Annotated in this window: 38 protein-coding genes and 1 pseudogene; 25 read left to right on the top strand and 14 right to left on the bottom strand. The window is 66.1% G+C overall.

What is annotated here, in order from left to right:
* Nucleotides 1-113: 113 nt before the first annotated feature.
* Together mmaA4 and AC5Y4D_RS24075 are read right to left on the bottom strand one after the other, a co-directional pair.
* The gene (gene mmaA4 / locus AC5Y4D_RS24080; protein ID WP_499944373.1) at nucleotides 114-1013 is read right to left on the bottom strand and encodes a hydroxymycolate synthase MmaA4; all 900 of its coding nucleotides are present in this window, start codon (nucleotides 1011-1013) and stop codon (nucleotides 114-116) included.
* A gap of 129 nt (nucleotides 1014-1142) precedes the next feature.
* Complete coding sequence (locus AC5Y4D_RS24075) at nucleotides 1143-2024, bottom strand: cyclopropane mycolic acid synthase family methyltransferase (protein ID WP_499993010.1); 882 nt, start codon at nucleotides 2022-2024, stop codon at nucleotides 1143-1145.
* A 214-nt stretch (nucleotides 2025-2238) separates the two neighbouring features.
* Here AC5Y4D_RS24075 and AC5Y4D_RS24070 point away from each other — a divergent pair, with 214 nt between their 5' ends.
* On the top strand, nucleotides 2239-3522 hold the full coding sequence (locus AC5Y4D_RS24070) for a hypothetical protein (protein ID WP_499993012.1): 1284 nt from the start codon (nucleotides 2239-2241) through the stop codon (nucleotides 3520-3522).
* Nucleotides 3523-3617: 95 nt separating this feature from the next.
* Here AC5Y4D_RS24070 and AC5Y4D_RS24065 read toward each other — a convergent pair whose 3' ends face one another.
* From AC5Y4D_RS24065 to AC5Y4D_RS24040, 6 genes are all read right to left on the bottom strand, one after another.
* Nucleotides 3618-4481, bottom strand: coding sequence for a cyclopropane mycolic acid synthase family methyltransferase (locus tag AC5Y4D_RS24065; protein WP_499993014.1), 864 nt, complete (start codon nucleotides 4479-4481; stop codon nucleotides 3618-3620).
* Between the two features lie 184 nt (nucleotides 4482-4665).
* Entirely contained in the window at nucleotides 4666-5526 is an 861-nt protein-coding gene (locus AC5Y4D_RS24060) for a cyclopropane mycolic acid synthase family methyltransferase (protein WP_499944377.1), read from the bottom strand.
* A gap of 68 nt (nucleotides 5527-5594) precedes the next feature.
* On the bottom strand, nucleotides 5595-6515 hold the full coding sequence (locus AC5Y4D_RS24055) for an alpha/beta fold hydrolase (RefSeq protein WP_499993015.1): 921 nt from the start codon (nucleotides 6513-6515) through the stop codon (nucleotides 5595-5597).
* Between the two features lie 4 nt (nucleotides 6516-6519).
* Complete coding sequence (locus tag AC5Y4D_RS24050) at nucleotides 6520-7866, bottom strand: ABC1 kinase family protein (RefSeq protein ID WP_499993017.1); 1347 nt, start codon at nucleotides 7864-7866, stop codon at nucleotides 6520-6522.
* A gap of 147 nt (nucleotides 7867-8013) precedes the next feature.
* Nucleotides 8014-8586 (bottom strand): DinB family protein, encoded by a 573-nt coding sequence (locus AC5Y4D_RS24045; RefSeq protein WP_499944434.1) that lies wholly within the window; start codon nucleotides 8584-8586, stop codon nucleotides 8014-8016.
* 24 nt (nucleotides 8587-8610) lie between these two features.
* A complete protein-coding gene (locus AC5Y4D_RS24040; RefSeq protein ID WP_499993018.1) occupies nucleotides 8611-9147 on the bottom strand; it encodes a DinB family protein in 537 nt (178 codons plus the stop codon).
* A gap of 114 nt (nucleotides 9148-9261) precedes the next feature.
* Here AC5Y4D_RS24040 and AC5Y4D_RS24035 point away from each other — a divergent pair, with 114 nt between their 5' ends.
* The 5 genes from AC5Y4D_RS24035 to rplL all read left to right on the top strand — a co-directional run bounded on the left by AC5Y4D_RS24035 (nucleotide 9262) and on the right by rplL (nucleotide 16306).
* Entirely contained in the window at nucleotides 9262-13425 is a 4164-nt protein-coding gene (locus tag AC5Y4D_RS24035; protein ID WP_499993019.1) for a glycoside hydrolase family 38 N-terminal domain-containing protein, read from the top strand.
* Nucleotides 13422-14039: a DUF7158 domain-containing protein gene (locus tag AC5Y4D_RS24030; protein ID WP_499993021.1), complete on the top strand. Its 618-nt coding sequence runs from the start codon at nucleotides 13422-13424 to the stop codon at nucleotides 14037-14039. The genes AC5Y4D_RS24035 and AC5Y4D_RS24030 overlap by 4 nt, the downstream gene beginning before the upstream one ends.
* Nucleotides 14039-14950, top strand: a complete 912-nt coding sequence (locus AC5Y4D_RS24025) for an ROK family protein (protein ID WP_499944383.1) — start codon at nucleotides 14039-14041, stop codon at nucleotides 14948-14950. The genes AC5Y4D_RS24030 and AC5Y4D_RS24025 overlap by 1 nt, the downstream gene beginning before the upstream one ends.
* Nucleotides 14951-15310: 360 nt before the next feature.
* The gene (gene rplJ / locus AC5Y4D_RS24020; RefSeq protein WP_499944384.1) at nucleotides 15311-15865 is read left to right on the top strand and encodes a 50S ribosomal protein L10; all 555 of its coding nucleotides are present in this window, start codon (nucleotides 15311-15313) and stop codon (nucleotides 15863-15865) included.
* A gap of 48 nt (nucleotides 15866-15913) precedes the next feature.
* A complete protein-coding gene (gene rplL / locus AC5Y4D_RS24015) occupies nucleotides 15914-16306 on the top strand; it encodes a 50S ribosomal protein L7/L12 (protein ID WP_499944435.1) in 393 nt (130 codons plus the stop codon).
* A 48-nt stretch (nucleotides 16307-16354) separates the two neighbouring features.
* Here rplL and AC5Y4D_RS24010 read toward each other — a convergent pair.
* Nucleotides 16355-17045, bottom strand: a pseudogene (locus AC5Y4D_RS24010) (TetR/AcrR family transcriptional regulator); the annotation flags it as partial.
* Between the two features lie 82 nt (nucleotides 17046-17127).
* Between AC5Y4D_RS24010 and AC5Y4D_RS24005 the strand changes: the two are divergent.
* The 5 genes from AC5Y4D_RS24005 to AC5Y4D_RS23985 all read left to right on the top strand — a co-directional run bounded on the left by AC5Y4D_RS24005 (nucleotide 17128) and on the right by AC5Y4D_RS23985 (nucleotide 28850).
* The gene (locus AC5Y4D_RS24005; protein WP_499944385.1) at nucleotides 17128-18630 is read left to right on the top strand and encodes a carotenoid oxygenase family protein; all 1503 of its coding nucleotides are present in this window, start codon (nucleotides 17128-17130) and stop codon (nucleotides 18628-18630) included.
* Between the two features lie 117 nt (nucleotides 18631-18747).
* A complete protein-coding gene (locus AC5Y4D_RS24000; RefSeq protein WP_499944386.1) occupies nucleotides 18748-19752 on the top strand; it encodes an ABC transporter ATP-binding protein in 1005 nt (334 codons plus the stop codon).
* Between the two features lie 516 nt (nucleotides 19753-20268).
* Nucleotides 20269-23760 carry a DNA-directed RNA polymerase subunit beta gene (gene rpoB, locus AC5Y4D_RS23995; RefSeq protein ID WP_499944387.1) on the top strand — a complete coding sequence of 1164 codons (3492 nt, stop codon included), beginning with the start codon at nucleotides 20269-20271 and terminating at the stop codon, nucleotides 23758-23760.
* 39 nt (nucleotides 23761-23799) lie between these two features.
* Nucleotides 23800-27750 (top strand): DNA-directed RNA polymerase subunit beta', encoded by a 3951-nt coding sequence (locus AC5Y4D_RS23990; RefSeq protein WP_499944388.1) that lies wholly within the window; start codon nucleotides 23800-23802, stop codon nucleotides 27748-27750.
* Between the two features lie 173 nt (nucleotides 27751-27923).
* Complete coding sequence (locus AC5Y4D_RS23985; protein WP_500038390.1) at nucleotides 27924-28850, top strand: type IV toxin-antitoxin system AbiEi family antitoxin; 927 nt, start codon at nucleotides 27924-27926, stop codon at nucleotides 28848-28850.
* 18 nt (nucleotides 28851-28868) lie between these two features.
* Here AC5Y4D_RS23985 and AC5Y4D_RS23980 read toward each other — a convergent pair whose 3' ends face one another.
* Complete coding sequence (locus AC5Y4D_RS23980; protein ID WP_500038391.1) at nucleotides 28869-30773, bottom strand: neutral ceramidase; 1905 nt, start codon at nucleotides 30771-30773, stop codon at nucleotides 28869-28871.
* Between the two features lie 79 nt (nucleotides 30774-30852).
* On the opposite strand from AC5Y4D_RS23980, the gene AC5Y4D_RS23975 reads away from it, so the two are divergent.
* The 5 genes from AC5Y4D_RS23975 to AC5Y4D_RS23955 all read left to right on the top strand — a co-directional run bounded on the left by AC5Y4D_RS23975 (nucleotide 30853) and on the right by AC5Y4D_RS23955 (nucleotide 35762).
* A complete protein-coding gene (locus tag AC5Y4D_RS23975; protein WP_500038389.1) occupies nucleotides 30853-31608 on the top strand; it encodes a deoxyribonuclease IV in 756 nt (251 codons plus the stop codon).
* A gap of 65 nt (nucleotides 31609-31673) precedes the next feature.
* Entirely contained in the window at nucleotides 31674-33302 is a 1629-nt protein-coding gene (locus AC5Y4D_RS23970; protein WP_499993028.1) for an acyl-CoA dehydrogenase family protein, read from the top strand.
* Nucleotides 33299-34237: a crotonase/enoyl-CoA hydratase family protein gene (locus AC5Y4D_RS23965; RefSeq protein WP_499944391.1), complete on the top strand. Its 939-nt coding sequence runs from the start codon at nucleotides 33299-33301 to the stop codon at nucleotides 34235-34237. The genes AC5Y4D_RS23970 and AC5Y4D_RS23965 overlap by 4 nt, the downstream gene beginning before the upstream one ends.
* Nucleotides 34238-34254: 17 nt before the next feature.
* Nucleotides 34255-34983 (top strand): PaaX family transcriptional regulator C-terminal domain-containing protein, encoded by a 729-nt coding sequence (locus AC5Y4D_RS23960; protein WP_499993063.1) that lies wholly within the window; start codon nucleotides 34255-34257, stop codon nucleotides 34981-34983.
* Nucleotides 34980-35762 carry a crotonase/enoyl-CoA hydratase family protein gene (locus AC5Y4D_RS23955; protein WP_499993030.1) on the top strand — a complete coding sequence of 261 codons (783 nt, stop codon included), beginning with the start codon at nucleotides 34980-34982 and terminating at the stop codon, nucleotides 35760-35762. Before AC5Y4D_RS23960 ends, AC5Y4D_RS23955 begins: the two co-directional genes overlap by 4 nt.
* A gap of 3 nt (nucleotides 35763-35765) precedes the next feature.
* On the opposite strand, the gene AC5Y4D_RS23950 is transcribed toward AC5Y4D_RS23955, so the two are convergent.
* Entirely contained in the window at nucleotides 35766-36059 is a 294-nt protein-coding gene (locus tag AC5Y4D_RS23950; protein WP_499944393.1) for a DUF3060 domain-containing protein, read from the bottom strand.
* Between the two features lies 1 nt (nucleotide 36060).
* Here AC5Y4D_RS23950 and AC5Y4D_RS23945 point away from each other — a divergent pair, with 1 nt between their 5' ends.
* The gene (locus tag AC5Y4D_RS23945) at nucleotides 36061-36255 is read left to right on the top strand and encodes a hypothetical protein (protein WP_499993034.1); all 195 of its coding nucleotides are present in this window, start codon (nucleotides 36061-36063) and stop codon (nucleotides 36253-36255) included.
* A 52-nt stretch (nucleotides 36256-36307) separates the two neighbouring features.
* Here the strand turns inward: AC5Y4D_RS23945 and AC5Y4D_RS23940 are convergent, their stop codons facing one another.
* Nucleotides 36308-36670 (bottom strand): DUF3060 domain-containing protein, encoded by a 363-nt coding sequence (locus AC5Y4D_RS23940; RefSeq protein ID WP_499993037.1) that lies wholly within the window; start codon nucleotides 36668-36670, stop codon nucleotides 36308-36310.
* Between the two features lie 137 nt (nucleotides 36671-36807).
* Between AC5Y4D_RS23940 and AC5Y4D_RS23935 the strand changes: the two genes are divergently transcribed.
* The 8 genes from AC5Y4D_RS23935 (at nucleotide 36808) to AC5Y4D_RS23900 (ending at nucleotide 45111) form a co-directional block, all read left to right on the top strand.
* The gene (locus AC5Y4D_RS23935; protein WP_499944396.1) at nucleotides 36808-37437 is read left to right on the top strand and encodes a TetR/AcrR family transcriptional regulator; all 630 of its coding nucleotides are present in this window, start codon (nucleotides 36808-36810) and stop codon (nucleotides 37435-37437) included.
* A 261-nt stretch (nucleotides 37438-37698) separates the two neighbouring features.
* Complete coding sequence (gene rpsL, locus AC5Y4D_RS23930) at nucleotides 37699-38073, top strand: 30S ribosomal protein S12 (RefSeq protein ID WP_007167812.1); 375 nt, start codon at nucleotides 37699-37701, stop codon at nucleotides 38071-38073.
* Complete coding sequence (gene rpsG / locus AC5Y4D_RS23925) at nucleotides 38073-38543, top strand: 30S ribosomal protein S7 (RefSeq protein ID WP_416892010.1); 471 nt, start codon at nucleotides 38073-38075, stop codon at nucleotides 38541-38543. Before rpsL ends, rpsG begins: the two co-directional genes overlap by 1 nt.
* 62 nt (nucleotides 38544-38605) lie before the next feature.
* Nucleotides 38606-40711, top strand: a complete 2106-nt coding sequence (fusA, locus tag AC5Y4D_RS23920; RefSeq protein WP_499944397.1) for an elongation factor G — start codon at nucleotides 38606-38608, stop codon at nucleotides 40709-40711.
* A gap of 81 nt (nucleotides 40712-40792) precedes the next feature.
* Nucleotides 40793-41983: an elongation factor Tu gene (gene tuf, locus AC5Y4D_RS23915; RefSeq protein ID WP_499944398.1), complete on the top strand. Its 1191-nt coding sequence runs from the start codon at nucleotides 40793-40795 to the stop codon at nucleotides 41981-41983.
* A gap of 147 nt (nucleotides 41984-42130) precedes the next feature.
* The gene (locus AC5Y4D_RS23910) at nucleotides 42131-42949 is read left to right on the top strand and encodes an SHOCT domain-containing protein (RefSeq protein WP_499993040.1); all 819 of its coding nucleotides are present in this window, start codon (nucleotides 42131-42133) and stop codon (nucleotides 42947-42949) included.
* 148 nt (nucleotides 42950-43097) lie between these two features.
* A complete protein-coding gene (locus AC5Y4D_RS23905) occupies nucleotides 43098-43913 on the top strand; it encodes a mycofactocin-coupled SDR family oxidoreductase (protein ID WP_499993042.1) in 816 nt (271 codons plus the stop codon).
* Nucleotides 43914-43938: 25 nt separating this feature from the next.
* Entirely contained in the window at nucleotides 43939-45111 is a 1173-nt protein-coding gene (locus AC5Y4D_RS23900) for an NAD(P)/FAD-dependent oxidoreductase (protein WP_499993044.1), read from the top strand.
* 67 nt (nucleotides 45112-45178) lie between these two features.
* Here the strand turns inward: AC5Y4D_RS23900 and AC5Y4D_RS23895 are convergent, their stop codons facing one another.
* Both AC5Y4D_RS23895 and AC5Y4D_RS23890 read right to left on the bottom strand, forming a co-directional pair.
* Entirely contained in the window at nucleotides 45179-46414 is a 1236-nt protein-coding gene (locus AC5Y4D_RS23895; RefSeq protein ID WP_499993046.1) for a VOC family protein, read from the bottom strand.
* The gene (locus AC5Y4D_RS23890) at nucleotides 46411-46920 is read right to left on the bottom strand and encodes an RNA polymerase sigma factor (protein ID WP_499993048.1); all 510 of its coding nucleotides are present in this window, start codon (nucleotides 46918-46920) and stop codon (nucleotides 46411-46413) included. Before AC5Y4D_RS23890 ends, AC5Y4D_RS23895 begins: the two co-directional genes overlap by 4 nt.
* Nucleotides 46921-47010 lie beyond the last annotated feature (90 nt).

Raw genomic sequence — 47010 nt, 5'->3', positions numbered from 1 at the left:
CCTAACCATCACCACCTAGCCACTCACCAGCCGTGGTCACCTCTATTTTCGAGTGAGACGCAGAATCGCATGATATTCGCGTCCGCGATGCGATTCTGTGTCTGCTCGCCGCGTCAGGCGGCCGCGCCCGGCTTCAGGTAGGTGACCAGGCTGACGTCGAGCATCTCGTCGTCGAAGTAGTGTTCGCAGCCGCGCAGATACTTCATGTACCGCTCGTAGACCTCCACCGAGGTCACCTCGATGGCCTTCTCGCGGTTGGACTCCAACGTGTCCCCCCAGATGTGCAGCGTCTTGATGTAGTGCGGACGCAGCGAAAGAGGCTCGGGGACAGTGAAACCCGCCTTCTCGCCGTGCTCGACCATCATCTCGGTGGACGGCAGCCTGCCACCCGGGAAGATCTCGGTGACGATGAACTTGATGAACCGCACCGTCTCGAACGTGATGCGTTTGCCGCGGGCCGCCATGTCGTAGGGGTGGTAGCTCACGCTGCTCTGCACCGTCATCCGGCCGTCCTCGGGCATGATGTCGAAGCACCGCTTGAAGAAGTCGTCGTAATTCTCGTGCCCGAAGTGCTCGAAAGCCTCGATGGACACGATCCGGTCGACGGGTTCGTTGAAGTCTTCCCAGCCGTGCAGCAGCACCCGCCGCGACCGGTCGGTGTCGAGGGCGTCCAGCACCTGCTGCGAACGCGCGTGCTGGTTCTTGGACAGGGTCAGACCGACGACGTTGACGTCGTACTTCTCGACGGCGCGCTTCATCGTGGTGCCCCAGCCGCAGCCGATGTCCAGCAGGGTCATGCCCGGCTTGAGGTCCAGTTGGTCCAGGTTCAGGTCGACCTTGGCGATCTGAGCTTCCTCGAGTGAGATGTCCGGCGGCTCGAAGTAGGCGCAGCTGTAGGTGCGGGTCGGGTCCTGGAACAGGGCGAAGAAGTCGTCGGAGACGTCGTAGTGCGCCTGGATGTCCTGAAAGTTTCTCTCGCGCGTCTTCGTCGGGCTAAGCGGGTTCTCGGCCATTCTCGTCTTTCTTCTCCTGGATCGTGTTCATGCGATGAGCGCACGCGCGAGCCTCGGCTGGAATGCCAACCGTATGGTTTGTCGAGGCGGTAATCAATGACGCGAGGGTGCCCGTCGTTGGCAGAAAGTCTACTTCGCCAGGGTGAAGTGGTTGCAGTCGATATAGCCGATGCGAAACGCCTTGGCACAACCGGTCAGATACTTCATGTACCGGTCGTAGACCTCCTCCGACTGGATAGCGATGGCCTCGTCGCGGTGCGCCTCCAGCGCCTCGCCCCAAAAGTCCAGCGTCCGGGCGAAATCGAGCTGCAGCGACTGGATCTGGGTCACGTTGAACCCGACCTTCGCCGCGTGCTCTTCGACCTTCTCGATCATGGGCAGCCGGCCACCCGGGAAGATCTCGGTGATGATGAACTTCATGAACTTCGCCCACTCCATGGTCAACGGCATGCCGCGCGCCATGATCTCGCGCGGATGTAAGCCGGTGATCACGTGCAGCAGCATGACGCCGTCGTCGGGCAGGGCCTCGTAGGTGAACTTGAAGAAGTCGTCGTAGCGGTGGAAACCGAAGTGCTCGACGGCTTCGATGGTGACGATCCGGTCCACCGATTCGTCGAAATCGGCCCAGTCGCTCAGCAACACCCGGTGTGAGCGGTTGGTGTCGACCTGGTCAAACAGCTGCTGGCAATAGTTGTGCTGGTTCTTCGACAGCGTGAGTCCGATCACGTTGACGTCGAATTTCTCGAGCGCGCGCTTCAACACCGGGCCCCAGCCGCAACCGACGTCCAGCAATGTCATGCCTGGCTCTAGCCCAAGCTTGCCCAGCGCCAGGTCGATCTTGGCGAGCTGGGCTTGGTGCAGGTCCATGTCCTCGCGCTCGAAGTACGCGCAACTGTAGGTGCGTGTCGGATCGACGAACAGCGCGAAGAACTCGTCGGACAGGTCGTAGTGCGCCTGGACGTCGTCTGAATTGGATCGCAGACTTCCGGCGCGCGTGTACGTATCCGCCATATGTCCTCCCGATGGGACAGCTCACCCCCCAGCGAGGTGCCCTTCCACGGCACCCTACACGGGGGCAGGCCCATCCTTCGTATTTGGAAAGCCTGTTCGGCGGCTTTCGCGCGAACCGGTACCGACGCACCGGACCCGCAGCAGACCGCAGCTGCCGCGCCAGTACCATCGGGGAGCCCGATAAGCGCCCCGCCGCGAAAGGCCGGATCAGCCCGTGCTTAAGAACGATTTCCTGCGACGCCTCGCCGTGATCGTAACTGTAGGCATCACTTTGATGTGCGGAACCACGGCCTGCGGCGGCGGGAAGCCTGCGACGCCCCGGTCGTCTTCGACATCTATTTCTTCGACCCGTCCTGCTGTGACTTCGGCACCGCCGGCGACAACTACGACACCCAAAGCCCTGCGCGTTCCAACCGGCGGCGTCGTGGGGCCTGGGACGATTTACAGCGGGTGTGAGAACAGGTTCGCTACTGGCGACGATTTGAAATTCGATAAATCCGGTCAGATTTTCAATCCCAAGGCCGGTCAATTCGTCGCGTTGCCGGTGCCCACGATACCTGCTGGGCAGAAGTTGGTGGGATATGGCTGCACTGTCGGCGGCGATGAAGATCATACTCGGGTGTTTTATGTGACCACGTTGTCGATACCGTCGGAGGGTTTGACTCCAGAACGGCGATCCACTTCGATCGTCGCTTTCGATCCCTTCACGTCGGCGCCCCCGCAGACAGCGCCTTGGCCGTCAGACGTGACCGTGCGAGCAATCTCTCCGTCGAATTATGGATTCTATGCCGAGACATCAGGCGGCTTACTCGGCTTCGATGGCGCAACCCTGAAAACGACGTTCACCTGCACCATTGACAACCGCGCCGGCAACTGTTGGCACAACTATGCCGGATTCGGCAGATTCCGCGCAGACCGCGAAGCCGGTGAAGAATTTTTCAATGGCAGGGACGGCAGCAAGGTCGGCGAAAACATCGGCACGACCATGAGTGGCGGTGTCCCGATGTCCTTCGACGGGATGGTCGTCGTCGTGGGGACCGCTTGGCCATACAAGTACGGCTACTTCGACTTCCGCGACAACAAGATGAAGGACGTTGCCGGCGAGTTCAATATGGTCCTGTGGGACGACTTACTCATGCAATGGGGGGCGGACTACTTGACGGTCTTGAACCTGACTACCAACAGTAATGTGTTCCACCGCGCCGGCGATGACGTCAAAAACCTGCATATCAAGACGGTTCACTTTGCTGGCAAATATCTTTATATTGACAACGATTCCGACAGACCCGTCATTGACATCACCACCTCCCAGAAAGTGTCGTCAGGGTGGAAAGTGGTGCCGCTTCTCAGAGTCTCCCGCGACTGGATGCTGATAGATAACAAGAATCCGGATTGGAATCAGTCGTGCTTCAGCAAGAACGTGATCCATTGCCCTGTCGGCAACGACACTGAACTGGTCTACGCACCGAACGGAAACTACGCAGGCCCCTGGTATTGATCACGATCGCGTGACCGCCGGGCGCTGAGAAATGCCCGACAGCTCCTTTCAGAAGGAGCTGCCGGGCTGCCTCATCCGACGGTGGCGCGGTGCTGCTACTTCTCCAGCGTGAACTGGTTGACGTCGATGTAGCCGGTGCGGAACGAGTCAGCGCAACCGGTCAGATACCTCATGTAGCGGTCGTAGACCTCTTGGGACTGGATCTCGATGGCCTCGTCGCGCCGCGACTCCAACGCAGCGGCCCAGGTGTCCAGGGTCCTGGCGTAGTGCGGCTGCAGCGACTGACGGCGGGTCAGCTTGAAACCGGCCCGCGACGAATGGTCTTCGACCTTCTCGATCGACGGCAACCGGCCACCCGGGAAGATCTCGGTCATGATGAACTTCGTGAACCGGGCCATCTCGAAGGTCAGCGGCATGCCGCGCTCGATCATCTGCGGTCCGGTCAGCGCGGTGATCGTGTGCAGCAGCATCACGCCGTCGTCGGGCAGCACTTTGTGGGCCAGCGCGAAGAAGTCGTCGTAGCGGTCGTGGCCGAAGTGTTCGAACGCGCCGATCGAGACGATCCGGTCGACGGGCTGGTCGAACTGTTCCCAGCCCTCCAGCAGCACCCGCCGGCTGCGCTCGGTGGCCAGCTCGTCGAACGTCTGCTGCACGTGCGCGGCCTGGTTCTTGGACAGGGTCAGCCCGATGACGTTGACGTCGTATTTCTCGATCGCGCGGCGCATGGTGGCGCCCCAGCCGCAACCGACGTCCAGCAGCGTCATGCCGGGCTGCAGGCCCAGCTTGCCCAGCGCCAGGTCGATCTTGGCGATTTGCGCCTCTTCCAGCGTCATGTCGTCGCGCTCGAAGTAGGCGCAGCTGTAGGTCTGGGTGGGATCCAGGAACAGCCGGAAGAAGTCGTCGGATAAGTCGTAATGTGCCTGCACGTCGTCGAAGTGCGGCTTCAATTGCTCGGCCATGATTTTTGTGTGCCTTTCTGGACCGCCGCGGTCCGCGGTCGCATGCAAAACGTTTGCAAACCCCCCGAGCATGCAGGAGGCATGCTATCCGATGCAGCGTTGCATCACTAAACTGAGAACCCGTCCTACCAGGTAGAACGTCCTATTTGTGCGCCCGGCGGCCTGGTTGCCGTGGGGGAGAGCGCTATTTGATCAGGGTGTATTGGGCGACGTTGGAAAGGCCCTTGCGGAAAAGGCCCGCGCAGCCGGTCAAGTAACGCATGAAGCGGTCGTAGACCTCCTGCGACTGCACGGCGATTGCCTGCTCGCGATTGGCTTCCAGATTGGCCGCCCACATGTCCAACGTCCGCGCGTAATGCGGCTGCAGGTATTGAATTTCGTCCACCGAGAACCCGCTGTTCTTGGCGTTGTCGATGATGTCGACTTCGCCGCACATGCCCCCGCCGGGGAAGATTTCGGTCGCCAGGAATCGGAAGAACCGCAAATCGCTCATGGTCACGGTGATGCCGTGGTCACGCCAGTAGGTCTGCTCGTGGGTGAAAATGCTGTGCAGCAGCATCCGGCCGTCGTCGGGCATGATCTCGTAGGAGCGGTCGAAGAACGCCGGCCAGCGTTCCTTCTTGAACGCGTCGAAGGCTTCGAAGCTGACGATTCGATCCACCTTCTCGTCGAATTCTTCCCAGCCCTGCAGACGTGCCTCGGCGCGTCGCTCGGTGGGTATCGCGGCCAGCCGCTGCTGGCTGAGCGCGGCGTGGTGCTTGCTCAAGGTGATGCCGATGACGTTGACGTCGTACTTCGTCAGCGCGCGGACCACCGCGCCGCCCCAGCCGCAACCGACGTCCAGCAACGTCATACCCGGCTCGAGTTTGAGCTTGTCCAGGGCCAGATCCAACTTGGCGAGCTGCGCCTCTTCCAGCGTCATGTCGTCGCGCTCGAAGTACGCGCAGGTATAGACCATGTTGGGGTCCAGGAATAGCCGGAAGAAGTCGTCGGAAATGTCGTACGTCGCCTGGGACTCTTCGTAATACGGCTTCAATTCGGCCATGTCAGACAACCTCCTGTTCCAACGGTAACAATGTCGCACGCGGCGCCGAGCAGGGAGAACGGAACCATTTATCCGCCCTGCGCCCTGCCGGCTGCAGCGAAATTGCTCGTGAGTTCACCGATGACGCGATCCCACAACTGCTTCGGCAAATCATGGCCCATTCCGTCGACTAACACCAATCGGGCGCCGTCGATCGCGCGTGCGATCGCCCGTCCCCCGAAGGGGCGCATCAGTTTGTCGGCCCGGCCGTGAATCACCACAGTCGGGGCGGCGATGCGCCGGTTGTAGTGCTGCAGGCTGCCGCTGCCCAGGATCGCGCTGAATTGTTGCGCGATGCCCCACGGGTGGTAGTTGCGGTCGTAGCTCTCGGCGGCGTCGGCGCGGAGCTCCTCGTCGGGCGCCAAGTAGCGCGGGCTGCCGATGATCTTGCTGACCCGCACCGAGTTGTCGATGATGACGTCGCGCGGCGAGTTCGGCGCGGGACCCTTGATCAGCGACAACAGCGCGCGCGGCGCGGGCGGCGGCAGGAAGCGCTGATTGTTGCTGGAGAAGATGATGGCCAGCGTCTTGGTGCGCTCGGCGAAGCGTGCCGCGAAGACCTGGGCGATCATGCCGCCCATCGACGCACCGACGATGTGCGCGTGCTCGATGTCGAGGTGATCCAGCAAGGCCGCGGCGTCCTGGGCCATGTCCTCCAACGTGTACGCGGCCCGGCTGGGCAGACCCAGCCACGACCGCGCCATCCGGACCGGCAGCGGTTGATCGGACTTGTGCCGTCCGGTCTTGGTGGACAGGCCGACGTCGCGGTTGTCGAAGCGGATCACCCGCAGACCCTGGTCGACGAGTTGCTCACAGAACCCGGTCCGCCACAACAGCATCTGGGCGCCCAGGCCCATGATGAGCAGCACGGGCGGATGCTCGACATCGCCCATGTCCTCGTAGTAGAGCTTCACATCACCGGAGATCGCGGTGCCGCTGCGAACTTCCATGCGGTCAGACCTCGAGATCGGAGGAATGCTCGCGGCTGACCTCGACCATGAAGTTGGCGAAATACCCGGTCAGCTGCGGGTCGGACATCATCTGCCATTTGGGCGCCAGCAACTTCATGTAGCGCTCCACATAGAGGAACTGCTTTCCGATCAGCACCAGCTCACGGGGCAGCTTGACGTCGTAGGCGTCGGCAAGGGTAGACAACTGGCGGCCGATGTCGGCGTAGGACATGTCGCCCAGCGACTGCATGGTGAGCGGGGTGGCGAACTTCTCCAGGTCCTTGGCGGCCTGGGCTTCGGGTTTGACCGTTCCGACGGCTCCCATCAGCACGACGATCTTGCCCGCCGCGGCGTGGTCCTTCTTGACCAGCAACGCGTACACCAGTTCCCGCAGCAACCATCGGGTGCGCGGGTCGATGCGGCCCATGATCCCGAAGTCGAAGAAGACGATGCGGCCCTGGTCGTCGACGTAAAGGTTGCCGGCGTGCAGGTCGCCGTGGAACAGGCCGTGGCGCAGCCCGCCCTCGAACAGGCTGAACAGCAGGGCCTTCACCAGTTCGGTGCCGTCGAACCCGGCCTTGCGGATGGCGGCGACGTTGTCGATGCGGATGCCGTGCACCCGTTCCATCGTCAGCACCCGCTGACTGGTCAAGTTCCAGTGCACCTGGGGCACCCGGATGTTCTTGCCCAGCGGCGAGGTGTGCAGATGCGAAACCCACGCATCCATCGATTGCGCCTCGAGCCGGAAGTCCAGCTCCTCGGCCAGGTTGTCGGAGAAGTCGGCGACCACGTCCTGCGCGGAGAGCCGCCGGCCCAACTTGGCGAGTTCGACGGCCTGGGCGAAACGCTGCAGGATCTGCAGGTCGGCGGCGACCCGACGGCGGATGCCGGGCCGCTGGATCTTGACCACGACCTCCTCGCCGGTCTTCAACGTCGCGTAGTGCACCTGGGCTATCGACGCCGAGGCGAACGGCTGTTCGTCGAAGCTGGCGAACAGGTTCGCGGGGTCGTCGCCGAGCTCCTCGACGAACAACTTGTGCACCTGGTCGGTGTCGGCCGGCGGCACCCGGTCCAGCAGTCCGCGGAATTCACGCGACAGCGATTCGCCGAACGCGCCCGGGCTGGAGGCGATGATCTGCCCGAACTTGACGTAAGTGGGACCCAGGTCGGCAAAAGCCTGCGGGATTTCTTTGATGACTTTCTGTTGCCACGGCCCCTTGGCCGGCAGCTTGGTGACCACACGAGCGGCGGTGCGGGTGACCTGCCAACCGGTGACAGCTACCCGGGCCGCCTCGACCGGCAACGGCACCCGGTCGAGTTTGGCCACATCGCGATGCTTTGTGGAACTCATCCCAGCAGTGTGCCAAACCGGGGAGGTCAACTCTAAATTTGCGTGACGCCGCTCCCGAGCCGTTACGCGGTCGCCGAACGTGCCGCTGCTGCGAAATCCGGGCCCGGATTTCGCACTGACTACACGCTCGGTGTAGAGCCGCGCAATTCAAGGCTTGCGCCACGGCGTGAGCCAGGGTTGCGGTTCCCAGTTCTCCAGCCCGGCGATCAGCTCGTACATGGTGGCACCGTCGATGCTTTCCCGCACGATGTCGGCGTGCCCGGAGTGCCGGGCCAACTCGTTGATGATGTGCAGGATCACCCAGCGCACCGACCAGGCCGGAAAGTCCTTGGGAAACCAGGGCGCGTCCTGCGGCACCGGGACGGGTAGGTCGAGATCGACCGTCTCGACCAGGCGCAACGTCACGGCGTTCTGTTCCGCGAAGGCGTTCAGCAGCTCCGCCAATGTCTCGTCGGCGCCCATCACGTACTCGGCCTGGAACTCTTCGGCACGGACTTCGAACGGCCGGGTGTCTTTTGCGGGCTCACCGGGTGCCGCGGCGACCCGTGCCATCCACACGCGTTGCATGCCGGTGGCGTGCTTGATCAGACCGCCGACCGACAGTGCGCTGGCCGACGGCGTGGACCGGGCCTGCTCATCGGTGAGTCCGTAGGACACCGCGAAGTAGGCGCTCTGGTGGTAGGCCACGAATTCACGCAGGGCGTCGCGTTCGTCGGTCACCGGTGCGGCGAGTGCGGGCATGGCTCAGTCCTCCCTGGTGTGCTGGTGCATGGTGTGCTCGTAGAGGTCGCGCAGCAAGGCGATTTCGGCGCCGTGATGAATTGCTTCCCGGTTGATGTGCAGGACCAGCGCGAGCATCGGATATTCGGCGTAGGGGCCTTCGGCCGGTCCGCACGGGCGGTTCAGGTCTGCCGCGGACAACGATCTCACGCCGGATATCCAGGTCGCGTAGGTCTCGTCGAGCTGGCGCAGCGCGGTGGCGGCGTCGGTGGCGTAGGGCCAACTCTGATAGTCGGCCGGCGGAGCGCCGAAGTGACTGTGGTTGCGCATGGCGAACACCCCGACGATCACGTGCGCCAGGCGCCAGGCGATCGTCGTGAACGGCGCCGGGTCGGGCGGCGGGTAGGCGAAGTCGATTCCGCCGTCCTGGCGGATCGTCCAGCAGTCGGGCGCCGGCCGCCAGAAGTATTCGTCGTCGGTCAAGCCGGTCAGGCGGGGGCGCAGTTGGGTGTGCCAATGCACGTCGAGTTGGTCGGCGAGCTGGGAGGTCAGGTCTGCCATGCCGTCGAGTCTGGCACCCACAGCGGACATGTTCGGTCCGCTGACCGAGGCAGACCGGCACGCGCGCTCGCCGAACGCCTACACCGTGTCGGCGGGGGGCCGTAAGGTGCTGTCATGCAGGTTGTTTCGGCGGAATCGACCGAGCTGTTCGTCGGGCCGCCGGACGCCCCGGTGCAGTTGGTGCGGCTGACCGTCGCGCACTGCACCGAACCGACCACGCTGCGCATCGAGGGCGACGGGCTGCGCGGCGACGTGGTCGTCGGGCCCGGTGCCGGGGTCGTCGAGGTTCCGGTGACGGTGGATGGTCCGGTCGTCGGACAACGGCGCGCGGCCCGGGCGGGGGGCCTGCCGTTCGAGTTCGTGGTGGCCGAGCCGGGCTGGACGATGTTCATGATCAGCCACTTCCACTACGACCCGGTGTGGTGGAACACCCAGGGCGCCTACACCAGCGAATGGGCGGAGGATCCGCCCGGACGGGCCCGGCAGACCAACGGCTTCGAACTGGTCCACGCGCATCTGGAGATGGCGCGCCGCGAGCCCGAGTACAAGTTCGTCCTCGCCGAGGTCGACTACCTCAAGCCCTACTGGGACACCCGTCCCGAGGACCGCGCCGACCTGCGCCGGTTTTTCGCCGAAGGCCGGGTCGAGGTGATGGGCGGCACCTACAACGAACCGAACACCAACCTCACGAGTCCGGAGACCACCATCCGAAACCTGGTGCACGGCATCGGTTTTCAGCGCGACGTGTTGGGCGCCGACCCGGCCACCGCGTGGCAGCTCGACGTCTTCGGCCACGACCCGCAATTCCCCGGTATGGCCGCCGACGCCGGACTGACCTCGAGTTCGTGGGCCCGGGGTCCGCATCATCAGTGGGGTCCGGGGCAGGACGGCATGGAGCGCATGCAGTTCTCCAGCGAGTTCGAATGGATCTCGCCGTCCGGGCGGGGACTGCTCACCCACTACATGCCGGCCCACTATTCGGCGGGCTGGTGGATGGACTCGGCGACGACGCTCGGGGAAGCCGAGGAGGCGACGTATGCGCTGTTCGACCGGCTCAAGAAGGTGGCTCTGACGCGCAATGTGCTGCTGCCGGTGGGAACCGACTACACGCCGCCGAACAAGTGGGTCACCGAGATCCACCGCGACTGGGCCGTCCGCTACACCTGGCCGCGGTTCGTGTGCGCACTGCCGCGCGAGTTCTTCGCCGCGGTCCGCGCCGAGCTGGCCGAACGCGACGCGGTGCCCTCGCCGCAGACCCGGGACATGAACCCGATCTACACCGGCAAGGACGTGTCGTTCATCGACACCAAACAGGCCAACCGCGCCGCGGAGAACCTGGTCTTGGACGCCGAGCGTTTCGCGGTGTTCGCCGGATTGCTGTCCGGCGCCGAATACCCGCAGGCGGCGTTCGCCAAGGCCTGGGTGCAGCTGGCGTACGGGGCTCATCATGACGCGATCACCGGCTCGGAATCCGACCAGGTGTATCTCGACCTGCTGACCGGTTGGCGAGACGCGTGGGAGCTGGGACGCGCCGCGCGGGACAACTCGTTGCGGTTGCTCACCAGCGCGGTGGCCCGGGACCGCGACTCGGTGGTGGTCTGGAACCCGTTGACCCAGTCACGCACGGACGTCGTGACCATCCGAATGGACGAACCCTGTGCGGGCGTGCTGGACGACGAAGGCGCTGAGGTACCGGCGCACGTGGCGGACGACGGACGGTCGGTCACCTGGCTGGCGGCGGTGCCGTCACTTGGCTGGCGTACGTATCGTCTGGTCGCCGGGCGTGGCAAGCGGCGGGGTTGGCAGCCGGTCGCCGGTGCGCGAATCGCCAACGAGCACTACCGGGTGACCGTGGACCCGCAGCGCGGCGGCGGTGTGGATTCGATGACCCACCACGGCCGCGAGCTGATTGCCGACGGCCGGGTCGGCAACGAGCTGGCCGTCTACGAGGAATATCCGGCGCACCCCAGCCAAGGCGAGGGCCCGTGGCATCTGCTCCCCAAAGGGCCGGTGGTCGGATCGTCGGAAGCTCCCGCGACCGTGCAGGCCTTCGACGGACCGCTCGGTCAGCGGCTGGTCGTGCAGGGCCGGATCGGCACCCTGCTGCGCTACACCCAGACCCTGACCCTGTGGCACGGCGTCGACCGGCTGGACTGTCGCACCACCATCCACGACTTCACCGGCGAAGACCAGCTGCTGCGCCTGCGCTGGCCGTGCCCGGTGCCCGGCGCCACGCCGGTCAGCGAGGTCGGCGACGCCGTCGTCGGGCGCGGATTCGCGCTACTGCACGACGGCGACCGCTCGGTGGACACCGCCCAGCACCTGTGGACGCTGGACAACCCGGCCTACGGCTGGTTCGGATTGTCCTCGGCGGTTCGGGTGCGCTTTAAAAACAGTGCCGCAACGCGGGCGCTGTCGGTCGCCGAGGTGATCACGCCCTCGGAGGCCGACTCCGGCCCGCTGGCGCGCGACCTGACGGTGGCCCTGGTCCGCGCCGGCGTCACGGCCACCTGTAGCGGCGCCGACCGACCCCGCTACGGCCACCTCGACGTCGACTCCAACCTGCCCGACGCGCGGATCGCGCTGGGCGGTCCCGACCGCAACGCGTTCACGAAATCGGTGCTGGCCCAAGCGGACCCGGCCTACACCGCCGAACTCAATCGTCAGCTGGCCAAGACCGGCAAAGCGCGGGTCTGGGTGCCGGCGGCGACGGAGTTGGCCGCGGTCTGGGTGCCCGACGCCGATCTGCGGGCCGCTGATGCGCTGCCCGTTCTGGTGATCGACGGGCGCGACGACGCAAGCCTGGCGGTCGCCGTGAAGTCCGTGGTGCGCGACCTGGGCGACGCCGAGATCCTTGTGCACCAGCGGGTCCCCTCAGATGCCGGAACCTTCGAGGACTACACCGTCGCGCTCCTCAACCGCGGCGTGCCGAGTTTCGCGGTCGACACCGAAGGCACCCTGCACACCGCCCTGATGCGGTCCTGCACCGGCTGGCCGTCGGGGATCTGGATCGACGATCCGCGCCGCACCGCACCGGACGGCTCCAACTTCCAATTGCAGCACTGGACACACGATTTCGACTACGCGCTGGTCTGCGGGAGTGGTGACTGGCGGCGGGTGGGGCTGCCGGCACGCAGTGCGCAGTTCTCCAACCCGTTGGTCGCGGTATCCCCGGTTGATCGGCACGGCGCGCTGGCTCCGGTCGGCTCGCTGCTGCGGATCGAACCCGCGGACTCCGTGCAACTGGGTGCGCTCAAGGTCGCCGGCAACCCGCTCACCTCGGGGAGTGCCCATCCCGTCGTACCGGACGAAATCGCGCTGCGGCTGGTCGAGGCGACCGGTTCGCCGGCCCGGGTCGAGATCGGCTCGGATGTGGGTGAACTGCGTGCACTGCGGCAAGCGGACCTGCTGGAACAACCGCAGCGTCGCAGCCGGACGATCCAGCTGCACGGCTATCAGGTCGCGACCGTGCTCGCCCGCCTCGAGAGGCCCGACGTGCCGGTCGAGGCAGGCGAGTTGGCACCGCAGGCCGAGCTCGCCCAGCCGCTGTATGCCCGGTACTGGCTGCACAACCGCGGCCCCGCGCCGCTGGGCGGGCTGCCGGCCGTCGCGCACTTGCATCCGACGCAGCTCAGCGCCGACCATCCGGTGCTGCGTCTGACCGCGGCCAGCGACTGCACCGATGCGGTGCTGGGCGGCAAAGTCGAAATACGTTGCCCAGACGGCTGGACCGCCCAGCCGGCCGAGTTGCCGTTCTCGCTGGAGCCGGGCGGGCACCTGGAAACCGATGTCGTGCTGACCATCCCGGCCCACACGCCGGCGGGCAGGTATCCGATCCGGGCACAGTTGCGGGTCACCGGCACCGGAGTGCCGCCGTCATGGCGGCAGGCGGTCGAGGACGTCGCCGTCGTGACCGTCGGAGTCGACGATCGCGAGCTCGTCTATCTCGTCGACGGTCCGGCCGACGTCGAACTGGCTGCCGGCGCGGCGACGCAACTTGCCGTGACGATCGGCAGCCACGCCGGCGCCGACCTCGCCGCCGAAGCACACCTGATCAGTCCGTGGGGGACCTGGGAGTGGATGGGCCCGGCGGCGCTCGGCGCTACGCTGCCGGCGAACGGCACCGTCCGACTCGTCTTCGACGTGACGCCGCCGGCGTGGCAGGACCCCGGACAGTGGTGGGCGCTGGTCCGGGTCGGCTGCGCGGGCCGGCTGATCTATTCACCCGCGGCCAAGGTGACGGTGACGACAGCGATGAGGAGGAGCGACGCAGAGTGACGACACACGTGGTGGCGACCGTCGCCGGCACCCCGGTTCCAGAGGCCGAAGTCGACGCGCGCGAGGCACGGCTGCGTGGGGGAACGCGGGCCGCGATGCTACCGGCCGCCGGCACCAGCGAGGGCCGTCAGCTGCGGCGCTGGCTGACCCAACTGATCGTGACCGAGCGGGTGGTCGAGGCAGAAGCGTCCGCGCGTGGCCTCAGCGGCGTGCCTGTCCCGACCGAAGCCGAACTCCTGCCCGACGTGACTGCCCGACTGGAGATCGGCAGCGTCGCGGCCGCGGCGCTGACTGACCCGCGGGCACGCGCATTGTTCGTCGACGTCACCGCCGGCGTCGTGGTCAGCGACGACGCCGTCGTCGACTACCACCGGCGCAACCCGACGCGGTTCGCGCCGTCGCGGTCGGTCGGACGGGGCTGGCGGGTGCCGGCGCCAGCCGTCCCACCTCTGGATCAGGTGCGGGTGGCCGTTACCGAACACCTGCTGGGCGCCGCGCGCAGGCGTGCCTTTCGCGTCTGGCTGGACGCGCGCCGGGCGGCGCTGGTTCATCTGTCGCCCGGCTACGAGCATCCTGGAGATCCTCGCCAACCCGACAACACCCACCGACACTGATGCTGACCCTCTGCCTTGATATCGGCGGCACCAAGATCGCCGCCGCCCTCGCCGACCCGGCCGCCCCCGGGTTGCTGGTGTACAACGACAAGCGTCCCACCCCGAAAGATGTTGCTGCCGAACAGGTTTGGGATACGGTTGCCGCGATGGTCGCCGATGCGGTCGGCGCCGCGGGCGGGGTGGTCGAGGCGGTGGGCATCGCGTCGGCCGGGCCCGTCGACCTGGCCACCGGCACCGTCAGCCCGATCAACATCCCGGCCTGGCGCGGATTCCCGCTGCGCGATCGGGTGAGCGACGCACTGCCCGGGATTGCCGTGCGGTTGGGCGGCGACGGCGTCTGCATGGCACTGGGCGAGCACTGGCTGGGTGCCGGACGGGGCGCCGGTTTTCTGCTCGGCATGGTGGTGTCCACCGGAGTGGGCGGCGGCCTGGTGCTCGACGGCATTCCGTACGACGGGCGCACCGGCAACGCCGGTCACGTCGGCCACGTCGCCGTCGAGCCGGACGGCAGACGATGCGCGTGCGGGGGTCGCGGGTGCGTCGAGACGGTCGCATCCGGTCCGTCGATGACCCGTTGGGCACGGGAGAACGGCTGGTCGGCTTCCCCGGCAGCCGGCGCGAAGGAACTGGCCGACGCCGCCGCGGCGGGGGATGCGGTGGCCTTGGCCGCTTTCGCCAGGGGCGCCCGGGCGCTTGCGGCCATGATCGGGTCGGTGGGCGCCGTGTGCGACCTCGACCTGGTCGTGATCGGCGGGGGAGTGGCCAAATCCGGTGCTTTGCTGTTCGATCCGCTGCGCGCGGCGCTGGCCGACCACACCGGGCTGGACTTTCTGCGCGGGTTGAAGGTGGCCCCGGCCGAGTTGGGCGGCGACGCCGGATTAATCGGAGCGGCCCGGCTCGCCGGGCTATAACGCCACAGCCCACCACGAGTGTGAATTCCACGACGAGACACGCCGCGGGACTGTCGCATATGTCGCACTCGACGGTCGGTGTGGTGGCCTGGCGCGTCCGGCTGACTGTCTGACGCGGCCGTTTTGGCTGATCGGACGACGCCACGCTAAGGTGGTGCCCGACCCACCGAAGACCGTCGGTCACCGAGCAATCGGTTGAAGGTCCGGGAACATCCCGGCGGCCCACGCAGGAGGACGAGGCACTTCCGCCGGCCCGTGTGTCGGCGCCTGTAGACGCCCCGGCCGCATCCTGCGCCGGGGCGTCAGTTGTTTTCGCCGGTGGCAGAGACCCCGAGTCCACACACTTATCAGGAGGCATGCATGGCCCGGGCTGACAAGGCCACCGCCGTCGCCGACATCGCCGAACAGTTCAAGAGTTCGAGCGCAACCGTCATCACCGAGTACCGCGGCCTGAGCGTCGCCAATCTGGCCGAGCTGCGCCGGTCGCTGGGCGAGTCGGCGACCTACGCGGTGGCCAAGAACACGCTGATCAAGCGGGCCGCGTCCGAGGCCGGTATCGAAGGGCTCGACGAACTGTTCGCCGGCCCCACCGCCATCGCGTTCGTCACCGGTGAGCCGGTCGACGCCGCCAAGGCGCTGAAGACCTTCGCCAAGGAGCACAAGGCGCTGGTCATCAAGGGCGGTTACATGGACGGTCACGCGCTGTCCGTCGCCGAGGTCGAGCGCATCGCCGACCTGGAATCCCGCGAGGTGCTGCTGGCCAAGCTGGCCGGCGCGATGAAGGGCAACCTCGCCAAGGCCGCCGGGTTGTTCAACGCGCCCGCGTCGCAGATGGCCCGACTGTTGGCCGCACTGCAAGAGAAGAAGGACTCCGAGTCCCCGGCAGCCGCCGCGGCACCTGCCGAAGCCGAATAACAACTACCAACCCCGACAAACCCCAAGAGATCAGGAAGGTCCCAAACCATGGCAAAACTGTCCAGCGACGAACTGCTCGACGCTTTCAAGGAAATGACCCTGCTGGAGCTCTCCGACTTCGTCAAGAAGTTCGAGGAGACCTTCGAGGTCACCGCGGCCGCCCCGGTCGCCGTCGCCGCGGCCGGCCCGGCCGGTGGTGGCGCAGCAGCTGAGGCCGCCGAGGAGCAGACCGAGTTCGACGTGATCCTCGAGGCCGCCGGCGACAAGAAGATCGGCGTCATCAAGGTGGTCCGCGAGATCGTGTCCGGCCTGGGCCTCAAGGAGGCCAAGGACCTGGTCGACGGCGCGCCCAAGCCGCTGCTCGAGAAGGTCGCCAAGGAGGCCGCCGACGAGGCCAAGGCCAAGCTCGAGGCCGCCGGCGCCAGCGTCACCGTCAAGTAACTCTGCCGAGCAGACGCAAAAGCCCCCATTTCCGCAAGGATTTGGGGGCTTTTGCGTCTGCTCAGCCTCGGAGCTCCTGCTGCGACCGGTGCACCTGTTCCGCTGAATCGCCAAGAGCGACAAGCAAATTAGTGGTCACCGCGGCCAGCACCGGAACCAGCGCCGAGCCGCTGACGCTCGAGTCGCCGTAGAACCCGGCCAGTTCGAGCATCACGAAGCCGTGGATGAGCGCCCAGAACTGGGCGGCCGTCGCCACCACCGCCGCGTCGTCGTCCGCCGGACAAGCGGTGATCCGGCCGGCCAGTATCGATCGGTGCACGGCGCGCACCACGTGAGCGAAGCTGGGCTCGTGCTGCTCGATCTCGGCGATCGTGAGCGTCAGCACATTGCCGGTCGGCGCATTGATGCCGTGGGCGCTGGTGCTGCCGAACATCAGCCGATACATGTGCGGGCGCTCGATCGCGAACCGCCGGTAGGCGGCGCCGACGGCCATCAGGTCGGCTACCGGGTCGTCCGTCGCAGGCACCGTCAACGCAGCATCGAACTGGCGTAATCCCTCTTGCGCGACCGCGGCGATCAAGTCGCGCATCCCACCGAAATGCGTGTACACCGCCATCGTCGACGTGCCCGCGGCGCCGGCCACTTTCCGGGTCTGCAGTGCGTCGGGCCCGTGCTCGTTGAGCAGTTCCACCGCGGCATGCAGCATCTCGTCCCGGACGCTGCGCTGGGTCGAAGTCATCTCGCAAACAATATTGCCATCTCCTCCCCGGCGGCGTACGGTCTCGATAACGGCGTAATAACGATGTTATAGGAGCTCAGACATGACGGCCATGCAGACGACCAAAGCCGGGAACCCGTATCTCAGCGGGTTCCTGGCCCCAGTAAGCGCCGAAATGACCGTGACCGACCTCGAGGTCACCGGGCACATCCCCGAGCACCTGACCGGACGGTATCTACGTAACGGGCCCAATCCCGTCGCCGAGGTCAACCCGGCTGTCTACCACTGGTTCAGTGGCGACGCGATGGTGCACGGCGTCGCGCTGCGCGACGGGAAGGCCGCCTGGTACCGCAACCGCTGGGTGCGGACACCTGCCGTATGCGCCGCGCTGGGCGAGCCGGCGCCCACGGGACTGGACCCGCGGGCCGGAATGTTGTCGGTGGGTCCCAACACCAACGCGCTGAGCCACGCGGGCAAGACGCTGGCGCTCGTCGAAGGCGGCGGGGCCAACTACGAGCTGACCGACGAACTGGACACGGTAGCGCCGTGCGACTTCGACGGAACCGTGTTCGGCGGCTACACCGCTCATCCGCACCGCGACCCCGCGACGGGCGAACTGCACGCGCTGTCCTATGCCTTCACCCGCGGGCGCACCGTGCAGTACTCGGTGATCGACACCGACGGTCGGGCCCGTCGCACGGTGGACATCGAGGTCAGCGGGTCGCCGATGATGCACGACTTCTCCCTGACCGACAAGTACGTCGTCATCTACGACCTACCCGTGACGTTCGATGCCGCGCAGGTGATGCCCACCAACGTGCCGCGCACGCTCAGTGCGCCGGCTCGGCTGGTGGTGCAGTCGCTGCTGGGACGGGTTCGGGTGCCCAACCCGATCGCCGCGATGCTCAACCGGAACCGGCAGCCCATGCACAAGATGCCGTATCGCTGGAACGCCGATTATCCGGCGCGCATCGGCGTCCTCCCGCGGGAAGGCGGCGCCAAAGACGTCCGGTGGTTCGACATCGAGCCGTGCTACGTGTTCCATCCGCTCAATGCCTACAGCCAGGATCGTGACGGCACCGAGCTGCTGATCCTGGACGTGGTGCGCTACTCGCGGATGTTCGACCACGACCTGCGTGGCCCCGGGGACAGCAAACCTACCCTGGATCGCTGGACGATCAACCTGGCCACTGGCGCGGTGAGCAGCGAGTGCCGCGACGACCGTCCCCAGGAGTTCCCCCGGATCAACGAGACCGTGCTGGGCGGCCGGCACCGGTTCGGCTACACCCTCGGCGTCGACGGCGGCTACCTCGCCGGCGGCGCGTACGAGATGTCGACACAGGTCTACAAGCACGACTACGCGACCGGCTCCAGCCAAACAGCCCCGTTGGACCCGGACGTTCTGATCGGCGAGATGTCATTCGTGCCGAACCCGTCGGCCACCACCGAAGACGACGGAATCCTGATGGGTCTGGGCAGCCGGCGCGACCGCGACGCGGGCCTGCTGCTGTTGCTCGACGCCCAGACTCTCGAGACGATGGCCACCGTAGAGCTGCCGCAACGGGTTCCGATGGGCTTCCACGGAAACTGGGCGCCCTCGGAGTGATCCAGCCTCACGGATTGTTATCGATACAACCCTGATGTGCGGCCCCAGGCGTGCGCTACAGTGACTCAAGCCACACGGGGCTGGTGGCTGAAACGCGCGTCGACGGAAGGGTTTCCCATGGGTGTCGCGATCGAGGTAAACGGGCTCACCAAGTCCTTCGGATCCTCGAGGATCTGGGAAGACGTCACGCTCACGGTCCCGGCCGGCGAGGTCAGCGTGCTGCTGGGCCCGTCGGGTACCGGCAAGTCGGTATTCCTGAAGTCCCTCATCGGCCTGCTGCGCCCGGAACGGGGTTCTATCCTCATCGACGGCACCGACATCATCGAGTGCTCGGCGAAGGAACTCTACGAAATCCGCACCCTGTTCGGCGTGCTCTTCCAGGACGGCGCGCTGTTCGGTTCGATGAACCTCTTCGACAACACCGCCTTCCCGTTGCGCGAGCACACCAAGAAGAAGGAAAAAGAGATCCGCGACATCGTCATGGAGAAGCTGACGATGGTGGGTCTCGGCGGCGACGAGAAGAAGTTCCCCGGTGAGATCTCCGGTGGTATGCGCAAGCGTGCCGGCCTGGCCCGAGCCCTGGTGCTCGACCCCCAGATCATTCTCTGCGACGAGCCCGACTCGGGTCTGGACCCGGTCCGTACCGCCTACCTCAGCCAGCTGATCATGGACATCAACGCCCAGATCGACGCGACGATCCTGATCGTGACGCACAACATCAACATCGCCCGCACCGTGCCGGACAACATGGGCATGTTGTTCCGCAAGCACCTGGTCATGTTCGGCCCCCGCGAAGTGCTGCTGACCAGCGACGAGCCGGTGGTCCGTCAGTTCCTCAACGGTCGGCGCATCGGGCCGATCGGTATGTCCGAGGAGAAGGACGAGGCCACCATGGCCGAAGAGCAGGCGGCTCTGGATGCCGGCCAGCACGCCGGTGGTGTCGAGGACATCGAGGGCGTGCCGCCGCAGATCCAGGCCTCGCCCGGCATGCCGGAGCGCAAGGGGGTCGCGCGTCGTCAGGCGCGGGTGCGCGCCATGCTGCACACGTTGCCCAAGAACGCCCAGGAGGCGATCCTGGACGACCTCGAGGGCACCCACAAGTACTCCTCGCACGACTACTGAGTCGCCCGGTCTGCGCACCCGGGATCTGGATTCTGCTTGGCGGGATTCTGGCGTGCCGTTGTGCGCCCACAAACGCTCGCCAAACCCCTGACCAGCGGTCCTCGACGTAATTTTCCCGGTAACTTTGCACAACTTGCCGCGCCCACCTCTTGACGCACAGGCCTAAACGGGTCAATCTGTTGGGCAGCATGTGTTCGCGGGAACCTCGAGGTGCCAGCCAGCGCCGTATCCACGGACTGTTACTTGTCGTGGGTATTTGAGGAATGTTCCGTCGTGCGCTACTGTTGGACGTTGCGCTGGCTACTTCCTGCCCACCTCACCATCGCCTCTTGGCCGCTGAAGACACTGTGGTCTTAGCCTGAGCCCTCTCTGCGGCTCAGCTACTTAGTTGCGTGCGTGAGATCCGGACAGTTCGTCCGCCAGCCGAACCGACAATTATCTGCGGCGAACAGGCCTGGTAGGCACCCGTCCTCCCTGGGAAACTCGTCGTCGCACGAGGTGCTGGAAGGACGCATCTTGGCTGATTTCCGCCAGAGCAACGTAAATCCCTCTCAGAGTTCTTCGAACAGCTCCGTACCCGGAGCGCCCAACCGGGTGTCGTTCGCCAAGCTGCGCGAACCGCTCGAGGTTCCGGGGTTGCTCGATGTGCAGACCGATTCGTTCGAGTGGTTGATCGGCTCGCAGCGCTGGCGTGAGTCAGCCGCGAAGCGCGGCGAAGTCAACCAGATGGGCGGGCTCGAGGAGGTTCTCTACGAGCTGTCGCCGATCGAGGACTTCTCCGGGTCGATGTCGCTGTCTTTCTCCGACCCCCGCTTCGACGAGGTCAAGGCGCCGGTCGACGAGTGCAAAGACAAGGACATGACGTACGCGGCGCCGCTGTTCGTCACCGCCGAGTTCATCAACAACAACACCGGTGAGATCAAGAGCCAGACGGTGTTCATGGGCGACTTCCCGATGATGACCGAGAAGGGCACCTTCATCATCAACGGCACCGAGCGTGTCGTGGTCAGCCAGTTGGTGCGTTCGCCGGGTGTGTACTTCGACGAGACCATCGACAAGTCCACCGAGAAGCTGCTGCACAGCGTCAAGGTGATTCCCAGCCGGGGCGCCTGGCTGGAGTTCGACGTCGACAAGCGCGACACCGTCGGTGTCCGCATCGACCGCAAGCGTCGCCAGCCCGTCACCGTGCTGCTCAAGGCGCTGGGCTGGACCAACGAGCAGATCCACGAGCGGTTCGGCTTCTCCGAGATCATGATGGGCACGCTGGAGAAGGACAACACCGCCGGCACCGACGAGGCGCTGCTGGACATCTACCGCAAGCTGCGTCCGGGCGAACCGCCGACCAAGGAGTCCGCGCAGACCCTGCTGGAGAACCTGTTCTTCAAGGAGAAGCGCTACGACCTGGCCCGCGTCGGCCGTTACAAGGTCAACAAGAAGCTCGGCCTGAACGCTGGACAGCCGATCACCAGCTCGACGCTGACCGAGGAAGACGTCGTCGCCACCATCGAGTACCTGGTCCGTCTGCACGAGGGTCAGCACACGATGACCGTGCCCGGCGGCTCCGAGGTGCCGGTGGAGACCGACGACATCGACCACTTCGGCAACCGCCGGTTGCGCACCGTGGGTGAGCTGATCCAGAACCAGATCCGGGTCGGCATGTCCCGGATGGAGCGCGTCGTGCGCGAGCGGATGACCACCCAGGACGTCGAGGCCATCACGCCGCAGACTCTGATCAACATCCGGCCCGTCGTCGCCGCGATCAAGGAGTTCTTCGGCACCAGCCAGCTCTCGCAGTTCATGGACCAGAACAACCCGCTGTCCGGTTTGACGCACAAGAGGCGTCTGTCCGCGCTGGGGCCGGGTGGTCTGTCCCGTGAGCGGGCCGGCCTGGAGGTCCGTGACGTGCACCCGTCGCACTACGGCCGGATGTGCCCGATCGAGACCCCGGAAGGTCCGAACATCGGTCTGATCGGGTCGCTGTCGGTGTACGCGCGGGTCAACCCGTTCGGGTTCATCGAGACGCCCTATCGGAAGGTGGTGGACGGGGTCGTCTCGGATGAGATCCACTACCTGACCGCCGACGAGGAGGACCGCCACGTCGTGGCGCAGGCCAACTCGCCGATCGACGAGAACGGCCGCTTCGTCGAGCCGCGTGTGCTGGTCCGCCGGAAGGCGGGCGAGGTGGAGTACGTGCCGTCGTCCGAGGTGGACTACATGGACGTCTCGCCGCGCCAGATGGTGTCGGTGGCCACGGCCATGATTCCGTTCCTCGAGCACGACGACGCCAACCGTGCCCTGATGGGCGCCAACATGCAGCGCCAGGCGGTTCCGCTGGTGCGTAGCGAGGCGCCGTTGGTGGGCACCGGGATGGAGTTGCGTGCGGCCATCGACGCCGGTGACGTCGTCGTCGCCGACGAGGCCGGTGTCATCGAGGAGGTGTCGGCCGACTACATCACCGTCATGCACGACACCGGCACCCGTCGCACCTACCGGATGCGCAAGTTCGCCCGGTCCAACCACGGCACCTGCGCCAACCAGTCACCGATCGTCGACGCCGGCGACCGGGTGGAAGCCGGACAGGTAATCGCCGACGGGCCGTGCACCGAGAACGGTGAGATGGCCCTGGGCAAGAACCTGCTGGTGGCGGTCATGCCGTGGGAGGGTCACAACTACGAGGACGCCATCATCCTGTCCAACCGCCTCGTCGAAGAGGACGTGCTGACCTCGATCCACATCGAAGAGCACGAGATCGACGCCCGCGACACCAAGCTGGGCGCCGAGGAGATCACCCGGGACATCCCGAACGTCTCCGACGAGGTGCTGGCGGACCTGGACGAGCGCGGCATCGTGCGCATCGGTGCCGAGGTGCGAGACGGCGACATCCTGGTCGGCAAGGTCACTCCCAAGGGTGAGACCGAGCTGACCCCGGAGGAGCGGCTGCTGCGCGCGATCTTCGGCGAGAAGGCCCGCGAGGTCCGCGACACCTCCCTGAAGGTGCCGCACGGCGAGTCCGGCAAGGTCATCGGCATCCGGGTGTTCTCCCGCGAGGACGACGACGAGCTGCCCGCCGGCGTCAACGAGCTGGTCCGGGTCTACGTCGCCCAGAAGCGCAAGATCTCCGACGGCGACAAGCTGGCCGGACGGCACGGCAACAAGGGCGTCATCGGCAAGATCCTGCCGGTCGAGGACATGCCGTTCCTGCCGGACGGCACCCCGGTGGACATCATCCTGAACACGCACGGTGTGCCGCGACGGATGAACATCGGCCAGATCCTGGAAACCCACCTCGGGTGGGTGGCCAAGGCCGGCTGGAACATCGAGGGATCACCGGACTGGGCGGCGAACCTGCCCGAGGACCTGCGGCACGCCCAGCCCAACCAGATCGTCTCGACGCCGGTGTTCGACGGCGCCAAGGAGGAGGAGCTGCAGGGCCTGCTGTCGGCCACGCTGCCCAACCGCGACGGCGAGGTGCTGGTCAACGAGGACGGCAAGGCGGTGTTGTTCGACGGGCGCAGCGGGGAGCCGTTCCCGTACCCGGTGACGGTTGGCTACATGTACATCATGAAGCTGCACCACCTGGTGGACGACAAGATCCACGCGCGTTCCACCGGCCCGTACTCGATGATCACCCAGCAGCCGCTGGGCGGTAAGGCGCAGTTCGGTGGTCAGCGCTTCGGTGAGATGGAGTGCTGGGCCATGCAGGCCTACGGTGCCGCGTACACGCTGCAGGAGCTGTTGACCATCAAGTCCGACGACACCGTCGGCCGGGTCAAGGTCTACGAGGCGATCGTCAAGGGCGAGAACATCCCCGAGCCGGGCATCCCCGAGTCGTTCAAGGTGCTGCTCAAGGAGCTGCAGTCGCTGTGCCTCAACGTCGAGGTGCTGTCCAGTGACGGTGCGGCGATCGAGCTGCGCGAAGGTGAGGACGAGGACCTCGAGCGGGCCGCGGCCAACCTGGGAATCAACTTGTCGCGCAACGAATCTGCCTCTGTCGAGGATCTTGCTTAAGTATCGAGTCACTAAACCCGCAAGGGGAAAGGGAGTTACGTGCTAGACGTCAACTTCTTCGATGAACTCCGTATCGGTCTGGCCACTGCGGAGGACATCCGCCAGTGGTCCTACGGCGAGGTCAAGAAGCCGGAGACCATCAACTACCGCACGCTCAAGCCGGAGAAGGACGGCCTGTTCTGCGAGAAGATCTTCGGACCGACTCGCGACTGGGAGTGCTACTGCGGCAAGTACAAGCGCGTGCGCTTCAAGGGCATCATCTGTGAGCGCTGCGGCGTCGAGGTGACCCGCGCCAAGGTGCGCCGGGAGCGGATGGGCCACATCGAGCTGGCCGCCCCGGTCACCCACATCTGGTACTTCAAGGGCGTCCCGTCGCGTCTGGGCTACCTGCTGGACCTGGCGCCCAAGGACCTCGAGAAGATCATCTACTTCGCCGCCTACGTGATCACCGCGGTCGACGACGAGATGCGGCACAACGAGCTGTCCACGCTCGAAGCCGAGATGGTGGTGGAGCGCAAGGCCGTCGAGGACCAGCGCGACGCCGACCTGGAGGCCCGCGCGCAGAAGCTGGAAGCCGACCTGGCCGAGCTGGAGGCCGAGGGCGCCAAGGCCGACGCCAAGCGCAAGGTGCGCGACGGCGGCGAGCGTGAGATGCGTCAGCTGCGCGACCGTGCCCAGCGCGAGCTGGACCGGCTCGAGGAAATCTGGACCAACTTCACCAAGTTGGCGCCCAAGCAGCTGATCGTGGACGAGAACCTGTACCGCGAGCTGCAGGACCGCTACGGCGAGTACTTCACCGGCGCCATGGGCGCGGAGTCGATCCAGAAGCTGATCGAGAACTTCGACATCGACGCCGAAGCCGAGTCGCTGCGTGACGTGATCCGAAACGGCAAGGGGCAGAAGAAGCTTCGTGCCCTCAAGCGGCTGAAGGTGGTTGCTGCCTTCCAGCAGTCGGGCAACTCGCCGATGGGCATGGTGCTCGACGCCGTCCCGGTCATCCCGCCGGAACTGCGCCCGATGGTGCAGCTCGACGGTGGCCGCTTCGCCACGTCGGACCTCAACGACCTGTACCGCCGCGTGATCAACCGGAACAACCGCCTCAAGCGACTGATCGACCTCGGCGCGCCCGAGATCATCGTCAACAACGAGAAGCGGATGCTGCAGGAGTCCGTCGACGCGCTGTTCGACAACGGCCGTCGCGGCCGTCCGGTCACCGGGCCGGGTAACCGCCCGCTGAAGTCGCTCTCCGATCTGCTCAAGGGCAAGCAGGGCCGGTTCCGGCAGAACCTGCTGGGTAAGCGTGTCGACTACTCGGGCCGTTCGGTCATCGTGGTCGGTCCGCAGCTCAAGCTGCACCAGTGCGGTCTGCCCAAGCTGATGGCACTCGAGCTGTTCAAGCCGTTCGTGATGAAGCGGCTGGTGGACCTCAACCACGCGCAGAACATCAAGAGCGCCAAGCGCATGGTGGAGCGGCAGCGTCCGCAGGTGTGGGACGTCCTCGAAGAGGTCATCGCCGAGCATCCGGTGCTGCTGAACCGCGCACCCACGCTGCACCGGTTGGGCATCCAGGCCTTCGAGCCGATGCTGGTGGAGGGCAAGGCAATTCAGCTGCACCCGTTGGTGTGTGAGGCGTTCAACGCCGACTTCGACGGTGACCAGATGGCCGTGCACCTGCCGCTCTCGGCGGAGGCGCAGGCCGAGGCCCGCATCCTGATGCTGTCGAGCAACAACATCCTGTCGCCGGCCTCCGGCCGTCCGCTGGCCATGCCGCGTCTGGACATGGTGACCGGGTTGTACTACCTGACCACAGAGGTCGAGGGCGACAAGGGCGAGTACCAGCCGGCCTCGGGCGACACCCCGGAGTCGGGCGTGTACTCGTCGCCGGCCGAGGCGATCATGGCTGCCGACCGCGGTGTGCTGTCGGTGCGGGCCAAGATCAAGGTGCGGCTGACCCAGCTGCGTCCGCCGGCCGACATCGAGGCCGAGCGCTTCGGCGCCAACGGCTGGCAGCCGGGGGATGCCTGGGTGGCCGAGACCACGCTGGGCCGGGTGTTGTTCAACGAGCTGCTGCCGCTGGGCTATGCGTTCGTGAACAAGCAGATGCACAAGAAGGTGCAGGCCGCGATCATCAATGACCTGGCCGAGCGCTACCCGATGATCGTGGTCGCGCAGACCGTCGACAAGCTGAAGGACGCCGGTTTCTACTGGGCGACCCGCAGCGGCGTCACGGTCTCGATGGCCGACGTGCTGGTGCCGCCGCGTAAGAAGGAGATCCTCGACCACTACGAGGAGCGCGCGGAGAAGGTCGAAAAGCAGTTCCAGCGCGGCGCTTTGAACCACGACGAGCGCAATGAGGCACTGGTGGAGATCTGGAAGGAAGCCACCGACGAGGTCGGCCAGGCGCTGCGGGAGCACTACCCCAGCGACAACCCAATCATCACCATCGTCGACTCGGGTGCCACGGGTAACTTCACCCAGACCCGGACGCTGGCCGGCATGAAGGGTCTGGTGACCAACCCCAAGGGTGAGTTCATCCCGCGTCCGGTCAAGTCCTCGTTCCGTGAGGGCCTGACCGTGCTGGAGTACTTCATCAACACCCACGGTGCTCGAAAGGGCTTGGCGGACACGGCTTTGCGTACGGCCGACTCCGGCTACCTGACCCGTCGTCTGGTGGACGTCTCCCAGGACGTCATCGTGCGCGAGCACGACTGCCAGACCGAGCGGGGCATCGTCGTCGAACTGGCCGAGCGTCAGCCGGACGGCACCCTGATCCGCGACCCGTACATCGAAACCTCGGCGTACGCACGGACTCTGGGCACCGACGCGGTCGACGAGGCCGGCAACGTCGTCGTCGCCCGCGGTGAGGACCTGGGCGACCCGTCCATCGAGGCGCTGCTGGCCGCGGGTATCACCTCGGTCAAGGTGCGTTCGGTGCTGACCTGCACCACCGGCACCGGCGTCTGTGCCACCTGCTACGGGCGGTCGATGGCGACCGGCAAGCTCGTCGACATCGGCGAGGCGGTCGGCATCGTCGCCGCCCAGTCCATCGGTGAGCCCGGCACGCAGCTGACCATGCGTACCTTCCACCAGGGTGGTGTGGGTGAGGACATCACCGGCGGTCTGCCGCGTGTCCAGGAGCTGTTCGAGGCTCGCATCCCGCGCGGCAAGGCGCCGATCGCCGACGTCACGGGCCGGGTGCGGCTCGAGGACGGGGAGCGCTTCTACAAGATCACCGTCGTTCCCGACGACGGCGGCGAGGAAGTGGTCTACGACAAGCTGTCCAAGCGTCAGCGACTGCGGGTGTTCAAGCACGAGGACGGTTCCGAGCGGGTGCTGTCCGACGGCGACCACGTCGAGGTGGGCCAGCAGCTGATGGAAGGCTCGGCCGACCCGCACGAGGTGCTCCGGGTGCAGGGCCCGCGCGAGGTGCAGATTCACCTGGTCCGCGAGGTCCAGGAGGTCTACCGGGCGCAGGGTGTGTCGATCCACGACAAGCACATCGAGGTGATCGTCCGCCAGATGCTGCGCCGCGTCACCATCATCGACTCGGGCGCGACGGAGTTCCTGCCCGGCTCGCTGATCGACCGTGCGGAGTTCGAGGCGGAGAACCGTCGGGTGGTGGCCGAGGGCGGCGAGCCCGCAGCCGGCCGTCCGGTGCTGATGGGTATCACGAAGGCGTCGCTGGCCACCGACTCGTGGTTGAGTGCGGCGTCGTTCCAGGAGACCACGCGGGTGCTGACCGATGCGGCGATCAACTGCCGCAGTGACAAGCTCAACGGTCTGAAGGAGAACGTGATCATCGGAAAGCTGATCCCGGCCGGTACCGGCATCAACCGGTACCGCAACATCCAGGTGCAGCCGACCGAGGAAGCCCGCGCCGCGGCGTACACCATCCCGTCCTACGAGGACCAGTACTACAGCCCGGACTTCGGTCAGGCCACCGGTGCTGCGGTTCCGCTGGACGACTACGGGTACAGCGACTACCGGTAGCGTTTCCTGCGCGAGCAGACGCAAAAGCCCCCGAAAACCAAGGTTTTCGGGGGCTTTTGCGTCTCTTCGCGCACCAGGTTTGGTGTCCACACCGGGACTTTTGTCCACACAACAGCGCGGTCTGGCACATGCGTGACTGTTAGCGTAGGCCGACACCCGCCACCATCTGGCGCATGGACATCCACACCGGCCTTTCGCCTGACAGCGGACTCGCGACCACCACCCAACTCCTGACCACGATGACCCGCAAGCGCCTTGCCGGACTTGTCAAGGCGGGCAAGCTCATTCGGGTCTGGCGCGGGGTCTACGGCCTCCGCGAACCTGACGTGCTGGACCAGCTGAAGGCGTTGGACCTGTTGGCTCGCGAGCCGATCGTCGCCTGCATGGGTACCGCGGCGGCGCTGTACGGCTTCGATACCGAGCGCACTTCGCGCCTCCACATCCTGGATCCGGGGGTGCGCATGCGACCGTCGCGGGGACTGATGGTGCATCAACGAGTCGGCGCGCCGCTGCGACGGGTGGAGGGCCGACTGGCGACCGCGCCGGCCTGGACGGTGGTCGAAGTGGCGCGGTCGCTGCGGCGCCCGCGCAGCCTGGCCACGCTCGACGCCGCTCTGCACATCGGGGCGTGCACCAGTGGCGAACTCACCGTGGCCATCCGCGAGCAGAAGGGCCGACGCGGGATCGTCCAAGTTCGGGAGCTGATCGGTTATGCCGACGGGCGTGCCGAGTCGCCGATGGAAAGCGAGGTGCGGCTGGTGTTCATCGACAACCAGGTGCCGACGGCCGAGCTGCAGTACAACATCGTGGACCAGTACGGCAGGGTGTGGCGGGTCGACTTCGCGTGGCCGGAGGCCATGGTGGTCGCTGAGTACGACAGCGTGCAATGGCATCTGGGTCGCGACGCGCTGTTGCACGACCGGTTGAAAACCGCGCGGCTGGGTGAATGTGGCTGGTTGACGATGCCGGTCACGGTCGATGACGTCCGCCACGACCCGGTCGGCCTCGCCGATCGCGTCAAGTACCACCTGGCGAGCAGACGCAAAAGCCCCCAAATTGCACCGCAATTGGGGGCTTTTGCGTCTGCTCGCGCAACGTAAGGCGACCGTGCGCGCACCTCAGCCGACCGTGAACTCCCGCGTCGTGGTGACGAACGGTTCGAGTCGGCCGTGGGTGTCGCGGGCGGTGTAGTGGTGCACGATCCGGTACTGCCCCGGCGGCGCATCGGCGGGGATGTCCCACCGGATGCGCACGCGTGAGCCGGCCCGACCGTCGCGCTGCCAGCGGAACGTCGTCGACCAGTCGCCGTCGTCGGCGACCCGCACCCACTCCTCGCCGTCGAGGCGGACGACCTCCAGGAATGTCCGGTTGCGGTGTAGGTCGTTGTTGGGATGTGCGCTGACGAACGCGGCCTCCACCGTCTCGCCGGGCCGGTGCGTTCCGGAGGGCTCGTCGAGGATCGCCCCGAACGAGCCGCTGTCGGCGGGTGCTTTCCGCAACCAGCTGCGCGGCTTGCGGGGTCGCGCTTTGCGGCCGGGAGCTACCGTTCGGCCGTCGCGCATCGCCTCGGCGAGTCCGGCGACGGTCTGCATCAGCGCGGGCAACTCCCACCGCCCGAACAGCGTGCTGCCGCCCTCGTACCGCTGTTCGAGGTATTCCTCGGGCGTGGTCACATAGTGCATGTAGGCATTCGAATAGCCAACGCAGAGCACGTCATTCAGCTCGGCACCGACGATCGAGGCCACTGTCCGACGCAACCGGAGCCCGGCCACGATGGTCGGTTCTCCCGGGATGGCGATCAAATAGAGTCGCCCGATCCGCAGCAATTGGACGGGTACGACTTCCTGGATGAAGGGCTGCAGCCGATTCAGCAGCCGCACCGGTATCACCATGCCCTTCGGGGCCTGCACCGATCCAACCGACTTGGCGAGGCGGTAGACGGTGTTGGATAGCCTGTCCCAGAACGGGTTTCGACCCTGACGGAATCCGTTGAAGCCTTCGCCCTCGTCGGTCCCGGCGAACATCGACGCGGCGATCATCGGCCGTCCGGTGCGGTGTTCGTCACCGTCGGGGGTGAATTCACCGCGCACCAGTACGGAACTGAGGTCCACATAGGTCAGCCGGGAGTCGAGCTCGTCGCCGATCGGCGTTCCGTTGCCCAATTGCGCTACCGCGTCCTCGAATTGGGACAACCCGATGCGCCGGGTGTTGCCGAGTTCCTCTTCCACGGTGCCCGGGCCGTAGGCGATCGGCCCCTCCACGTGGGGGCTGATGTCGCCGGGGTTGGTCTGGGCGAACGCGGCGATGAAGTCGGGCTGGCCGAGCAGGTAGTCCGCACCGTGCACCGCGCGCTCCCAGTGGTAGGCCGCGAAGCCCTTGTTGTCCCCGGAGATGAGCAGGTTGCGGTTGGTCATGCTGGTGCCGTGGGTGGCGAAGAAGTGGATCGCGCCCACGGTCCGATCGCCGCGATCGATGCGTATCAGGGTGGTGAGGGGGTCGATGCGGTCGGGGAAGAATTCCCGGTCCGACGACGGGTTGCGGTCGAACGACGAGGGCGACCTGTTGATGCTGGCGTCCTGCAATTGGCCGTGTGACAGCGCCACCTCGGCGGATGCCACGTCGTCGTGGGCGTGCCGGACCGACTCGACGATGCCGTCGACGATCGCCCCGAAGGTAGCCGGCCGGAAGCCGCTGGTCGTCAGGTTGTAGAGCAGGTGCCCGCAATATCCGCCGGGTCCGGAGTGGGTGTGGGTGGTGGTGATCAAGGTGTTGTGCGCCGCGTAGGTGTCGCCGTACGCCATCGCGAGTCGGCGCAGCACTTCGTCGGTCACGTTCTGCATCGGCAGCGGCAGTTCCGCGACCACCAGCAACAGCCGCCGCTGCCCGTCGTCGAAAACGAATGCGCGCGAACGCAATCGGAGGTGTATACCCGCGGTGCGCTGCTCGACCTTGCCGTAGCCCAGCATCCCGCATTCGGTGGCTTCACCGGTGATGTCGGCGATGCCGCGCCCGACTGACAGCATTGCCACCACCTCCACCTCGGCGTGCCTACGGACTCACACCTTAAGCGCAGTGACTGCCGGAACTCACTAAACTGGCCAAGTGCTTATCGGTTCACATGTCCGTGAAGACGATCCCCTGGCCGCCGCCGCTGCGGACGGCGCCGACGTGGTGCAGTTCTTCCTCGGTAATCCGCAGAGTTGGAAGAAGCCCAAGCCGCGCGACGACGCGGAGACGCTGAAGGCATCCGACGTGCCGCTGTACGTGCACGCTCCGTACCTGATCAACGTGGCATCGGCCAACAACCGCATCAGGATCCCGTCACGCAAGATCCTGCAGGACACCTGCGACGCCGCCGCGGCCATCGACGCGACAGCGGTGATCGTGCACGGCGGGCACGCCGACGACGACGACATGGAAGCCGGTTTCGAACGGTGGGTCAAGGCGCTGCAGTACCTCGAGACCGACGTGCAGGTGCTCTTGGAGAACACCGCCGGCGGTGACCATGCGATGGCCCGCTACTTCGACACCATCGGCCGGCTCTGGGACCACATTGGCGACACCGGCATCGGCTTCTGCCTGGACACCTGCCATGCGTGGGCCGCGGGCGAGGCGCTCGTCGACGCCGTCGAACGCATCAAGGCGTTGACCGGCCGCATCGACCTGGTGCACTGCAACGACTCACGCGACGCGGCCGGTTCGGGCGCCGACCGGCACGCCAACTTCGGCACCGGCCAGATCGACCCGGAGTTGCTGGTGGCCGTCGTGAAATCCGCTGACGCGCCGGTGATCTGCGAGACCGCCGACGAGGGCCGCAAAGACGACATCGCTTTCTTGCGAGAGCACGTCGGCGGCTGACGGCTTGGCGCGGCACGGGCATTACACCCCTTGTGCGGTTGTCGGGAAAATGTAACATTGTCCCCATGTCCGATACGCACGTCGTCACCAACCAGGTTCCGCAACTGGAGAACTACAACCCCGCGTCCTCGCCGGTGCTCATCGAAGCGCTGATCCGCGAAGGCGGGCAGTGGGGCCTGGACGAGGTGACCGAACTCGGTGCCCTCTCGGGTAGCCCTCAAGCCCAGCGCTGGGGTGAGCTGGCCGATCGCAACCGCCCCGTCCTGCACACCCACGACGGGGTCGGGCACCGCATTGACGAAGTGGAGTACGACCCCGCCTATCACGAGTTGATGCGCACTGCGATCGCGCACGGCCTGCACGGCGCGCCCTGGGCCGATGACCGGCCCGGTTCGCACGTGGTGCGCGCGGCCAAGACATCGGTGTGGACGGTGGAGCCCGGCCACATCTGCCCCATCTCCATGACCTACGCCGTGGTGCCGGCACTGCGGTTCAATCCCGAACTCGCGGCGGTGTACGAGCCGCTGCTGACCAGCCGCGAGTACGACCCGCAACTCAAGCTGGCCGTCACGAAGCCCGGCATCACCGCCGGCATGTCGATGACCGAGAAACAGGGCGGCTCGGATGTGCGCGCCGGCACCACCGAAGCGACGCCGAACGGCGACGGCACGTACAGTCTGCGCGGCCACAAATGGTTCACCTCGGCGCCGATGTGCGACATCTTCCTGGTCCTGGCCCAGGCGCCAAAAGGCTTGTCGTGCTTCATGCTGCCGCGCATCCTGCCCGACGGCACCCGCAACCGGATGTTCCTGCAGCGGCTCAAGAACAAGCTCGGCAATCACGCCAACGCCTCCAGCGAGGTCGAATACGACGGCGCCACCGCCTGGCTGGTCGGCGAGGAGGGCCGCGGTGTGCCGACCATCATCGAGATGGTCAACCTCACCCGGTTGGACTGCACGCTGGGCAGCGCCACCAGCATGCGCACCGGTCTCACCCGCGCCATCTATCACGCCCAACACCGAAAAGCGTTCGGCGCCTATCTGATCGACCAGCCGGCGATGCGCAACGTGCTGGCCGATTTAGCGGTGGAAGCCGAGGCCGCCACCATCGTGGCGATGCGCATGGCCGGAGCCACCGACAAGGCAGTGCGCGGCGACCAGCGCGAGGCGCTGTTGCGCCGCATCGGGCTGGCGGCCAGCAAGTACTGGGTGTGCAAGCGGTCCACCCCGCATGCCGCCGAAGCGCTGGAGTGCCTGGGCGGCAACGGTTATGTCGAAGACTCGGGCATGCCGCGGCTCTACCGTGAGGCACCGTTGATGGGGATCTGGGAGGGTTCGGGCAACGTCAGTGCGCTGGACACGTTGCGTGCCATGGCAACTCGGCCCGAATCCGTCGAAGTGCTGTTCGACGAACTGGCGCAGACGACCGGTCAGGACACCCGCCAGGACACCCACGTCGAGCAGCTGCAACGTCAGCTGACCGATCTGGACACCATCGAATACCGCGCCCGCAAGATCGCCGAGGACATCTGCCTGGCCTTGCAGGGATCGCTGTTGCTGCGGCACGGACATCCCGCGGTCGCCGAGGCATTCCTGGCCACCCGACTCGGCGGGCAGTGGGGCGGGGCGTTCGGCACCATGCCCACGGGTCTGGATCTGGCGCCGATCCTCGAGCGTGCCTTGGTGAAAGGGTGACGCACGCCATCAGGCCGGTCGATTTCGACAACCTCAAGACGATGACCTACGAGGTCACCGACCGGATCGCGCGCATCACCTTCAATAGGCCCGAGAAGGGCAACGCGATCATCGCCGACACTCCGCTGGAGCTCTCGGCGTTGGTCGAGCGCGCCGACCTCGATCCGAACGTGCACGTGATCCTGGTGTCCGGGCGGGGGGAGGGTTTCTGCGCGGGTTTCGACCTGTCCGCCTATGCCGACCGGACCGGATCGGCGGGCGGTGAAGGCAGTTACCGGGGCACCGTGCTGGACGGCAAGACCCAGGGCGTCAACCATCTGCCCAACCAGCCGTGGGACCCGATGATCGACTATCAGATGATGAGCCGGTTCGTGCGCGGGTTCGCCAGCCTGATGCATTGCGACAAGCCGACCGTCGTCAAGATTCACGGCTACTGCGTGGCCGGCGGCACCGACATCGCCCTGCACGCCGACCAGGTGATCACCGCCGCCGACGCCAAGATCGGCTACCCTCCCACCCGGGTGTGGGGTGTACCGGCGGCGGGCCTGTGGGCGCACCGGCTGGGTGACCAGCGCGCCAAACGCCTGCTGTTCACCGGCGACTGCATCACCGGTGCCCAGGCCGCCGAGTGGGGTCTGGCGGTCGAAGCGCCCGAGCCCGACGACCTCGACGAGCGCACCGAGCGACTGGTCGCCCGCATCGCCGCACTGCCGGTCAACCAGCTGATCATGATCAAGCTCGCGCTCAATGCCCCACTGCTGCAACAAGGTGTGGGCACCAGCCGGATGGTCAGCACGGTGTTCGACGGCGTCGCCCGGCACACTCCCGAAGGCCACGCATTCGTCGCCGACGCCGTCGAACACGGCTTCCGGGACGCCGTCAAGCACCGCGACGAACCGTTCGGCGACTACGGCCGGAAAAGCTCCCAGGTGTAGCGCCCATGCCGAAACCGCTGACCCGCATGACCGCTCGGTCGGTGGTGCTCAGCGTGCTGCTGGGCGCCCACCCCGCCTGGGCCCGCGCCAGCGAATTAATCACTCTGACAGCAGATTTCGGCATCAAGGAGTCCGCGCTACGGGTGGCGCTGACCCGCATGGTCGGTGCCGGGGACCTGATCCGTTCGGCCGACGGTTACCGGCTCTCGGATCGGCTGTTGGCCCGGCAACGCCGTCAGGACGAGGCCATGCGCCCGCGCACCCGGCCGTGGCGCGGCGACTGGCAGGTAGTCGTCGTCACCAGTGTGGGCATCGACCCGCGCAACCGCGCGGCGCTACGAAACATCATGCACGGCAAGCGCTTCGGTGAGTTGCGGGAAGGTGTCTGGATGCGCCCGGACAACCTCGACCTGGAACTGGACACCGATGTCGCCGCGCGGGTGCGGGTGCTCACAGCGCGCGACGAGGCGCCCGCCGAGTTGGCAAGACAGTTGTGGGACCTGACCGAGTGGGCCGCCGCCGGGATCAGACTGCTCGACGAGATCGCGCAAGCGACCGATGTCCCGGGCCGGTTCGTGGTGGCCGCTGCGGTGGTACGCCATTTGCTGACCGATCCGATGCTGCCCGACGAACTGCTGCCCGACGACTGGCCGGGCGCCCGATTGCGCTCGGCCTACCACGATTTCGCCACCGAACTGGCACAGCGACGTGACGACCCGAGGCGACAACTCCAGGAGGCGACATGAGTGATCTGGTGCGGGTGGAACGCGACGGCCCGGTGATCACCGTCAGCATCAACCGGCCCGAGGCGCGTAACGCGGTCAACGGTCCGACGGCGGCGGCGCTCTACGCGGCCTTCGATCAATTCGATCGCGACGAAACCGCCGCCGTCGCCGTGTTGCGCGGCGAAGGCGGAACCTTCTGTGCCGGAGCGGATTTGAAGGCCTTCGGCACCCCGCAGGCCAACGCGGTGCACCGTACCGGGCCGGGCCCGATGGGTCCGTCGCGGATGATGTTGTCCAAACCGGTGATCGCCGCGGTCGACGGCTACGCGGTGGCCGGCGGCCTGGAACTGGCGTTGTGGTGCGACCTGCGGGTGGCCGGGGAGGACGCGGTGTTCGGCGTGTTCTGCCGCCGCTGGGGAGTGCCGCTCATCGACGGCGGGACGGTGCGGCTACCGCGGCTGATCGGGCACAGCCGGGCGATGGACATGATCCTCACCGGCCGCGCGGTCAACGCCGACGAGGCACTGGCCATCGGGCTGGCCAACCGGGTGGTGCCCAAAGGGCAAGCGGCACAAGCCGCCCAGCAGCTGGCCACCGAACTGGCCGCGCTTCCGCAGCAGTGTCTGCGGTCGGATCGATTGTCGGCGTTGCACCAGTGGGGGCTGCCCGAGTCCGCCGCCATGGACCTCGAGTTCGCGAGCATCTCCCGGGTCGCCGGTGAGTCGTTACGGGGCGCGGCGAGGTTTGCCGCCGGGGCGGGCCGGCACGGGGCGCCGGCGAGCGGTGCCGCCGAACAGTAGCGGTCAGCCGCCCTTGGTCACGGTGTTGTTGGGACCCAACTTGTCCACCTTCGGGTCACCGTTGCGGTAGGTGACGGTGTTGTCCATTCCGCCCACCCGGATGCGTTTGGTGACGTTGTCGATGGTGATCTTGTTGTTGCTGCCGATCACGCTCACCGTCTCGCAGGTGCCGTTGACGGTCAGCGTGTTGTCCCCGCCGGTCACGTTCAGCGACTTGCCTTCTTCGCAGGAAATGGTGGCGGTCTGCCCCATGTACGCGTAGACGACGGTGTCGCCCACCTCGACCGAGGTGCTCAAAGTGGGGTTCTCGTCTGTGGACTCGGCGGTCCCACTGCTTGCCGAGGAAGAAGACTTGCTCGAGGCCGACGACGACGACGTCGTGCCGTTGCCGCCCGGGGGCGAGGCCGTCGAACTGCATGCGACCACTCCGCCTGCTGCCGCGATGGCCAGCGCGCCGACCAATGCTGCCGCTCGCGATGCCGGAGACGAGTGACCAGATGTGTTGGGGCGCATAGTTACTCGATTCTCTTCCTATTTCTGGGCCCCTAGGGGCCGACCCGCTGGATTCGGTTGGTCATGCCCAGTTCGCGGCCGCGGTCCCAGATGACGGGATCGCCGTTGTGGAAGTACACCGTCCCGTCGTAGCCGTACACCGTGATGTCGTTGACGACGGTGTCGGCGATGACGGTGTTGGAGGTCCCCATCATCGTGACCGCCCAGCAGGTTCCCTTAGCGGTGATGGTGTTGGAGGTCCCGTTGACGAAGAGCGTGGAATCGTTGCAGTCGATGGTGGTTTCGACGCCCTGGCCGGTGATGTGGGTGTCGCCGTTCTTGGCGTGCGCCAGGGGTGCGACGACAATGGTGACTGCGGCCAGGGCCGCGGTTCCGGCGGCGGCCGTCCATCTCACGGCGAGCCCCCCTTCGCTGGGCGGGTGATGTGGGTCTGAGCCTACGTGCAATCGCCGGTGGGACGACAGACCCAAACCGGATAACCACGCATGGTGAAACGGTGGGCGCGCGGACCGGTCAACTAGAGTCATTAGTCATGGCAGCTCAGCCGGATGCACCGTCGACCGGTGGCCGTGCGCGCGGCGGGAGGTCCGGAGCCCGCCAGGCCAAGCTGAGCCGCGACGGCATCGTCGACGGTGCGCTGACCTTCCTGGACCGCGAAGGCTGGGATTCGCTGACCATCAACGCCCTGGCGACCCAGCTCGGGACCAAAGGGCCCTCGCTGTACAACCACGTCGACAGCCTGGAGGACCTGCGCCGGGCGGTGCGCATCCGGGTCATCGACGACATCATCACCATGCTGAACCGCGTCGGCGAGGGCCGCGCCCGCGACGACGCCGTCCTGGTCATGGCCGGCGCCTATCGCAGCTACGCCCATCACCACCCGGGCCGGTACTCCGCGTTCACCCGGATGCCGTTCGGCGGTGACGACCCGGAGTACTCGGCGGCGACCCGCGGCGCGGCCGGTCCGGTCATCGCCGTCTTGTCGTCCTACGGCTTGCAGGGTGACGAGGCGTTCTACGCCGCGCTGGAGTTCTGGTCGGCGATGCACGGCTTCGTGTTGCTGGAGATGACCGGGGTGATGGACGACATCGACACCGACGCCGTGTTCACCGACATGGTGCTGCGGTTGGCGGCCGGGATGGACACCCGTACCGCCCGCTAAGCGCTTATACGCTGGTAGAACCCGGGCCGACGGCCATTTTGACCTGTCAGACCGGGGGCGGGTAATGTGGTGGCTCGTGCCTGGCGGCTTACGGCGCCTGACGTAAGGGAACGAATGCCGGGCTAATTCGCATGTCCATGATGCATCGGATTCTTTTGCCGGTGCTGAGCGCGTGCGACACGCCCGGACGCGGGGTAACGCGCGCGGGCATAACTGCAGTACAGAGACTTGACGTTGAACGAGAACAGAGAAAGCCGGTAGATGCCAACCATTCAGCAGCTGGTCCGCAAGGGTCGTCGCGACAAGATCGCCAAGGTCAAGACCGCGGCCCTGAAGGGCAGCCCGCAGCGTCGTGGCGTGTGCACCCGCGTGTACACCACCACCCCGAAGAAGCCGAACTCGGCGCTTCGGAAGGTCGCCCGTGTGAAGCTGACCAGCCAGGTTGAGGTCACGGCCTACATCCCCGGTGAGGGCCACAACCTGCAGGAGCACTCGATGGTGCTGGTGCGTGGCGGCCGGGTGAAGGACCTGCCCGGTGTGCGCTACAAGATCATCCGCGGTTCGCTGGACACCCAGGGCGTGAAGAACCGCAAGCAGGCCCGCAGCCGTTACGGCGCCAAGAAGGAGAAGAGCTGATGCCGCGCAAGGGGCCCGCACCCAAGCGTCCGCTGGTCAACGACCCGGTGTACGGGTCGCAGCTGGTCACCCAGTTGGTGAACAAAGTTCTGCTGAAGGGGAAGAAATCGCTGGCTGAGCGCATTGTCTATGGTGCGCTCGAGCAGGCCCGCGACAAAACCGGCACCGATCCCGTCATCACCCTCAAGCGCGCTCTCGACAACGTCAAACCCGCCCTGGAAGTGCGCAGCCGCCGCGTCGGTGGTGCCACCTACCAGGTCCCCGTCGAGGTGCGCCCGGACCGGTCCACGACGCTGGCGCTGCGCTGGCTCGTCGGCTTCTCGCGGCAACGTCGGGAGAAGACGATGGTCGAGCGCCTGGCAAACGAGATCCTGGATGCCAGCAACGGCCTGGGAGCTTCCGTCAAACGGCGCGAGGACACCCACAAGATGGCCGAGGCGAACCGCGCGTTCGCGCACTATCGCTGGTGACGGGATCCCGCGAGTGCGACCGATAGCGAATCACTGAGCAACGAAAGAGTGGGAAGACTTCTGTGGCACAGAAGGACGTTCTGACCGACCTGAGCAAGGTCCGCAACATCGGCATCATGGCGCACATCGATGCCGGTAAGACCACGACCACCGAGCGCATCCTCTACTACACCGGCATCAGCTACAAGATCGGTGAGGTGCACGACGGTGCCGCCACCATGGACTGGATGGAACAGGAGCAGGAGCGGGGCATCACCATCACCTCCGCCGCTACCACCACGTTCTGGAAAGACCACCAGATCAACCTGATCGACACCCCTGGGCACGTGGACTTCACCGTCGAGGTGGAGCGCTCGTTGCGGGTTCTGGACGGCGCGGTCGCGGTGTTCGACGGCAAGGAAGGCGTCGAGCCGCAGTCCGAGCAGGTCTGGCGGCAGGCCGACAAGTACGACGTACCGCGCATCTGCTTCGTCAACAAGATGGACAAGATCGGCGCGGACTTCTACTTCTCGGTGCGCACGATGGAGGAGCGCCTCGGCGCCAACGTCATCCCGGTCCAGCTGCCGATCGGTTCGGAGAGCGAGTTCGAGGGCGTCGTCGACCTGGTGGAGATGAACGCCAAGGTGTGGCGCGGCGAGACCAAGCTGGGGGAGACCTACGACACCGTCGAGATCCCGGCCGACCTGGCCGAGCAGGCCGAGGAGTACCGCACCAAGCTGCTCGAAGCCGTCGCCGAGACCGACGAGACGCTGCTGGAGAAGTACCTGGGCGGCGAGGAGCTCACCGTCGAGGAGATCAAGGGCGCGCTGCGCAAGCTGACCATCAGCTCCGAGGCGTACCCGGTGCTGTGCGGCAGCGCGTTCAAGAACAAGGGCGTGCAGCCCATGCTCGACGCCGTCGTCGACTACCTGCCGTCGCCGCTGGACGTGCCGCCGGCCATCGGGCACGTGCCGGGCAAGGAAGACGAAGAGATCACCCGCAACCCGTCGACCGAGGAGCCGTTCGCGGCGCTGGCGTTCAAGGTCGCCGCGCACCCGTTCTTCGGCAAGCTGACCTACGTCCGGGTTTACTCGGGCAAGGTCGACTCCGGCTCGCAGGTCATCAACGCGACCAAGGGCAAGAAGGAGCGGCTGGGCAAGCTGTTCCAGATGCACTCCAACAAGGAGAACCCGGTGGACACGGCTTCGGCCGGTCACATCTACGCGGTGATCGGTCTGAAGGACACCACCACCGGCGACACCCTGTGCGACCCGAACAACCAGGTCGTGCTGGAGTCGATGACCTTCCCCGATCCCGTCATCGAGGTGGCCATCGAGCCCAAGACCAAGAGCGACCAGGAGAAGCTGAGCCTGTCGATCCAGAAGCTCGCCGAGGAGGACCCCACCTTCAAGGTGCACCTGGACCAGGAGACCGGCCAGACCGTCATCGGCGGCATGGGCGAGCTGCACCTGGACATCCTGGTGGACCGGATGCGCCGCGAGTTCAAGGTCGAGGCCAACGTCGGCAAGCCGCAGGTGGCCTACAAGGAGACCATCCGGCGCAAGGTGGAGAACGTCGAGTTCACCCACAAGAAGCAGACCGGCGGGTCCGGCCAGTTCGCCAAGGTGCAGATCTCCCTGGAGCCGTTCACCAGTGAGGACGGGGCCACCTACGAGTTCGAGAGCAAGGTCACCGGTGGGCGCATCCCGCGCGAGTACATCCCGTCGGTGGATGCCGGTGCGCAGGACGCCATGCAGTACGGCGTGCTGGCCGGCTACCCCTTGGTGAACTTGAAGGTCACCCTGCTCGACGGCGCCTTCCACGAGGTCGACTCGTCGGAGATGGCGTTCAAGATCGCCGGTTCGCAGGTGCTGAAAAAGGCTGCGCAGCAAGCGCAACCGGTCATCCTGGAACCGATCATGGCCGTCGAGGTCACCACACCCGAGGACTACATGGGTGACGTGATCGGCGACCTGAACTCCCGCCGTGGCCAGATCCAGGCCATGGAGGAGCGGGCGGGTGCGCGCGTCGTGAAGGCGCACGTGCCGCTGTCGGAGATGTTCGGCTACGTCGGCGACCTGAGGTCCAAGACTCAAGGCCGGGCGAACTACTCCATGGTGTTCGACAACTACGCCGAAGTACCGGCGAACGTGTCGAAGGAAATAATCGCCAAGGCGACCGGCGAGTAGGCTGGCCCGGTTACCACCGCGGCACAACCAGAAAAACAAACACTGCTTTTTTAAGCACCAACAGTCCAGGAGGACACAGAAGTGGCGAAGGCGAAGTTCCAGCGGACCAAGCCCCACGTCAACATCGGGACCATCGGTCACGTTGACCACGGCAAGACCACCCTGACCGCGGCTATCACCAAGGTCCTGCACGACAAATATCCGGACCTGAACGAGTCGAAGGCGTTCGACCAGATCGACAACGCCCCCGAGGAGCGTCAGCGCGGTATCACGATCAACATCGCGCACGTCGAGTACCAGACCGAGAAGCGTCACTACGCGCACGTCGACGCCCCCGGCCACGCCGACTACATCAAGAACATGATCACCGGTGCCGCCCAGATGGACGGCGCGATCCTGGTGGTCGCCGCGACGGACGGCCCGATGCCGCAGACGCGTGAGCACGTGCTGCTCGCCCGTCAGGTGGGTGTGCCCTACATCCTGGTCGCGCTGAACAAGTCGGACGCGGTCGACGACGAGGAGCTGCTCGAGCTCGTCGAGCTGGAGGTCCGCGAGCTGCTGGCCGCCCAGGAGTTCGACGAGGAAGCCCCCGTCGTTCGGGTTTCGGCGCTCAAGGCGCTCGAGGGTGACGCCGACTGGGTCAAGTCCGTTGAGGACCTGATGGACGCCGTCGACGAGTCGATCCCGGACCCGGTCCGCGACACCGACAAGCCGTTCCTGATGCCCGTCGAGGACGTCTTCACCATCACCGGTCGTGGCACCGTGGTGACCGGCCGTGTCGAGCGCGGTGTTGTGAACGTGAACGAGGAAGTCGAGATCGTCGGCATCAAGCCGACCAGCACCAAGACCACGGTCACCGGTGTGGAGATGTTCCGCAAGCTGCTCGACCAGGGTCAGGCCGGTGACAACGTCGGTCTGCTGCTGCGTGGTGTCAAGCGTGAGGACGTCGAGCGCGGCCAGGTCGTGATCAAGCCCGGCACCACCACCCCGCACACCGAGTTCGAGGGCCAGGTCTACATCCTGTCCAAGGACGAGGGCGGCCGGCACACGCCGTTCTTCAACAACTACCGTCCGCAGTTCTACTTCCGCACCACCGACGTGACCGGTGTGGTGACGCTGCCGGAGGGCACCGAAATGGTGATGCCCGGTGACAACACCAACATCTCGGTGAAGCTGATCCAGCCCGTCGCCATGGACGAGGGTCTGCGGTTCGCGATCCGGGAAGGTGGCCGCACCGTCGGCGCCGGCCGGGTCACCAAGATCATCAAGTAGCGTTCCTGCGCGACCAGACGCAAAAGCCCCCGAAAACTTGCGTTTTCGGGGGCTTTTGCGTCTTCTCGCCCACCCATCTTGTGATCGGTAGCCGCGGCGTAGAAGCTACTGTGACGGCAACTTTCCGGCTCAATGAGGGGTGGTCACATGCTGGCGCGCTACATCAAGATGCAGTTGCTGGTGCTGTTGTGCGGCGGACTGGTCGGGCCGATATTCCTGGTCGTCTACTTCTTCATGCCATTCCAGGACGTGCTGTCCTGGATGTTCTATGTCGGCTTGCTCATCACCGTGGCAGACGTGTTCATCGCCCTCGCCCTGACCAACTGGGGCGCCAAGTCGGCCGCCAAATCGGAGTTCCTCGAGCAGCACGGCGTGCTGGCACTCGCGCAGATCGTGGGCCTGACCGAGACCGGGACCCGGATCAACGAGCAGCCCCTGGTCAAGGTACATCTACACATCTCCGGGCCGGGCATCGCGCCGTTCGACAGCGAGGACCGGGTCATCGCCAGCATTTCGCGACTTGGTGTGCTGACCTCCCGTAAGTGCGTCGTCTTGGTGGATCCCGCCACCAATCAATACCGAATCGATTGGGAGCGAAGCGCTTTGGTCACCGGACAGATGCCGGCCCAGTTCACCATCGAGGAGGACAACCGGACCTATGACCTCAGTGGGCAGACCGAGCCGTTGATGGAGATCCTGCAGATCCTCAAGGCCAACAACGTTCCGCTCAACCGCATGGTAGATATCCGGTCCAATCCCGTGCTGCGCCAGCAGGTTCTGGCCGTGGTGCGGCGGGCGGCCGGTCAGCAGCCCGTTCAGCAGGGCGCGGCGGTGGCCGCGGAGTTCGCGGTCCCGCAGGCCTCGATCGCCGACCGGCTGCAGGAGCTCGACTCGCTGCGCGCCGACGGTGTGCTCAACGACCAGGAATACGCCAGCCGGCGCGCGCAGATCATCGCCGAGATCTGAACTCACGACGCCGAGGGCCGGCCGCTTGGGGCCTCGCGAGCAGACGCAAAAGCCCCGTTTTCGTGCCGAAAACAGGGGCTTTTGCGTCTGTTTGCCGGATAGGAGGGCGGACTAGAACACGTTTCAGTTTCGCTGTTAACCTGACCGGATGGGATCTCTCGAAGGACGCGTCGCGTTCATCACCGGCGCGGCCCGCGCCCAGGGCCGGTCGCACGCGGTACGGCTGGCGCGCGAAGGCGCCGACATCATCGCCTCCGACATCTGCGCGCCGGTCTCGGACACCATCACCTACCCGGCAGCCACGCCGCAGGATCTCGACGAGACCGTCGCCGCGGTGGAAGCCGAGGGCCGAAAGGTGTTGGCGCGTCAGGTCGACGTCCGTGACGACGCGGCGCTGCGGCAGCTGGTGTCCGACGGGGTCGAGCAGTTCGGCCGCCTGGACATCGTGGTGGCCAACGCCGGTGTGCTCGGTTGGGGACGCGTGTGGGAACTCACCGACGAGCAGTGGGACACCGTCATCGGGGTCAACCTCACCGGCACCTGGCGCACGCTGCGCGCCGCGATTCCGGCGATGATCGAGGCCGGCAACGGCGGCTCCATCGTGGTGGTCAGCTCGTCGGCCGGTCTCAAGGCGACCCCGGGCAACGGCCACTACGCGGCCAGCAAGTACGGCCTGACCGCGCTCACCAACACACTGGCGATCGAGCTCGGCGAATTCGGCATCAAAGTCAACTCCATCCACCCCTATTCGGTCGACACCCCGATGATCGAGCCGGAGGCGATGATGGAAGTGTTTGCCAAGCACCCTCGCTTCGTGCACAGCTTCCCGCCAATGCCTATGCAGTACAAGGGATTCATGACCGCCGACGAAGTGTCCGACGTCGTCGTCTGGTTGGCCGGCGACGGTTCCGGCACGCTCTCGGGCACGCAGATTCCCGTGGATAAGGGTGCCCTAAAGTACTGACCAGCCAGCGTGCTATGAACTCCACGTGACCAACAACGGAATCGTGATCGTCGGGGGTGGACTCGCCGCCGCCCGGACCGCCGAGCAGTTGCGCCGCGCGGAGTACGAGGGCCCCGTCACCATCGTCAGCGACGAGGTACACCTGCCCTACGACCGGCCGCCGCTGTCCAAGGAAGTGCTGCGCAGCGAGGTCGACGACGTGGCGCTCAAACCTCGCGAGTTCTACGACGAGAAGGACATCACCCTGCGGCTGGGTTCGGCGGCCACCGGTCTGGACACCGCAGCCAAGACCGTGACACTGGCCGACGGAACTGCCCTCGGTTACGACGAACTCGTCATCGCCACCGGTCTGGTGCCCCGGCGGATTCCGAGCTTCCCCGACCTGGAAGGGGTCCGGGTGCTGCGGTCGTTCGACGAGAGCATGGCGCTGCGCACGCATGCTTCGTCGGCAACCCGGGCGGTCGTCATCGGCGCCGGCTTCATCGGCTGCGAGGTGGCGGCCAGCCTGCGCGGCCTGGGGGTGGACGTGGTTCTGGTCGAGCCGCAACCCACTCCGCTGGCGTCGGTCCTCGGCGAGCAGATCGGCGCGTTGGTGACGCGCCTGCACCGCGACGAGGGCGTCGACGTGCGGACCGGACTCGGGGTGGCCGAGATTCGCGGTGACGGGCACGTCGACACCGTGGTGCTCACCGACGGCACGGAGGTGTCCGCGGACCTGGTGGTGGTCGGCATCGGGTCGCACCCGGCGACCGATTGGCTCGACGGCAGCGGCGTCGAGATCGACAACGGCGTGATCTGCGACGAGACCGGCCGCACCAGCGCACCGCATGTCTGGGCGCTGGGTGATGTGGCGTCTTGGAAGGATGCCACGGGACATCAAGCGCGCGTTGAACATTGGAGCAACGTCGCCGACCAGGCCCGCGTCGTGGTGCCCGCCCTGCTGGGGCGGGAGGTGCCGACGGTCGTCGTCGTCCCGTACTTCTGGAGCGACCAGTACGACGTCAAGATCCAGTGCCTGGGCGAGCCGGAAGCCACCGACACTGTGCACATCGTCGAGGACGACGGGCGCAAGTTCCTGGCGTACTACGAGCGTGACGGTGTGTTCGTCGGCGTCGTGGGCGGCGGACTGCCCGGCAAGGTCATGAAAGTGCGCGCCAAGATCGCCAACGCGACGCCGATCGGGGAGATGCTCGGTTAGCTGGCGAGCAGACGCAAAAGCCCCATTTCCCGCGGGAAATGAAGGGCTTTCGCGTCTGCTCGCGCCATCAGAACTGACCCAGGTAGAACCGCGATCCCTGGTCGTCGGCGCATTCGGCGGACAGTCCGTAGGGCTGCCGCGACGGTTCGGCCAGCACCGTGCCGCCGGCTTCGCGGACCCGCTGTACCGCCGCGTCGATGTCGGCGACGGTCCACATCGGCACGATGCTCGGGCTTGCACTACCGCCGGCGGCGCCCGACATCGGGTGCGCGTTCTGTACCGCCCAGCCGTCGGCGACGCGGCCCGGCTCGAACGTCCACCCCAGCACCCGGCCGTAGAAGTCGCGGAACGCCTCGGAGTCTGTTGCCTCGTAGGTGAGGTAGGACACCTCGCCCGGCCCAGATCCGTTGAGCTGCGGTCGTTTACGTCCCGGTGCTGCTTCGAAGACCGCGAAGGGTGCGCCTTGGGAGTCGATCGCGTCCAGGACGGTGCCGTGCGCGGTCTGACGTGCGTCGCCGGTCCTGCCGCCGGCTTCGGTGATCGCCGCGCGGACGGCCGCCAGGTCGGTGACCGCGTAGCAGCAGAACAAGGTCGGGGGACCGTCGTGACTGACGATGCCGGTCGGCAGATCCGTGTTGGTCACCTGATGAGAGTCGCGATCGTAGGTCCAGCCCAGCACGTGACCGTAGAACGCGGCCGCGCGGTCGGCGTCGGGCACCCGCACGGCGATGTAGCCGACGTCGCCGTGCCGGATGGGTGCGCCAACCGGGCCGGTGAGCATCCACCGGTGGCCGAACGGGTCGACGATGGTGGCGTTGCGTGATCCGTGGCTCTCCTCGATTTCGCGCACGACGTCGGCGCCGTGCTCGCGTGCGCGCTGCAGCGCCGTGTCGGTGTCCTCGACCGCCAGCATCAGGCTCACCGAAACCGCGCCCGGCGCAGGAGCTTTCAAACCCAATTCGGGATACTCGTCGGCCAGGTAGAGCACCCCACCGGCCAGAGCGATCTCCGCGTGCCCAATTCGCCCGTCCGGCATCACGATTGGTTCGCCCACCAGCACGCCGCCGAGCGCATCGGTGTACCAGGAGATCGCGGCCCGCGCGTCCGCGACGCACAGGTAGGGCAGCGCCGCCGGGCGCGGGACCACCGTCACGTCCAGTTCAGTAGTGCTCATGTCGATCCTCTCTACGGGTAGTGCCAAAGCGGACTCCAACCGGCGGCGCAGTCGGGCCGCGAATGCCGGATCGGGTTGCACCGGAAGGTCTTCGGTGTGCAGCACGTGCAGCGGGTCGGGTCGACTCATGACGTGCCCCCTTCCGGATATTGTTGTCTGAACGCCCTTTTCGCGCGGACCAGCAGCGCCTCGGTGGCATGCACAGTGCGCCCGATCAATTCGGCGCATTGCCCGACGGTGCAGTCGTCCATGTAGCGCAGCACCAGCACCGTGCGATGTGAGTCGCTCAACCGGGTCAGCACGCTTTCGGCGACCAACCGGTCCAGCTCGGCGTCCCACTCGTCGAGAGACTCAGCGGGCGGGTCGGCGACCGGTTCGGGATCCTGCTTGCGCCGATAGTGATCGGCCAGCTTGTGTCGCGCCACACCGAGCAACCACGGAACCCCGACCGGGGCACGGTCGTCCTTCCGCGCGGTCTGCAGAGCGGCCAAGAACGTTTCGGAGGTCAGATCCTCGGCCGTCCCACGATCGCGGCAGCGGCGGACGAAGTACCCGTACACCACGGGTAGTGCCGTGTCGTACAACGCCAACAGCGCGCGGGCTGCATCGCCATAGCGGTCCGATTGGGCGCTCACACCCTTATCGTCGCGTCGGCGCCGCGAAATCCGACGCCCAGGCTGCGGAAAAGTTGGCGAGCAGACGCAAAAGCCCCCATTTCGTGCCGA

Source organism: Mycobacterium sp. NGS67, assembly GCF_059812185.1.
Note: the sequence above shows the minus strand (reverse complement) of the source record. Positions and strands in the feature narration are given on the sequence as shown.

Excerpts from the sequence above, each read along its gene's own strand:
- mmaA4 (WP_499944373.1), bottom strand. The coding sequence starts at position 1,013 with ATGGCCGAGAACCCGCTTAGCCCGACGAAGACGCGCGAGAGAAACTTT.
- AC5Y4D_RS24075 (WP_499993010.1), bottom strand. The coding sequence starts at position 2,024 with ATGGCGGATACGTACACGCGCGCCGGAAGTCTGCGATCCAATTCAGAC.
- AC5Y4D_RS24065 (WP_499993014.1), bottom strand. The coding sequence starts at position 4,481 with ATGGCCGAGCAATTGAAGCCGCACTTCGACGACGTGCAGGCACATTAC.
- AC5Y4D_RS24060 (WP_499944377.1), bottom strand. The coding sequence starts at position 5,526 with ATGGCCGAATTGAAGCCGTATTACGAAGAGTCCCAGGCGACGTACGAC.
- AC5Y4D_RS24055 (WP_499993015.1), bottom strand. The coding sequence starts at position 6,515 with ATGGAAGTTCGCAGCGGCACCGCGATCTCCGGTGATGTGAAGCTCTAC.
- AC5Y4D_RS24050 (WP_499993017.1), bottom strand. The coding sequence starts at position 7,866 with ATGAGTTCCACAAAGCATCGCGATGTGGCCAAACTCGACCGGGTGCCG.
- AC5Y4D_RS24040 (WP_499993018.1), bottom strand. The coding sequence starts at position 9,147 with ATGGCAGACCTGACCTCCCAGCTCGCCGACCAACTCGACGTGCATTGG.
- AC5Y4D_RS24035 (WP_499993019.1), top strand. The coding sequence starts at position 9,262 with ATGCAGGTTGTTTCGGCGGAATCGACCGAGCTGTTCGTCGGGCCGCCG.
- AC5Y4D_RS24025 (WP_499944383.1), top strand. The coding sequence starts at position 14,039 with ATGCTGACCCTCTGCCTTGATATCGGCGGCACCAAGATCGCCGCCGCC.
- rplJ (WP_499944384.1), top strand. The coding sequence starts at position 15,311 with ATGGCCCGGGCTGACAAGGCCACCGCCGTCGCCGACATCGCCGAACAG.
- rplL (WP_499944435.1), top strand. The coding sequence starts at position 15,914 with ATGGCAAAACTGTCCAGCGACGAACTGCTCGACGCTTTCAAGGAAATG.
- AC5Y4D_RS24005 (WP_499944385.1), top strand. The coding sequence starts at position 17,128 with ATGACGGCCATGCAGACGACCAAAGCCGGGAACCCGTATCTCAGCGGG.
- AC5Y4D_RS24000 (WP_499944386.1), top strand. The coding sequence starts at position 18,748 with ATGGGTGTCGCGATCGAGGTAAACGGGCTCACCAAGTCCTTCGGATCC.
- AC5Y4D_RS23985 (WP_500038390.1), top strand. The coding sequence starts at position 27,924 with ATGGACATCCACACCGGCCTTTCGCCTGACAGCGGACTCGCGACCACC.
- AC5Y4D_RS23980 (WP_500038391.1), bottom strand. The coding sequence starts at position 30,773 with ATGCTGTCAGTCGGGCGCGGCATCGCCGACATCACCGGTGAAGCCACC.
- AC5Y4D_RS23970 (WP_499993028.1), top strand. The coding sequence starts at position 31,674 with ATGTCCGATACGCACGTCGTCACCAACCAGGTTCCGCAACTGGAGAAC.
- AC5Y4D_RS23955 (WP_499993030.1), top strand. The coding sequence starts at position 34,980 with ATGAGTGATCTGGTGCGGGTGGAACGCGACGGCCCGGTGATCACCGTC.
- AC5Y4D_RS23935 (WP_499944396.1), top strand. The coding sequence starts at position 36,808 with ATGGCAGCTCAGCCGGATGCACCGTCGACCGGTGGCCGTGCGCGCGGC.
- rpsL (WP_007167812.1), top strand. The coding sequence starts at position 37,699 with ATGCCAACCATTCAGCAGCTGGTCCGCAAGGGTCGTCGCGACAAGATC.
- rpsG (WP_416892010.1), top strand. The coding sequence starts at position 38,073 with ATGCCGCGCAAGGGGCCCGCACCCAAGCGTCCGCTGGTCAACGACCCG.
- AC5Y4D_RS23910 (WP_499993040.1), top strand. The coding sequence starts at position 42,131 with ATGCTGGCGCGCTACATCAAGATGCAGTTGCTGGTGCTGTTGTGCGGC.
- AC5Y4D_RS23905 (WP_499993042.1), top strand. The coding sequence starts at position 43,098 with ATGGGATCTCTCGAAGGACGCGTCGCGTTCATCACCGGCGCGGCCCGC.
- AC5Y4D_RS23895 (WP_499993046.1), bottom strand. The coding sequence starts at position 46,414 with ATGAGTCGACCCGACCCGCTGCACGTGCTGCACACCGAAGACCTTCCG.